The 57671-nt window shown below is 60.3% G+C and carries 56 protein-coding genes and 1 pseudogene (1 of these 57 running past the window's edge); 20 read left to right on the top strand and 37 right to left on the bottom strand.

What is annotated here, in order from left to right; translation table 11 throughout:
* The 8 genes in view from K6N12_RS25865 to trbI are tightly spaced (at most 20 nt apart) and all read left to right on the top strand, a layout consistent with a single transcriptional unit that may run on beyond the window.
* Nucleotides 1–2009, top strand: partial view of a conjugal transfer protein TrbE gene (locus K6N12_RS25865; protein WP_222149004.1) — the 3' portion only. The gene continues 439 nt to the left of window position 1, outside the view; the window shows 2009 of its 2448 coding nt (coding positions 440–2448); its start codon lies beyond the left edge, outside the window; its stop codon occupies nt 2007–2009.
* Nucleotides 1981–2781 (top strand): P-type conjugative transfer protein TrbJ, encoded by an 801-nt coding sequence (gene trbJ / locus K6N12_RS25860; RefSeq protein WP_222149003.1) that lies wholly within the window; start codon nt 1981–1983, stop codon nt 2779–2781. Before K6N12_RS25865 ends, trbJ begins: the two co-directional genes overlap by 29 nt.
* Nucleotides 2778–2975 (top strand): entry exclusion protein TrbK, encoded by a 198-nt coding sequence (gene trbK / locus K6N12_RS25855; protein WP_003554501.1) that lies wholly within the window; start codon nt 2778–2780, stop codon nt 2973–2975. Before trbJ ends, trbK begins: the two co-directional genes overlap by 4 nt.
* 20 nt (nt 2976–2995) lie before the next feature.
* Nucleotides 2996–4150, top strand: a complete 1155-nt coding sequence (gene trbL / locus K6N12_RS25850; RefSeq protein WP_131711413.1) for a P-type conjugative transfer protein TrbL — start codon at nt 2996–2998, stop codon at nt 4148–4150.
* A 19-nt stretch (nt 4151–4169) separates the two neighbouring features.
* Entirely contained in the window at nt 4170–4832 is a 663-nt protein-coding gene (locus tag K6N12_RS25845) for a conjugal transfer protein TrbF (protein ID WP_012760245.1), read from the top strand.
* A 15-nt stretch (nt 4833–4847) separates the two neighbouring features.
* Complete coding sequence (gene trbG, locus K6N12_RS25840) at nt 4848–5669, top strand: P-type conjugative transfer protein TrbG (protein WP_003554506.1); 822 nt, start codon at nt 4848–4850, stop codon at nt 5667–5669.
* A 2-nt stretch (nt 5670–5671) separates the two neighbouring features.
* On the top strand, nt 5672–6100 hold the full coding sequence (gene trbH / locus K6N12_RS25835) for a conjugal transfer protein TrbH (protein WP_222149002.1): 429 nt from the start codon (nt 5672–5674) through the stop codon (nt 6098–6100).
* Nucleotides 6101–6113: 13 nt separating this feature from the next.
* Nucleotides 6114–7394, top strand: coding sequence for an IncP-type conjugal transfer protein TrbI (trbI, locus tag K6N12_RS25830; RefSeq protein WP_222149001.1), 1281 nt, complete (start codon nt 6114–6116; stop codon nt 7392–7394).
* Between the two features lie 24 nt (nt 7395–7418).
* Here the strand turns inward: trbI and K6N12_RS25825 are convergent, their stop codons facing one another.
* Nucleotides 7419–8129, bottom strand: a complete 711-nt coding sequence (locus tag K6N12_RS25825) for an autoinducer binding domain-containing protein (RefSeq protein WP_097629533.1) — start codon at nt 8127–8129, stop codon at nt 7419–7421.
* A gap of 406 nt (nt 8130–8535) precedes the next feature.
* Entirely contained in the window at nt 8536–9231 is a 696-nt protein-coding gene (locus tag K6N12_RS25820) for a response regulator transcription factor (RefSeq protein WP_239620646.1), read from the bottom strand.
* 660 nt (nt 9232–9891) lie between these two features.
* On the opposite strand from K6N12_RS25820, the gene K6N12_RS25815 reads away from it, so the two are divergent.
* Together K6N12_RS25815 and K6N12_RS25810 are read left to right on the top strand one after the other, a co-directional pair.
* Complete coding sequence (locus tag K6N12_RS25815) at nt 9892–10602, top strand: response regulator transcription factor (protein ID WP_097629530.1); 711 nt, start codon at nt 9892–9894, stop codon at nt 10600–10602.
* Entirely contained in the window at nt 10592–11986 is a 1395-nt protein-coding gene (locus tag K6N12_RS25810) for an amidohydrolase family protein (protein WP_222149000.1), read from the top strand. The genes K6N12_RS25815 and K6N12_RS25810 overlap by 11 nt, the downstream gene beginning before the upstream one ends.
* A 136-nt stretch (nt 11987–12122) precedes the next feature.
* Here K6N12_RS25810 and K6N12_RS25805 read toward each other — a convergent pair whose 3' ends face one another.
* Together K6N12_RS25805 and K6N12_RS25800 are read right to left on the bottom strand one after the other, a co-directional pair.
* Nucleotides 12123–13484, bottom strand: a complete 1362-nt coding sequence (locus K6N12_RS25805) for an MmgE/PrpD family protein (RefSeq protein ID WP_222135036.1) — start codon at nt 13482–13484, stop codon at nt 12123–12125.
* 15 nt (nt 13485–13499) lie between these two features.
* Nucleotides 13500–14564 carry an ornithine cyclodeaminase gene (locus tag K6N12_RS25800; RefSeq protein WP_222135035.1) on the bottom strand — a complete coding sequence of 355 codons (1065 nt, stop codon included), beginning with the start codon at nt 14562–14564 and terminating at the stop codon, nt 13500–13502.
* Nucleotides 14565–14735: 171 nt separating this feature from the next.
* Here K6N12_RS25800 and K6N12_RS25795 point away from each other — a divergent pair, with 171 nt between their 5' ends.
* Nucleotides 14736–14855, top strand: coding sequence for a hypothetical protein (locus tag K6N12_RS25795; RefSeq protein ID WP_245304505.1), 120 nt, complete (start codon nt 14736–14738; stop codon nt 14853–14855).
* Between the two features lie 4 nt (nt 14856–14859).
* Here K6N12_RS25795 and K6N12_RS25790 read toward each other — a convergent pair whose 3' ends face one another.
* From K6N12_RS25790 to K6N12_RS25760, 7 genes are all read right to left on the bottom strand, one after another.
* The gene (locus tag K6N12_RS25790) at nt 14860–15723 is read right to left on the bottom strand and encodes a carbon-nitrogen hydrolase family protein (protein WP_222135034.1); all 864 of its coding nucleotides are present in this window, start codon (nt 15721–15723) and stop codon (nt 14860–14862) included.
* A complete protein-coding gene (locus tag K6N12_RS25785; RefSeq protein ID WP_097629528.1) occupies nt 15720–16373 on the bottom strand; it encodes an RraA family protein in 654 nt (217 codons plus the stop codon). Before K6N12_RS25785 ends, K6N12_RS25790 begins: the two co-directional genes overlap by 4 nt.
* Nucleotides 16374–16414: 41 nt before the next feature.
* Nucleotides 16415–17281, bottom strand: coding sequence for a TauD/TfdA dioxygenase family protein (locus K6N12_RS25780; RefSeq protein WP_003554536.1), 867 nt, complete (start codon nt 17279–17281; stop codon nt 16415–16417).
* Between the two features lie 120 nt (nt 17282–17401).
* Entirely contained in the window at nt 17402–18490 is a 1089-nt protein-coding gene (locus tag K6N12_RS25775) for an ABC transporter ATP-binding protein (protein WP_097629527.1), read from the bottom strand.
* On the bottom strand, nt 18487–19290 hold the full coding sequence (locus tag K6N12_RS25770; RefSeq protein WP_003554540.1) for an ABC transporter permease: 804 nt from the start codon (nt 19288–19290) through the stop codon (nt 18487–18489). Before K6N12_RS25770 ends, K6N12_RS25775 begins: the two co-directional genes overlap by 4 nt.
* Entirely contained in the window at nt 19287–20186 is a 900-nt protein-coding gene (locus K6N12_RS25765) for an ABC transporter permease (protein ID WP_222135033.1), read from the bottom strand. The genes K6N12_RS25770 and K6N12_RS25765 overlap by 4 nt, the downstream gene beginning before the upstream one ends.
* Nucleotides 20187–20195: 9 nt before the next feature.
* Nucleotides 20196–21239 carry an ABC transporter substrate-binding protein gene (locus tag K6N12_RS25760; RefSeq protein WP_222135064.1) on the bottom strand — a complete coding sequence of 348 codons (1044 nt, stop codon included), beginning with the start codon at nt 21237–21239 and terminating at the stop codon, nt 20196–20198.
* Between the two features lie 485 nt (nt 21240–21724).
* On the opposite strand from K6N12_RS25760, the gene K6N12_RS25755 reads away from it, so the two are divergent.
* Nucleotides 21725–22348, top strand: coding sequence for a DUF433 domain-containing protein (locus tag K6N12_RS25755; protein ID WP_003554546.1), 624 nt, complete (start codon nt 21725–21727; stop codon nt 22346–22348).
* Nucleotides 22349–22353: 5 nt separating this feature from the next.
* Nucleotides 22354–22731, top strand: coding sequence for a DUF5615 family PIN-like protein (locus K6N12_RS25750; RefSeq protein ID WP_222135032.1), 378 nt, complete (start codon nt 22354–22356; stop codon nt 22729–22731).
* A gap of 14 nt (nt 22732–22745) precedes the next feature.
* On the opposite strand, the gene K6N12_RS25745 is transcribed toward K6N12_RS25750, so the two are convergent.
* From K6N12_RS25745 to traA, 4 genes are read right to left on the bottom strand one after another with little or no spacing between them, the layout of a single operon-like run.
* Nucleotides 22746–23357, bottom strand: coding sequence for a TraH family protein (locus K6N12_RS25745; protein ID WP_003554549.1), 612 nt, complete (start codon nt 23355–23357; stop codon nt 22746–22748).
* A 15-nt stretch (nt 23358–23372) separates the two neighbouring features.
* The gene (locus K6N12_RS25740; protein ID WP_097629525.1) at nt 23373–24527 is read right to left on the bottom strand and encodes a conjugal transfer protein TraB; all 1155 of its coding nucleotides are present in this window, start codon (nt 24525–24527) and stop codon (nt 23373–23375) included.
* Nucleotides 24517–25083 carry a conjugative transfer signal peptidase TraF gene (gene traF / locus K6N12_RS25735; protein ID WP_003554553.1) on the bottom strand — a complete coding sequence of 189 codons (567 nt, stop codon included), beginning with the start codon at nt 25081–25083 and terminating at the stop codon, nt 24517–24519. Before traF ends, K6N12_RS25740 begins: the two co-directional genes overlap by 11 nt.
* Entirely contained in the window at nt 25080–28403 is a 3324-nt protein-coding gene (gene traA, locus K6N12_RS25730; RefSeq protein WP_222148999.1) for a Ti-type conjugative transfer relaxase TraA, read from the bottom strand. The genes traF and traA overlap by 4 nt, the downstream gene beginning before the upstream one ends.
* Nucleotides 28404–28658: 255 nt before the next feature.
* On the opposite strand from traA, the gene traC reads away from it, so the two are divergent.
* Genes traC through traG form a run of 3 tightly spaced genes read left to right on the top strand, consistent with a single transcriptional unit; the run spans nt 28659 to nt 31129 of the window.
* Nucleotides 28659–28955: a conjugal transfer protein TraC gene (gene traC / locus K6N12_RS25725; protein ID WP_097629523.1), complete on the top strand. Its 297-nt coding sequence runs from the start codon at nt 28659–28661 to the stop codon at nt 28953–28955.
* A 4-nt stretch (nt 28956–28959) separates the two neighbouring features.
* The gene (traD, locus tag K6N12_RS25720; RefSeq protein WP_097629522.1) at nt 28960–29175 is read left to right on the top strand and encodes a type IV conjugative transfer system coupling protein TraD; all 216 of its coding nucleotides are present in this window, start codon (nt 28960–28962) and stop codon (nt 29173–29175) included.
* Entirely contained in the window at nt 29162–31129 is a 1968-nt protein-coding gene (gene traG, locus K6N12_RS25715) for a Ti-type conjugative transfer system protein TraG (RefSeq protein ID WP_222148998.1), read from the top strand. Before traD ends, traG begins: the two co-directional genes overlap by 14 nt.
* A 373-nt stretch (nt 31130–31502) precedes the next feature.
* Here the strand turns inward: traG and K6N12_RS25710 are convergent, their stop codons facing one another.
* Entirely contained in the window at nt 31503–31820 is a 318-nt protein-coding gene (locus tag K6N12_RS25710; protein WP_064649809.1) for a hypothetical protein, read from the bottom strand.
* 480 nt (nt 31821–32300) lie between these two features.
* On the opposite strand from K6N12_RS25710, the gene K6N12_RS25705 reads away from it, so the two are divergent.
* Nucleotides 32301–32567: a WGR domain-containing protein gene (locus K6N12_RS25705; RefSeq protein WP_179867192.1), complete on the top strand. Its 267-nt coding sequence runs from the start codon at nt 32301–32303 to the stop codon at nt 32565–32567.
* A gap of 288 nt (nt 32568–32855) precedes the next feature.
* On the opposite strand, the gene K6N12_RS25700 is transcribed toward K6N12_RS25705, so the two are convergent.
* The 10 genes from K6N12_RS25700 to K6N12_RS25655 form a co-directional block, all read right to left on the bottom strand.
* Nucleotides 32856–33167 (bottom strand): DUF736 domain-containing protein, encoded by a 312-nt coding sequence (locus K6N12_RS25700; RefSeq protein ID WP_003554568.1) that lies wholly within the window; start codon nt 33165–33167, stop codon nt 32856–32858.
* A 955-nt stretch (nt 33168–34122) separates the two neighbouring features.
* Nucleotides 34123–35007, bottom strand: coding sequence for an intradiol ring-cleavage dioxygenase (locus K6N12_RS25695; protein WP_179867191.1), 885 nt, complete (start codon nt 35005–35007; stop codon nt 34123–34125).
* Nucleotides 35003–36769: an FAD-dependent oxidoreductase gene (locus K6N12_RS25690; protein WP_222148997.1), complete on the bottom strand. Its 1767-nt coding sequence runs from the start codon at nt 36767–36769 to the stop codon at nt 35003–35005. Before K6N12_RS25690 ends, K6N12_RS25695 begins: the two co-directional genes overlap by 5 nt.
* A complete protein-coding gene (locus tag K6N12_RS25685) occupies nt 36762–37847 on the bottom strand; it encodes a branched-chain amino acid ABC transporter permease (protein ID WP_222148996.1) in 1086 nt (361 codons plus the stop codon). The genes K6N12_RS25690 and K6N12_RS25685 overlap by 8 nt, the downstream gene beginning before the upstream one ends.
* 9 nt (nt 37848–37856) lie before the next feature.
* Nucleotides 37857–38720: a branched-chain amino acid ABC transporter permease gene (locus K6N12_RS25680; protein ID WP_064649813.1), complete on the bottom strand. Its 864-nt coding sequence runs from the start codon at nt 38718–38720 to the stop codon at nt 37857–37859.
* On the bottom strand, nt 38707–39426 hold the full coding sequence (locus K6N12_RS25675; protein WP_064649814.1) for an ABC transporter ATP-binding protein: 720 nt from the start codon (nt 39424–39426) through the stop codon (nt 38707–38709). Before K6N12_RS25675 ends, K6N12_RS25680 begins: the two co-directional genes overlap by 14 nt.
* Nucleotides 39426–40145 (bottom strand): ABC transporter ATP-binding protein, encoded by a 720-nt coding sequence (locus K6N12_RS25670; protein WP_222148995.1) that lies wholly within the window; start codon nt 40143–40145, stop codon nt 39426–39428. Before K6N12_RS25670 ends, K6N12_RS25675 begins: the two co-directional genes overlap by 1 nt.
* Nucleotides 40146–40197: 52 nt before the next feature.
* Nucleotides 40198–41478 (bottom strand): ABC transporter substrate-binding protein, encoded by a 1281-nt coding sequence (locus tag K6N12_RS25665; protein WP_222148994.1) that lies wholly within the window; start codon nt 41476–41478, stop codon nt 40198–40200.
* Between the two features lie 54 nt (nt 41479–41532).
* Nucleotides 41533–42591 carry a maleylacetate reductase gene (locus K6N12_RS25660; protein ID WP_097629517.1) on the bottom strand — a complete coding sequence of 353 codons (1059 nt, stop codon included), beginning with the start codon at nt 42589–42591 and terminating at the stop codon, nt 41533–41535.
* Complete coding sequence (locus K6N12_RS25655) at nt 42588–43451, bottom strand: dioxygenase family protein (protein WP_064649816.1); 864 nt, start codon at nt 43449–43451, stop codon at nt 42588–42590. Before K6N12_RS25655 ends, K6N12_RS25660 begins: the two co-directional genes overlap by 4 nt.
* Nucleotides 43452–43545: 94 nt before the next feature.
* On the opposite strand from K6N12_RS25655, the gene K6N12_RS25650 reads away from it, so the two are divergent.
* Nucleotides 43546–44496: a LysR family transcriptional regulator gene (locus K6N12_RS25650; protein WP_064649817.1), complete on the top strand. Its 951-nt coding sequence runs from the start codon at nt 43546–43548 to the stop codon at nt 44494–44496.
* Nucleotides 44497–44676: 180 nt separating this feature from the next.
* Here K6N12_RS25650 and K6N12_RS25645 read toward each other — a convergent pair whose 3' ends face one another.
* The 4 genes from K6N12_RS25645 to K6N12_RS25630 form a co-directional block, all read right to left on the bottom strand.
* Nucleotides 44677–45597, bottom strand: a complete 921-nt coding sequence (locus tag K6N12_RS25645) for an ArdC family protein (RefSeq protein WP_222148993.1) — start codon at nt 45595–45597, stop codon at nt 44677–44679.
* Between the two features lie 588 nt (nt 45598–46185).
* Nucleotides 46186–46728, bottom strand: coding sequence for a hypothetical protein (locus K6N12_RS25640; RefSeq protein WP_097629553.1), 543 nt, complete (start codon nt 46726–46728; stop codon nt 46186–46188).
* Nucleotides 46729–46857: 129 nt separating this feature from the next.
* Nucleotides 46858–47517 carry an MreC domain-containing protein gene (locus K6N12_RS25635; RefSeq protein WP_131711687.1) on the bottom strand — a complete coding sequence of 220 codons (660 nt, stop codon included), beginning with the start codon at nt 47515–47517 and terminating at the stop codon, nt 46858–46860.
* A gap of 149 nt (nt 47518–47666) precedes the next feature.
* Nucleotides 47667–48431, bottom strand: a complete 765-nt coding sequence (locus tag K6N12_RS25630; protein WP_131711701.1) for a response regulator — start codon at nt 48429–48431, stop codon at nt 47667–47669.
* 233 nt (nt 48432–48664) lie between these two features.
* Here K6N12_RS25630 and K6N12_RS25625 point away from each other — a divergent pair, with 233 nt between their 5' ends.
* Entirely contained in the window at nt 48665–49273 is a 609-nt protein-coding gene (locus tag K6N12_RS25625) for an invasion associated locus B family protein (RefSeq protein ID WP_131711686.1), read from the top strand.
* 1015 nt (nt 49274–50288) lie between these two features.
* Here K6N12_RS25625 and K6N12_RS25620 read toward each other — a convergent pair.
* The 5 genes from K6N12_RS25620 to lov all read right to left on the bottom strand — a co-directional run bounded on the left by K6N12_RS25620 (nt 50289) and on the right by lov (nt 53916).
* A complete protein-coding gene (locus K6N12_RS25620) occupies nt 50289–50516 on the bottom strand; it encodes a hypothetical protein (RefSeq protein WP_097629557.1) in 228 nt (75 codons plus the stop codon).
* Nucleotides 50517–50975: 459 nt separating this feature from the next.
* Nucleotides 50976–51761 (bottom strand): DUF72 domain-containing protein, encoded by a 786-nt coding sequence (locus K6N12_RS25615; RefSeq protein WP_425517727.1) that lies wholly within the window; start codon nt 51759–51761, stop codon nt 50976–50978.
* Between the two features lie 414 nt (nt 51762–52175).
* Nucleotides 52176–52382, bottom strand: coding sequence for a hypothetical protein (locus tag K6N12_RS25610; RefSeq protein ID WP_097629559.1), 207 nt, complete (start codon nt 52380–52382; stop codon nt 52176–52178).
* A gap of 36 nt (nt 52383–52418) precedes the next feature.
* Complete coding sequence (locus tag K6N12_RS34220) at nt 52419–52844, bottom strand: hypothetical protein (RefSeq protein ID WP_239620706.1); 426 nt, start codon at nt 52842–52844, stop codon at nt 52419–52421.
* 34 nt (nt 52845–52878) lie between these two features.
* Nucleotides 52879–53916 (bottom strand): blue-light-activated histidine kinase, encoded by a 1038-nt coding sequence (gene lov, locus K6N12_RS25600; protein ID WP_222135028.1) that lies wholly within the window; start codon nt 53914–53916, stop codon nt 52879–52881.
* Between the two features lie 179 nt (nt 53917–54095).
* Here lov and K6N12_RS25595 point away from each other — a divergent pair, with 179 nt between their 5' ends.
* Nucleotides 54096–55121, top strand: coding sequence for a sensor histidine kinase (locus K6N12_RS25595; protein WP_222148992.1), 1026 nt, complete (start codon nt 54096–54098; stop codon nt 55119–55121).
* 240 nt (nt 55122–55361) lie between these two features.
* Here K6N12_RS25595 and K6N12_RS34215 read toward each other — a convergent pair.
* Nucleotides 55362–55481, bottom strand: a pseudogene (locus K6N12_RS34215) (SOS response-associated peptidase); the annotation flags it as partial.
* A 546-nt stretch (nt 55482–56027) separates the two neighbouring features.
* A partial coding sequence (locus K6N12_RS25585; RefSeq protein WP_246645617.1) for a helix-hairpin-helix domain-containing protein occupies nt 56028–57671 on the bottom strand: 1644 nt, incomplete at its 5' end.

Here is a 57671-nt window from a genome sequence, read left to right as displayed (position 1 = left end):
ACAGTCGAAAGCAATCCTATGCCGACACCGTGCTCTTCATCTTCCGCAATGCGATCCGGGAAGTCGAACAGTATCTCGCCAACATCATTTCCATCAGGCGAATGCTGACGCGGGAGACCGCCGAGCGCGACGGCACGCGCGTTGCTCGCTATGACGAACTGCTGCAGTTCATCCGCTTTTGCGTCACAGGCGACAACCACCCTGTCAGGGTCCCCGACATTCCGATGTACCTCGACTGGATCGTGACCGCCGAGCTTCAGCACGGACTTGCTCCCAAGGTGGAGAACCGTTTTCTCGGCGTGGTGGCAATCGACGGCCTTCCGTCCGAGAGCTGGCCGGGCATCCTGAACAGCCTGGATTCTTTGCCGCTTGGCTATCGATGGTCGTCGCGTTTCATTTTCCTCGACGCCGAGGAGGCGAGGGTGCGTCTCGAGCGCACCCGCAAAAAGTGGCAGCAGAAAGTTCGACCTTTCTTCGACCAACTTTTCCAGACGCAAAGTCGCTCGGTCGACCAAGACGCAATATCGATGGTCGCCGAGACCGAGGATGCAATCGCACAAGCGTCGTCACAGCTCGTCGCTTATGGATATTACACACCAGTCGTCGTGCTGTTCGACAACGATGCCGAACGACTTAACGACAAGACCGAGGCGATCCGGCGTCTCATCCAAGCCGAGGGCTTTGGCGCACGGATCGAGACACTGAATGCGACCGACGCCTATCTGGGCAGTCTGCCTGGAAGCTGGTACTGCAACATTCGCGAGCCGCTGATCAACACGCGCAATCTCTCCGATCTCATCCCGCTCAACTCCGTCTGGTCCGGGAATCCGCAGGCACCTTGCCCGTTTTACCCACCCGATTCACCACCGCTCATGCAGGTCGCGACTGGATCCACGCCCTTTCGGCTCAACCTTCACGTCGATGACGTCGGCCATACCCTGGTGTTCGGTCCGACAGGCTCAGGAAAGTCGACGCTCCTTGCGTTGATCGCAGCACAGTTCCGCCGCTACGAGAACGCCCAGATCTTCGCCTTCGACAAAGGCCGTTCAATGCTGCCGCTGACACTTGCTTGCGGCGGCGATCACTACGAGATCGGCGCCGACGAAGACACCGGGCTTTCCTTTTGCCCGCTCTCCGAACTGTCATCGGACGGCGATCGTGCCTGGGCGTCGGAGTGGATCGAAAGCCTGGTTGCGATGCAGGGAATCACGATCACGCCGGATCACCGCAACGCCATCTCCCGCCAGATCGGTCTGATGGACGGGGCTCCCGGTCGTTCGATCTCGGATTTCGTCAGTGGCGTTCAGATGCGCGAGATCAAGGATGCTCTCCATCACTACACCGTCGACGGCCCGATGGGCCAGTTGCTGGACGCCGAGAGCGACGGCCTCGAACTGGGCCTTTTTCAGACGTTTGAAATCGAGCAAGTCATGAACATGGGCGAGCGAAACCTCGTGCCGGTGCTCACCTATCTCTTCCGGCGCATTGAAAAGCGCCTCACCGGCGCACCAAGCCTCATCGTCATCGACGAAGCCTGGCTGATGCTCGGTCATCCGGTATTCCGCGACAAAATCCGGGAATGGCTCAAGGTGCTGCGCAAAGCCAATTGCGCGGTGTTGCTTGCAACCCAGTCGATCTCGGATGCCGAACGCTCTGGCATCATCGATGTCCTGAAAGAGAGCTGCCCAACGAAAATCTGCCTGCCGAACGGTGCAGCCCGCGAGGCCGGCACCCGGGATTTCTACGAACGGATCGGCTTCAACGAACGGCAGATCGAGATCGTAGCGACCGCCATACCGAAGCGGGAATACTACGTCGCGTCCCCCGAAGGGCGCCGCCTGTTCGACATGGCCCTTGGCCCGCTGACGCTCTCTTTCGTCGGCGCGTCGAGCAAGGACGACTTGAAGCATATCCGTGCGCTTCATCACGAACATGGCCCTGAATGGCCGCTTCACTGGCTCCAAAAGAGAGGGATCAAGGATGCTGCATCGCTTCTCGAAGACGCATAGGCTTCTGCTGGTCGCAGCCGTGTCAAGCGCACTCGTTCAGCCAGATCCTGCAAACGCCGGCAGCGCGACGGGCGCGGCAACGGAATGGACACAGCTTGCCAACAATGCCGAGCTGATCAAGCTGCTCGAAAGCTCCGGCGTCCAGGTCGAAAACCAGCTTACCCAGATCAGCCAGCTCGCCGAGCAGATCCAGAACCAGCTGAAAATCTACCAAAACATGCTGCAGAATACAGCGCAGCTTCCCAACCACATCTGGGGCGAAGTCGAGAGTGACCTCAAGCGCCTGCAGAGTGTCGTCTCGCAGGGGCAGGGGATCGCCTTTTCCATGGGCAACGCCGACGATATCCTCAACCAGCGTTTCCCGAGCTATGCGGATCTCAAGACCAACCTGTCGGACGGGACGAGCTACTCCTCGACCTATCAGTCCTGGTCCGACACCAACCGTGACACGATCGCGGGCAGTTTGGAGGCCGCAAGCCTGACGGCGGATCAGTTCGAGACCGAAGAATCCACCATGGCCTCGCTCCGCTCGATGTCGCAAAGCGCGGACGGGCAGATGAAGGCCCTGCAGGTCGGCCACCAGATCGCGGCGCAGCAGGTCGCCCAGCTGCAGAAGCTGCGCGGTCTACTTTCCCAGCAAATGACGATGATGGGCACCTGGTTTCAGGCAAACCAGACCGACAGGGACCTGGCGCAGAAGAGAAGAGAGAAGTTTTTCGCTCCCGCGGGAAGAGGAATCCCCGATGGACAAATGATGGAGCCGCGCTGGTGAGCCCTTTCGCGATCATTGCTTTCCGCGTGGGTACGGTTGGAGTAGCCACCGCAACGATCCTCATCGTGGTCGACACGCATTTCTATCCTCCCTCGACGACCGCGACAGCCGCCGAACAACGCCTGAGGGAATTCTTTAAGCCGTTGACGAAGCGGTATCTGAGGCACGGACAGGAGATGCGGACAAGGTGGTAAGCTCACGACGGACGCTCGGATTGATCATGCTTGCGATCGGCCTTGCGATCGTGGCGGTAGGGCCAGCCTTCGCCCAGCAAGGATCGGCGCTCTCGACCCTGGAAAACCAGGTGGTTAATGCTGCGAAGGATTGGGAGTCGACGGTGTCACGGGCAGCTCAGTCGCTCTTTTGGATCCTGGCCGGGATAGAAATTGGAATAGCAGCAGTATGGCTAGCGCTCCAAGCTGCGTCACTGGATAGTTGGTTCGCAGAACTCGTTCGCCGGATCATGTTCGTCGGTCTCTTTGCCTTTATCCTGGATCGGGGACCAGCCCTCGCCAAAGCGGTGGTGGACAGCCTATACCAGTTAGGCGCGGAAGGTGGCTCCGCTTCTCCGGCCGCGATCTTCGACGCAGGCATAGAGGTCGCGGACAAAATGTCCGAACAGGTTCAGTTCGGCCTCTTTGAGGACAACTCTCTGGCTATTGCCGCCGTCTTCGCCATGGTTGTTGTCGTCATCGCGTTCTCGCTCGTCGCTGCGGTGTTCATCGCTGTCATCGTCGAGATGTATGTGGGCTTGTTGGCCGGCATGATCATGCTTGGCTTAGGTGGTTCATCCTTCACCAAGGACTTCGCAGTCAAATATCTCGTCTATGCGTTTTCAGTCGGTATGAAGTTGATGGCACTGGTAATGATCGCGCGCATCGGCTCGGAGGTTCTCATCGGCTTGGCCGAGGCATCAGTCGCGGCGGAGCAGCAACTCATCACCAGCCTGGCGATCGCCGGCCTATCAGTTGTCGTCTTCATCATATCAATCTACGTCCCAAGCATTCTGCAGGGTGTCGTCCAAGGCGTCTCCGTCAGCGGCGGCATGGAGGTGATTCGCCACGGCGGGCAGGCGGCATCATTCGCACTGGGCGCGGGGCTTCTAGCCGGCGGTGGCGCCAGCGCGGGCTTTGCCGCCGCGCGTGCTGCGCGTGCCGAGGGTGCGTCCATGACGGGCGCTACCTTGCGCGGCATCGGTGCGGGATTGAGCGCGACGGGCGAAGCGGTCGGATCCGCGGTCAAGGAAAAGGCGATCGGCTCACCCGGCGCCCATGCCGGCTCTCTACTTGGACTTGCCAATGCGAAACTCGATCAGGCCCAGGCACGCGGCGGTTTGCGCCCGTCGCCGCCTCGCGACGACAAAAAATAATCACTGCAAGGATCGGTCGATGGCAATGCAACGCGCCCCTGAGAACCCATATCTCGCCGCCAGGCAGGAATGGAACGAACGATATGGTTCCTATGTCAGGGCGGCGGCAGCGTGGCGCGTTGTCGGCATGATCGCACTGGCAATGGCCGTAATCGGCTTCGTCTATGCGCTATATTTGAGCACGCAGGTCAAACTCGTCCCCTATATCGTCGAAGTCGACAAGCTTGGGACCTCGGTCAGCGCGGGCTTTCCCCAGCAGATCGAATATGCCGACCCACGGGTGGTTCGCGCCACGCTCGGTGGGTTCGTCACAAGCTTCCGGTCGGTGACGCCAGACGCCGTCGTTCAGAAGCAATACATCGATCGGACCTATGCGCTGCTGCGGACATCCGACCCGTCCACCGAGAAAATCAATGCCTGGTTCCGCGGCAATTCGCCATTCGAGAAAGCCAAGAACGCGACAGTTGCGATCGAAGTCAGCAACATCGTCGCCCTTTCCAACCAGTCCTACCAAATCGACTGGACGGAATTCGAGCGCGATCGGAAGGGCAAGGAAACCGGAACACGCCGATACCGCGGAATTGCGACCGTTACGTTGACGGCGCCACAGGACGAGGGCGTGATCAGGCTTAATCCGATCGGCCTTTATCTGAAAGACTTCGAGTGGACCGCGCAGCTTTAAGGGCAGGGAACTTCAATGAGAAGAGCAACATATCTCGCGGCCCTTGGCTGCGCTTGGATCGTCGTCCTTACGACGAACGGAGCCACGGCGCAGAGCATGACCGCAAACGAAGCAAAGGGCGCGAACCTTTCGGGAAAGTGGCGCGGGGCCACCGGGCTCGTCACCAAGGGGGAGGATGGAAAGGTCATCTTCCTGTTTGGAGAAACTCAGCCGTCGGTGGTGTGTTCGCCGCTGCAGGTCTGCGACATCGAGCTTCAGGGCGGCGAGGTCGTTCGCGATGTGCTTGTCGGTGACACTGTCCGATGGAAGGTCGAACCGGCAACGTCCGGTGCTGCGGCTGGCCAGGCGATCCATCTCATCGTCAAACCGTCGGAACCGGGCCTCGTCACCTCCATGGTGGTGACGACCTCGCGCCGGACCTATCATATCCAGCTCAAATCACACACAAGCCAGTACATGGCGCGCGTCGGCTTCGACTATCCGGAAGATGTGTCGAGCAAGCTTGCCGATGTCAACGCCCGCCTCGAAGCTGGAAGGACGCCGGGAGCAGGCGTCCCGTCGGAGCAATTGACCTTCGCCTATTCGGTGAGCGGCAAAGCCTCGTGGAAGCCCATGCGCGTCTATTCGGACGGCATGAAGACCTACATCCAGTTTCCCCGCTCGATCGCCGGTCAGGACGCGCCGGTGCTTTTTGTCGTCTCAGGCGGCCAAAATCGGGTCGTCAACTACCGAATGAAGAACGACATGATGGTGGTGGACTATAATATCGACCGCGCGGTTCTCATCTCCGGTGTTGGAAAGCACAAGCAGAAGATCACCATTCGCAGGGGAGGGTGACCATGCGAAGCCTCCTACTTTCTTTCATCGGGTGCCTGCTGTCAGGCTGCACGACCGCCGCGGACGGCCCTACCGCCACCTCAGCCTCGCCAGACCTCTCCGACCCTGCCGCCAGCGCGATCGCAGGCGATATGGTCGGTCGGCTTGCAGAACAGGTCGACCCGGGGATCAACAGGGTCAAATGGAATGGGGACGCCACGCCCTTCGGGCAAGCCATTGAAGCTGCCCTGAAGGCGTGGGGCTATGAGGTCGTGACGGCGCAGGGGATCGACGAGAAGAAGCGCATGGTTGCCCTAACCTATGGCGTAGACGACCTTGAAGGCCAGGCGCTTGTTTCGATATCGGCAGGTTCGGTTGAACTCGCGCGGGCTTATGCCACAAGCGCGACCGGCGCATCGCCGGCCAGCCCCGTCTCCGTCAGGCGCAATTAGGGGAGGGGAGGGGGTGGTCCAATCGCTTCAGCTTGGCGGCGCTTCAAACAAGGACAGCAGCAACAGGCGGCTGAACCGAATCCCGATCATCGTCGCCATCGCCCTGATCGTGCTCTTTCTCGGCGTGATCAGCTATGGTCTTTCGTCGCGCGGGTTTTATTTTCAAGGGGCGGATGGCATTGGTCAGGCCTCGAACGCGCCGGCCTCCACTTATGCCGATCAGCTGAAGCGAGGCGTCAAGGATGCCATCATCGGCGATCCCGAGCAGACACAGATCTATCAGCCGGCACCTGTCAGCAACAGGCAAGAAGAGAAGCCGCAACAGACGGTCGAAACCGAAAAAACCGAAAGGGCGCGCAACAAACCCGGTCTCGAGTCGGAAGAAGAATGGCTTGCCCGCCTCGGGCGCGAGCAGCGAGAGCAATTCCTGCGGGAGCGCCATCGCCAGCAAATGGCACGTCTTCAAGCCAAAGCCGCGGCGCTCGATTCACCACTTGCCATCGATGTCAGTCTAAAGGATCTTTCCGGCCCCGATACGTCCCAGGCGAATACCCAAAGCGCAAAAACACCTGCGGGGGCCTCCAACCTGTACGCCGCGGCGATGCAGGCGGGACTTTCAGGGCAAAACGGCGATCCCAACATGCAGTCAGCAAAAGAATCATTCTTCAACCAGGACATCAAGGATATCGGCTATCTGCCGAACAAGGTGGTGCCTCAGCTTTCCCGCTACGAGCTGAAACGCGGTTCGGTCATCCCAGCCACGCTGATGACCGGTATAAGCTCGGATCTTCCGGGGCGGATTACCGCCCAGACAAGCCAGAATGTCTATGACAGCGCCACGGGCCACCAGTTGCTCGTCCCGCAAGGTGCCAAGCTCTTCGGCCGCTACGATCACAAGATCTCTTTCGGTCAGTCGCGCGTGCTGGTCGTCTGGACCGATATCATCTTTCCCAACGGCTCGACCCTAAAGCTCGGCGGCATGGCAGGGACGGACGCTGAAGGCTATGGTGGCTTTCGGGACCAAATCGATCGGCATTACCTTCAAACGTTCGGTTCGGCGGTTCTCATCGCTCTTATCGGCACAGGGGTCGACATGGCCATGCCGGAGAGTTCGACGGAGGATACCGCCTCGGACGCTGCCCGGCGGAATTTCGCGGATGTGTTCGGACGGTTAGCCGAACGGAGCGTGGGCAAAAACCTCGACGTCCAGCCGACACTTCAAATCAGGCCCGGCTACAAGTTCAACGTGCTGGTCGACCAGGACGTCGTTTTCCCGGGGGCTTATCGCAACTGATCTATATGCGCGCCAGCTAGGCCGTCAGATCAGCCCGAACCGGCTTGCGACCGCCACGGCCTGTTTCTGGGTGTAGACGCCAAGCTTGGCCTTTACTCGATCGAGGTCCCAGCGGACGGTGTGATAGGTCAGGCCCGTCACATCGGCGATGGAGTGCATCGGAAGGCCTTCGGCCGCCCATCGCAGGCATAGCGCCTCGCGATCGGAAAAAATGAAGTCGGGTCTTTGGGTGGGCGTAGTCGTGCCTTGGAGCCGGGCATGTATCAGTGCCGCCGCGCCAGCCGCGCCGACCGTGTCGAGATCGTCCGGTCCCGTGGTCTCCAGATGCCTGGCTGAGGCCAGCGTCAAGATGGCAAACTGGCCAAACCCCGTCCAGATGGGAATCGACAGACCTGACCGGATTCCGAATTCAGCCGCGGCATCGTAGAATTCCTTGACGCTGTCGTCCGCGCGCCGGCGTTCAACATCGACCGACCATCTGAAAGCCCGCCGCAGTCGCTTGGCTGCCGTCACCACAGGATCGATGGCCATATACGAACGGGAGAAATAAAGCGATTGCCATTCCTTCTGGTAGGTGGAGACGGCAAAGCTCTTTGCGGTATGGAGATTGAGGTATGCAAAACGCTCAAATCCATGCGCGCGAGCAACGTCGCTCAATGCCGTCTTGAGGGAATGTTCGTTGGCGGCGGCGACCGTCGCGTCGATCAATCGATCGAAAAGAGAACTTCCATGCATGGGACCACTTGCTCCCTGGAAATCTGGCTGGCGACCCGGGCGACGCATCGGCGATGGCCGTTCAGCGATAAGGATCTCCCTTGGTGATTTTTAAACTCAAACTGCACGCGTTTGCGTGGCGTCCGCGCTGATCGGTTTAGATGTGTCACAAATGTCCTTCAACCTGTTGGCGCCCCGAGCAACAAAACTTAATATTGTCGCTCTCTCGCGCCCCAAGGAGGCCGCGACGAGCTTGCGGCCCCCGTGGGATATCTTCCGGGCACTCATTTCGTGCGGCGCACTTGACGATCAGGCGCGGGCGCTGCGCTCGGCGACGCAGGGTATTGGCTCCAGGCGTCGCAGACTCAAACGTTCGCGCAAATTCAGCTCGTTCACAGAGCCGCGCTCACACCCCCGCTACGGCTTGCTATCCATCGGTTTCAACAACCGCGGCAAAGAAATAGCCGCCCATCCGCACGGTCTTGACGAGGCTTGGGTTGTGGGGATTGTCCTCGATCTTGTGTCGCAATCGGCTGATGTGAACGTCGATGCTCCGTTCAATGGGACCCGCCAGACCTGCGTGAGTAGAGCTAAGCAATTCTTCCCGGCTGAGTATCCTGCCGGGGTTTTGACAAAAGACAACGAGCAGGTCGAACTCGGCCGCCGTCACGTTAACCACGGCCCCATCCGGTCGCTGCAACGTGCGTTGCCATGTGTCGAGGCGCCACCCATTGAATCGGAAAGGCTTTGGCAGGCTGTGCATCGCGCGATCATGCGATGCCCGTCGCAACACGCTGCGGATCCTGGCAATCATTTCCCTCGTCCCGAAGGGACTGGAGACGCAATCATCAGCTCCGCTTTCGAAAGCGGCAAGGATGATGTCCTCACGCCCTTGCGCAACGACCGCGATGATCGGGATCGTGCTGAGGGTACGGATTTGCCGGCACAGATGAAGCGCATCTTCGGGCCGGACGACGGCATCGAGGATCATCAGATCAAACCGGTGCCTGCCGGTGAGGGCACGCGCCCGCGCACCGAAAGTGACAGTCGTAGCCATCATGCCCTCGTGGATGACCGCGTCCGCTAGCGTCTGCCCGACGTCCCCGCCTGCAGCCGCGATCATGATCTCCGTTTTCTTCTCTCGATGCGGCTTCCCGGTGCCCGATCCCACTCCCGCCGTCCACGGTTTGCTGGCGCGCTATCGGCAACGTGCGTTGACGTCGCCGATGCTGAACAAATCGCAGGTTGGCTTCCCGATGCCAACCTGCAATTCTGCGGGCATTGACATGCCTCGTCTCATAGGCCGAGGATGGCAACAGGCGTGTTTCAGACGTCAATGACGCGATCTGACCTCGTCAATCGCCAGCCGAGCCCGCCCGTGACAGTTCCTGCTCTGGGAGTGCGCGCACCGGACAATTCCCCGAAAGACGCCGCCGGCAGGCAACGCAGTCAAGACAGGCAGAGCCGCTGACGCCTGCTCGCGGGGAGGGCGGGCCATTCGACGGTGAAGGAGAAGCATCATCCAAGCTCCTCATGCTGACCGATCGCGCCACACTCATGTTCATCTCCGATTGTCGCTGATGGAAAGAGGATGCGCGCGTTCGCCTGGGCTTTCCAATTCTGCTCGAACGGCATCCATGCGAAATCACGATCAATCGGCCTGAAACAGCGCGGAACGCGGGACATAAATCTTAATACGTAAGGCGCAGACAGCATTTGAATTTCCTCAGACACCGTGGGATCGTACGGCCTCACGCTCCGCACAACCCTCGGTGAAAGCCCAGTGAAGCCGACCATTGTCATCGGTTCAACGGACGCGGATTTCTGCCTGTTTGCCCGCCATATACTTCGGCAGACCGGCTTTGAGACGCTCCTGACGACCAGCGCGAACGAGGCGATCGCCGCGGCAAGGACCGCCGGAGTGCGGGGCGTCGTGATCGATGGCAGGGTGGCGAATTCGGTTTCCGCCTGCGGAAGCTTGAAAGGCGATGCGACGACGGCAGGACTGAAGGTCATCGCGCTGGTCGAGGCCAACTCCGCCCGGCAATATGCCGATTTCCTCAATGCCGGCGCCGACGAAAGCTTCGTGCGGCCCATTTCCCCGGACCACCTCCTGCGCGCATTGAACTCGCTTTCATCACAGTCAGGCGCTTCGCAGGAGCGATTATCGTGCGGCGACATCGAAATGCATGTGCTGGCGCGGCGGGTCTGGAGGCGGGGCGTCGAGTTGCACCTCCCGCGTCTGGAGTTCGCCATTCTGCTGCATCTGCTCAAAGATCCTGGGCGCATCTATCTGAGGCATGAGCTCGCGTCGGCGGCCTGGCCGGCAGGTGTCTTCGTCGATCCAAAAACCATCACCGTTCACATTGGTCGGCTGCGTGAGACCTTGGCGGCGGTCGCGCCCACCGATCCGATCAGGACGGTTCGCGGTGTCGGCTATGGACTGGTGGCAACCGGCTGGTCGGAAACAGAGGTCCCGTCGAATGCCCCCTGACACTCAAATCGTCATCGTCGGCGGACGAATTGTCACCGGCGATGGAACGACGCTCCACGACCGTGGGGTCGTGCGCATCCGTGGGACAACAATCATCGACGTCGCTCGGGGTGAGGCTGATGCCGGAAGCGAGGCTATCGTCCTCAACGCCACCGGATGCACGGTCATTCCCGGTATCGTCAATGCGCATGCTCATGGGTGCATCCACGGTCCGTCCATGCCGAGCGGGTCGGTGCCCCTCCGGGCCACGGATGTCGACTACTTCAGAAACAGACATCTCCTCTCCGGGACAACAACCCTGCTCAACGTCTGCGGCCTGGCGCTGCCGGACGAGATCAATGGCCCCTCGAACCGACGCCATGCGATGGATATCCATCTGACGACGGCGCATACCGCGAGCAATCTGGCTGCGGCGATCGCGATTGATGGCGGCGGATTATCGAAGCGGCACAAGATCGCGCGCATCGATGACATGGTCGACAAAGGTGCAAAGGCACTCGGAGAAGCAGGCGGCGGGCAGACGCTCGGTGGCGGGGCACAGGACTATCGCTTCATACCCGCAGCTATCGAGGCCGCTACCGGAATATCAATCCATCCGAAAGAGGCGCGCGCACTCAAGGAAGCCGTTCTCGGCCGCTATCTCGATCGTGGCTTTCCCGATCTTCCGCGGCTCAATGCTCTTCTGATCGAATGCGGTCTCGCCGCTAAGATTGGCGCGTCCGACCTCATAAAGCTGATCCGCGACACGGTGATGCCACCCGTGGCGCTGTCACTGAAGGGTTTTGACGAGATCGCGGCAGCGTCTGAACGCCTCGATTTTCCGGCAATCTTTCACAATGCGGCACCCACCGCGGCGACACTGCTCAAGCTTGCGGAGACATATCCAAAGGCCCGCATCATCGCCGGGCATTCGAACCACCCGATGTTCCTTCCCCAAGAGGCAGTGCGTTTCGGCCAGCAACTGAGGGGGCGCGGCGTCACAATCGACGTCTCGACGCTCGATTGCATCGAAACACGCTGGCGCAACGACACCGCAAATATCGATGCTCTGGTCGAAGCGGGGCTCGTCGATACCCTATCGACGGATTTTGCCGGTGGCGACTGGGACAGTATACTATCGGCCATACAGCGAATGGTGCGAAAGAGCCAGCTTTTGCTGCCGGCCGCGATCGCGCTTGCGACCGGCAACGTCTCGAAAACATTCCCGGAGCTTGCGGCCGATCGTGGCTTGCTGGAAAAGGGCAAACGCGCCGACGTGGTCATCGTTGAGACCCACAATCTCGGTCGTGTCCGCCATGTCGTGGCAAACGGGCAGCTTGTGATGTTCAACGGGGCGATGGGGGTTGGGGATTTGCACGCTTACGCCATGGGAGAGCGCCGTTAGCGGGGCGTAGGACGCCGACCTCGGCGGCCCTGACAGCGTGCGCAATAAGGTGTCGACCGCCCGAGGCGATGCCCGTCATTGCGTCAGTTTCATCTGCCGGCAAGGATAGTGGCCGGCATTGGTTCGGTACCGTGTCCTACCCTGGAAAGCGCAGAAGCCGTAGAAATGGGTCTAGCTCTCCACCCGCGAGGCCGAGAACGCCATCGATGATCGCCTCTTGCTTGGAAGGCGACAGGACATGCCGCGTGACGCGCAAAAACTTCTCTTCGATCGCGTGCCAGTCCATCGGACGCTGGGGATCGCCGGTGGGGCCATCCAGTACCGAGACGTACTTGTGCCGTCGTGTCTCGACAGTCACCTTCGCCAGCGTCTCGGCGGGAAAGAGCGCGTCGATCTCGGGATTGACGGTGATCTTCACCTGTCGCGCGAGTTCAGTGAGGTCCCGCCGATGAAGAAGGCTGTCGCTGACGGGAGCAAGGGCGCCGCGGCCATCGATCGCTGCAATGGCGACGCAATAGGGAAGACTATATTGAATGTCGACAAGGTTCGCGGGCGAAAGCACGTTGCCGAGCTTGAGCGCCCAGCCAAAGGTCTCTACCTCCACCGAGACAATGTCCGCGGCCCTCAGTTCGTGAACCTTCACAAGATCGAAGAGGCGATCGAGCGCCGGGTGTATATAGCGGCAACAGGCATAAGGCTTGAAATAGGTGCCGCAAATTTCAAAACGCTGCCCCAGTCCTTCCAGTATCCTCTGCCTGTCGTAGTAGCCGGGATGATCGAGCAGATCTTCCGGCCCAGTATAGCCTTTGCGGGCGAGGTCGAGAGCCATGAGACCGGTGGCGGCACTCCAGGGAATCCCTTCCTTGACGTCATTGCCTGTGAGCCGGGAGTAGCCCGAACTTCCATTGGCCTGTTGGTTGGGGGCAAGCACGCCTGCGATCGAAAGCGCCTGCGCGATCAATGGCGGCTCGACCTTGAAGAGTGACGCCGCTGCCGCAACCGCGGCCAAAGCGGCCCACCGTCCCGACTGCCGGGTCTGAATTCCTTGGGCATTTTGGGCCGCCGCCACTCTGACGCCGACATCATAGCCCGAAACGATTGCCGACAGGACGTCATCGGCCGAGACGCTGGCAAACGGCGCTAACGTCAAGACGGTTGGAACAACGCAGGCGCCCGGATGTCCTCGCGCTGCGCGGTGTCCGTCGTCCAGGTCGAGCGCCGACGCCGCGGTCGCGTTGGCGATCACGGCCGCGATGGGCATCACTGTCCGATCCGTCATCCAAATGGCCGCCTCGCCTTTGCCGAAGAGCGCGGCAGCGCTATCACGGGCCGCACGACTGCACTGAAGGGCGGAACCAGCAACCGCCGCCCCGACAAGATCGAGAATACAGCGCAAGGCAGTGTCACGAGTGCCGACCGCAGGCGGAGCTGAGGAGAGCGAATGGACGTGCTCGGCGAGGAGGTGCGTGGTGTACATGGAATTTGTGGGCGTATTCATCGCTCGGACAGCCCTTCAGGCATTTTCCTGCGTGCGAGCGAGGTATTTCTCATAGGTCGCTTGCACGGCATAAAGGTCGAGCATCGGCAGGCCGACGCAGGTTACGCAAACCGGCGTGTCCGCCTCTCGGACCCAGTCGATCGGCGCAGAGAGCTCCCGCACGCCAAGCAACGGACCGATCTCCTCCAGAGAAAGCCCTTTTCGGGAGAAGTGGAGGGCAATGCTTTGCGAGTTTCTGCGCGAGACCGTCTGGATGTCGTCACAGACGACGGTCCCGCTTTTCAAGGCTCGCTGCAGATAGGTTTCGGGCACTTCGTCTCCGCCAAGATGAAGCGTCACCGCATCCCTGTTCAACTCCTCGTCCTCAAACAGCGGCTGGCGGGCATTCGTGGCGGTAATCAGCAGGGCGCATTCCTTCAGCCTTTGGTTGTCGGTTACGGCGTGAAGCCGAAAAGATGTCCGATCGGCGAAGTCCGACAGAAGTCTTTCCACGCCTTCAATCGATCGGCTGCGGATGAAGATGTCTCCAATCAAGTCGGAACAGGCGAGGTTCAGGCATTCGACCACACTTCGGGCGACGGGTCCCGATCCGAAAATGAAGCCCGATACAGGTGCCTGGCTGCGAACAAACAGCTGAGCCACCTTCGACGCATAGGTGCCCGTTCTCAGCGCGGAAATCGCCGTCCCGTCGAGTATCGCCAAGGGCCGAAGCGTCCGTTTTTCCAAAAGGACGACAGTCGACGTCGAGCGAGGCAGGCCAAGATGCCGATTGAAGGCGTTTGCGCCGATGATCTTGACGCCGCCATGGGTCGGATTGACGCAATAGAGAGCCGACAGCTTCCAGCCGAGGCGCTCGTCGACGAAGTCGCGCCTGAATGGGGCGACGCTCTCCCGCTGCCAGAACTCCTCCTCTGGAAGCGAGAGGACGGCCTTTCCCCCGAAAGCCAGCCCGCTGTTGATATCCGCCCATGCAGCATCTATGGCTGCATGGATTTCCGCGATCGTGAGCTCCGCGCCAGCCGACTGCAAATCCTGGCGGGTGAGAAAGCGGACATCGCCGTCCGTGCTAGTGTCGAACATTGTTTCCTCCAACGACAAGACGTCGTTCCTCGAGGCAGAACCTAGCACCTGCCTGCGGGCCGCTAGATCAAGCTTCCGCATTGTCGATAAAGAGAAGGCAAAGTTTCGGCGACGGAGGAGGCACGTCCGCCGGAGCTGGTCGGCCCGCGGCCAGGCTTCAGCCAGCAGTCTTTGAGCGATCTGGAAAGAGGAAAGCGCTATCCAACGATCGTGATGTTCCACGAACTGGCCCGGGCGCTCGAGGTCGGTCACGTCGAATTTGGCCGCATCGACGAGCCGCGGCAGGGATGATATCTCAACGCCTTGGCTTGGTCCCAGGGGACAGGCGAACCTGCCTATCCGCGAGCAAAACGCGGTGCTCGGCCATCGGGATCAGGCGCCGAACCTCAGGCAGTCGAGCGGGGTCGATTTCCGCCACAAGCACGCAGACGTCGTTTTCGGCGCGCGCGACAATCTGCCCCCACGGATCGCACACCATGGAATGACCGAAGGTCCGGCGGAGCTCTCCGTCCGGCATCGCATAGCTTCCGCACTGTCCGCAGGCCGCGAAATAGGCTTGGAATTCGATCGCGCGTGCCCGACACAGCACCTCCCAATGAGCCTGCCCGGTCTGCTGGGTGAAAGCGGCGGGCAGGACGAAGATATCGACCTCTTCCTCCGCGAGGCGATCGAACAGGCGCGAAAAACGAAGGTCGTAGCAGATTACACAGCCGATCCGATGGCCGTCGAGTTCATAGATGAACAGGTCGCGCCCCGGCGCCACCGCGGCAGACTCGGAATAGGTCTTTCCATCGGGTGCGGTAATGTCGAAGAGGTGGATCTTTCGGTAGAGGCCGACCTGCTCGCCCGTGGCGTTGAACACCACGGTGGTGTTGTAAACACGGTGATCCTGGCCGCGGCGCTCCATCAGGCTACCGGCATGGACCCAGACAGCGTTATCCTTTGCGAACTGCTGAACGAGGTCATATGCTTCGCCACCTGGTACGCGGTCCGCCGCGCGCCTCTTGTCCGCGACCGTCCCGCCAAGCCAGTCGAAATGTTCCGGCAGCACGATCAGGTCGGGTCTGCCGATCATAGCCTCGCGCATCAGTCGCGCGGCTTCGGCAAGATTATGGGCACGATCGGGCTGCGAACTCATTTGAACGAGGGCGATTTTCAAGACCTCGGCTCCTTGTCAAAATCGAAGATCGACCGGCCGGAGGCCAAATGACACCGGACAGCCACCGAGCGCTTCTGGCGCTCCAATGCCGCGTCAGCGAGGATCCGCATGCGGTCGCGATCGGCCACGAACACACCTTCATTGTCGGCAAGCACCCCATAGCCAGGCAGAACCGCGGCCACGCCGCAGGCAATTGGAACATTGAGCGAGCCGCCAATCTGAAACTGGCGGTTCGTGGTTTTGGCGGAGACGCCGCGACACCACACGGGAACGCCGGTGGCGATGATCTCATCGACATCCGTGCACGGACCATCGATGACGATGCCCGCAGCCCCCTTGGCCTTTGCGGCGGCAACAACACCGCCACCGACGCAGGCGATGTCGTCGCGATCGACGCGCGAGATCACCAGGATGTCACCGGGCAACAGGAGATCGATCGCCTTGTAGATGATGACGCCGTCACGGCCGGGAGCGGCGACGGTGAAGGCGGCACCGGCCACGCGGGCAGGAAATAGGGGTCGGATATCACCGCCGACAAATCCCAGGTGCTCGACATGGCCGATGGTCGCCGTATCAACCAATGACAGTCGCTCGATCAGGTCAGCGGGCAGGGGAGGGCTTCTGTCGATCATCTGATAGAACGCTGTCATCGATTGGGCTTTCTCTGTTCGGTCAGTGGTGCCTGATCGGCTCAGACCGGCCGCTCGCCGGAAGTGGTGGTGCGATGCATGATCCGGATCGACGCGGGATCGAAGGAGTCGCGGCGGTGCATGGTGCAACGATTGTCCCACATCATGATGTCGCCCTCATCCCATTGCTGCACGAAGATATGCTTCGTGTTCGTCGTGTGATCCCACAGTTCGGCGAGCAGCGCGTCGCTCTCATCGCGGCTCATGCCAACGATCCAAGCGCCTTCCGTCGTTCCACCGAGGTAAAGTGCCTTGCGGCCGGTCTCACCATGTGTGCGCACCAACGGATGCACGATGCCGCTCCATTCGCGGAAGTCCTGGCTTTTCGGCGTGGACTTGCCAAGTCTGAGTTTGCCCGTCTTGTCGTAGACGTTCTGGAAGAAGATCTGGCGCCCATCGACGGCGTTCTTGAGAGGCGCCGGTAGCGTGTCGTAAGCGATATAGGTCGAGAGGAAATAGGTGTCGCCGCCTGAAGGCGGAACAGCGACGGCACGCAGGATCGCGCCCGCCGGCGGGCGTTCGTAGAACCACGTATCGGTGTGCCACGTCGCCTCGCTATTGCCCATCGCGCCGCTTGGCTTGCCGTCCTTCATCGCATTGCTGATGACCAGGATTTCCGGGTGGGTCGGATGCCCGCCTTCCTGCAGCTGCTTGGGATGGATGACGAACTCGCCGAAGTGATGCGAGAACTGCACCTGCTGGGCGTCGGTGATGCCCGCCTTCTTGAAACGGACGACGCCATATTGCAGCCAGAACTTTCGCACCGCGGCGATGTCGTCGGCGTCATAGTCATTGAAGTCGAAACCCTCGATATCGCCGCAGACATTGCTGGCATGCTGAACGGCGCGAAGCCTGATTTTGGTGAGCATTCCTAAAACTCCTGTTGCTGACCTTCCTCTAAGGTCGCGATGATCGTAGGGCGGGCGAGGGAAGCATCGCCAATATCGATTGGATCGGATTGATAGGCGTGGCGTATCGATCGCCATCGGCTATTCCGGCAGGACCTGGATGTCGTCCGGGTCGATGGAAAGCGCGACGACGTCGCCCATAACCGGAAGTGAGGCCGACAGCGATGAGCGTGTTAGCACCGTCAAGACGACATGCGGATCGATCTCGACCGCGAGCTCCAGCGACGGACCGAGGTTGATGACTCGGCGCACGGTTCCGGACAGACGATTGACGCTGCACCCGCCGGCGTCACCAGTGTTGTTCAGCACCGCGATGTCTTCGGGCCGGATGCAGCAGAAGCGGGCTTGCTGACGGTTCGGCGGGCGCTTTGCCCGCAAGCTGATCGCGCTCCCGGACAGGTGAAGGTCGAGGGTGGTTTCCTGCTCGCTCGTCCCTTCGATGGTGAGGATGTTCGATTTCCCGATGAAATCCGCCACGAATGAGCTCGCCGGATGACGGTAGATCGAAGCGGGCCCGCCCGTTTGGGCAATGACCCCCTGCCACATCACCACGATCCGGTCGGACATCGCCATCGCTTCTTCCTGGTCGTGCGTCACGTAGACGAACGTCATGCCGAGCTGCTGCTGGAGCTCCTTGAGTTCGAGCCGCATGGCCTCTCGAAGCTTCAGATCGAGATTCGAGAGCGGCTCGTCGAGGAGCAGGACGGATGGGCGTGGCGCGATGGCACGCGCCAGTGCCACGCGTTGCTGTTGTCCGCCCGACAATTCCCTCGGATAGCGCGCGCCGTAGTCGTCAAGATGAACACTTCGCAGTGCCGATGCCACGCTCGTCTCGATCTCCGATCTCGCCGTGCCTTTCATCTTGAGGCCGAAGCCGACGTTGTCGGCGACCGTCATGTGCGGAAAGAGCGCGTAGTTCTGAAACACCAAGCCGATATTTCGCCGTTCTGGTGGAATGCGGCCCTGGCTCCTCCCGCGGATCCTGATATCGCCGACCGACGGCTGGTTGAAGCCGGCGATCATGTTGAGCGTTGTCGTCTTCCCGCAGCCGGAAGGTCCGAGAATACTGACGAACTCACCCTGCGGGATCTGCAGGCTAATGTCCTTCACGACGGAGACCGCCCCGAAGGACTTGCTGACGGAGACGAGTTCAATATCGACGCTGCTCATTTGCTGCCACCATGGAGTTTGACGGAAAATCCGCCGATCTTTTCAAAAAGGAAGATCACCGCGAGGATGAAAATCATCGACGCGACATTGACTGCCGCCATCACCGGATCGAGGCTGTATTCGAGGTAGTTGATGACGGTGATCGGCAGCGTCGTATCGCCTGGTCGAACCAGGAACACCGACAGCGGAATGTTATTGAAGGAGATGATGAAGGCGAAGGTCATGCCTGACAGCACACCAGGCCTGATCGCTGGCAAAAGAATGTACTGCACCCGCTGACGCTTGTTCGCCCCCAGGATCTGACCCGCCCGATCCAGATTGCGGTCGAAGTTCGCAATAGACGTCGCCACCATTCTCACGACGAAGGGTAGGGCGAGGACGATGTGGGCGGCGATGAGCGCAGGCGTGCCAAGGAAGGACTGCAGCCCGACAAGTGACAGGAATAGGACGATCGCGACGCCTTTGACGATCTGCGGCACCGACAGCGGCGAGAGAAGCGCCGACATCGCCGCCTCACTGCCACGTATCTTTTCATAGAAGACGGCATAGGCTGCCATGACGCCGATGATGCCGCTGACGATAGAGACGATCACCGCAATCTTGACGCTGAGCAGAAAGGGCAGAAGCCAGCGCTCCGAGACAAGGTCGCCGTACCACCGCGCCGTCCACTCCCACGGCCGGAACGTGACTGCGGAGGTCGGGCTGAATGAGGCCGCTATTACGACGGCAAGTGGCAGCGTGATGAAGGTGAGGACGCCGGCTAGCATGAGCCGGAAGAGGACCGAGAGTAGCCAGTTCATGACGTGGCCCCCCCGGCGCCGCTTCGTTTGGTACGGTGCCGCGCTTCAAACCGCACGCCAACGAACGAGATCACCAGCATCAGAAGGAGAAGCGCGTTGGCCATGACGGCGGCAAAGGGCCAGTCGACGTAGAAGAGGACCTGCTCGGAGATCATCGTCGCCAGGACTTTGAAACCGGCGCCGCCAAGGAGTGCGGGTGTCGCGTAGGCGCTCGCGGCCATGGTGAACGAAAGCAGCAGCGAGCTGACAAGTCCCGGAACGGAAAGCGGGACGATGACGTGGCGGACGACGGAGACGCGCGAGGCTCCGAGCATCTGAGCCGCGCGCTCCAGACTTTCGTCGATGCCCTGAATGCTCGTCATCAGCGAGAGAATGCCGAACGGCAACACGACGTGCGTCAGGCCGACCACGACCGCAAAGAGATTCTTCGAAAGCGGAAGCGGCGACGAAATGAGACCGAGGTCAAGGAGAACATCGTTGATGAAGCCGCGGTCTTCCAGAATGATCAGCCATCCGTAGGTCCGCAGCACCACGCCCGCAAGTTCCGGTGCAAGCGCAAGGGCAAAGACGAGAGCGCGCCACCGGCTTCTGGAACGAGCCAGAAAATAGGCGACCGGATACCCCAGCACGGTAACCGCGATCGCGACCAGTCCGGACATGACGGCCGTGCGACAGAATCCTGCAACCGAAAGCCCATCGGTGAAAAACCGTCGGTAGCTCTCGACGGAAAATCCACCGACCTCCTCTTGTGAAAAGCTGATGCCGATCATCATTCCCATCGGAAGCGCGAAGAAGACGCTCAGGAATAGGGCAGCTGGCGTCAAAGCCATAAAACTGTAGGATCTTCGGATTGGAGAAAGAGACGCCGCCGGAACCGCAACTGTGATGGTGTTCATCGCGATCTCTCAGTCTGCCTGGGGAACGACATCGCGGTCCCACTGCTCGGCCCAGCGCGGCAGGCGCTCGGCGACGAGCGACAGGTCCGGAAGGAGCAGGGTCTCAAGGTCAGCTTCCGAGGTGATCTGCCGCGCGCGAATCGCCTCCGGGACCTCTACGTCGGTTCGCGCGCTCCCGACCTTATAGCCGCCGATCCAGGCTTCCTGACTTGTCTTTTCCAAGAAGAAATCGATGAACTTCATGGCCGATTGCTTGTTTTGCGCACCCACGGGCACGTTGAGCGTGGCGATGAGGGGAATGGTGCCTTCCTTGGGACGGATGTAGTCAACCGGTAAGCCGGCATCGACGAGGAGTTGAGCGCGGCCGTTCCAGAAAGGCATGGCCCAGACCGTGCCGTCCTTGATGTAGCTTTCGAGAATGGCAGATGACTGTTCGAATCCGATGGATTGCCTGGCGACGGCTTCCATCGCCTTGAATCCCGGATCGAGATTGTCGACAAGGTCGCCACCATTGATCACGGACATCATCTCCACGAGGTAGATGGCCATGATGTTTTGAAACGTCGGCAGCACGATCCTCCCCTTCAGCTCGGGGGCGAGGAGCGCCGACCAGGACGACGGCGTGGCAAGCTTGTCCTTCCGGTAGAGGAGCGACATGTACTGCACTTCGTGCACCGCACCGCAGGGACCGGCCGCGGCTGACAATCTCGGCATGAGTTTGGCAAGGTTCGGGATCGCAGCCGCGTCAAGTTTCTCCAGCACGCCGTCACGGCAGCCCTGCAGCGACTGCGAAGCGGTCATGACGACGACATCGAACTCCGGTCGGCCCCCGGTCGCCTTGATTTTCGCATAGTCCTGCGACGCCGAGCCGACTGGATCATAAATGACATCGATACCGAACTTGGCCTCGAACGGTTCGATAATCGCTTGTTCTATGATCTCCTCGTAGGGGCCGCCGTAGCTGTTGACCACGAGCGTTTCTGCTCGCAAAGGGGTGGACAGGATCGCTGTCATGATCGCCGAAAGGAGAATCCGGCTTTGCTTTGTTCCCATGGCTCGTCTCGCTTTTTTGTTGTTGCGGTGGGGATGGTGGACAGCCGGCGGCCGAGGGTCCAATAATGATCGTCGAAGATTATTGCTCCGCAGCTATCAATCGGGGCTATCGCGGTTTTCTCCCGACAGTGGCAGCGATGACGATTTCGCATTCACAGGGTAGTGTCTCGAAGCTTGGCGCCGCATCCTGTTCGGCGTTGTCTTCCCGCGGATCGCTTTCGGTCGAATGAACATGGTCGGCTGCCCGCCCCAGGGCCCGTGCTCTCGCCGCGCGCGGTGCTATGCCTGGCGTGGGCAAGACGAGGAAGGCCGGGCTTCGGAACGGCGATAGTCGCCGATACCAGAGGCGGAACCGTGCGGCACCATCTCGATGAAGCCCGCAAAACGCTCACGCGCGATGTCGATGCCGCAATTCGTGGCCAGCAACATCATCGCTTTACTGCGACCATCAGCTGCCTTATATATTCTTCTCAAGGAGAATGATTATGGTCACTGTCTCACACGCCTACACGCCTGCCGAGGCCGCCGCTGTCAGCGAGATTGCGATAAAGTCGGTGCACAACGCGATCGACAAGCGGATCGTCGCCAATCGTCCGTCCAGCACCGAGGGCCGAGCCCTCACCGAAGAGGATCTGCTTCGCTTGAAGCTCTGGTACGGCGTTGGATCGATCCTATCTGCCGAGCGCCGTAAACGACTGTTCGATACCATCGATGAGAACCCCGGAGCCGATACCGTAAGGGCCGACGATTACCTTATCATCGACGTCGCGCGGGCAAGAGAGCAATTGGCCGCGCGCGCCGAGGCGCTTCGAGAGGCTGAAAAATTGATCCAGAGCGTCAAAGGGGTTGTCGGCGGCGAACCGGTTTTTAAGGGAACCCGCGTTCCCGTGCGAACAATCGCCGCGATGAAGGCCCAAGGCGCGAGCACCGAGGAAATCGTCGAAGGCTATCCTTCGCTGACGGGCCGAATGGTGGAGCTTGCTGACATCTGGACAGCAGCACATCCCGTTCGGGGACGGCCACGCAAACTTTCGGAGCTGGGCTTGAAGGTGAAGTCGGAAAAGCGTCTTCGGCTCGGAAATGAGCGCCTTCCACAATCGTCGGATTAGTCCTCTTGAAATTTCTGATCGACGAATGCCTCCACACATCACTCGTGGCCGTGGCTCAAGACCACGGCCACGATTGTTTTCATGTCAACTGGTTGGGGTTAAGCGGCGAGACCGACTGGGACCTGATGCCTCGGATCGACGCGGAAGATTTCACCTTCGTGACGAACAACGCTCGCGACTTTCGCAAGCTCCACGCCAACGAACAGCTACACGCGGGTCTCGTGATTATCGTGCCGCAAGTCCTACCTGCGCTTCAACGGGAACTGTTTATTCTTATTCTGCGGGAACTGGCAGGGGTGCAATATCTCGTCAACGAGGTGCTGGAAGTGACCATCGAAGAGGATACCGCCGTTCTGACGCGCTATCTGCTGCCGGAAACCTAGACGCTTTCCAAAGCTTATTTAGCGCCAATCCGGGACAGATCGATCCGCATTTCCGCTGCTCCGACACCACCGCTATTCTCGCTCTCCTTGAGCTTCGAAAAGGGTGGCGCGCTATCGGTGTGGGGGTCTTGTTCGGCCACGGGTGGGACGGTCAATTTCACAGATAAGCCGGGATCATCGGCCCGAAACACGCTCACGCCCTCGAACTCGCCGGTCTTCCAGGCATAGACGGCATCCTCGAATATTTGCGGAAAGACTTGCCTGTCGGTGGGATTGCCGTACCACTTGGCGACGATCCTCACCACTTTGGCGAACATCCCCGTTCCGAGGCGCAGATTTTCACAAGCCTGTAGAAGATCAGACTTGAGCTCAGAGACATCCTTGACGCCGATGCCAGCCGGGACCTGGGTGATCCCGACGCGGACCACGGCCTGGCCGACATATCTACGGATAAGCTCCATCGCCTCGTCCGGCGTTTTCACCTTCGGGACGAGGATCAGCCGCTCACCGGCTTTGACGGTAACCGCCAACGGGTCCGAGGAGCCAGCCCTCTGGACGAACTGCTCGACAATGGCAGGCGTCAGTGAGGGATCGGCGCATTTTTGTATCATCGCGGTATCGAGCATGACTGCCTCCCGAGTTCAGGTGTTGAATGAAATGACGAGCGGTTTGTCGAAGAGGCGCGCGAAGGCCCCGGCACTGGCCCGCTGGATCGCGACGATCGAGGTATTCGCGGTCCACCAACCATTACCGACGGCGACGATGACATCGGGATCGTGCAACATGGATTGCAGGGCGGGCCAGGCAACGAGCTGTTCGTAGCAGATCAGCGGCGCGACCTTGTAGCCGTTAAGGACGACCACCGGGTTTGCAAAAAAGTCTGCCGGCGCGCCTTTGCTATCGCCCCACCACGGCTGCCACATCGAGCCGGGGACAGGCATGCGCTGACGATAAAGGACGCGGCCGCCTCCGGCCGACACTGCCACCAAAACATTGTCATAGCCATCCGCGCCAATAACGGACGCGCCGGCGATCACCGTCACGGGACTGCCGGCCAGGGCCCTGGTCCATAACCGTTCGACGGTGGGCGTCCAGAAGCCGAGCGCACTTTCCGGCAGGACGATATAGCCAACACCATCGCTCGCCTCCTTTTGCACCGTTGCGATCAGGTCACGCTGTCGCTGAAGTCCGGCCTCGCGTCCGAGCGAAGCGCCCATTTGCCAATCGACGCCGCGCCATGAGTGAGGCACCTCTGGATCGGTCCAGGTTGCGGCGGACCAAGCCCACGCGCCTGCCAAGGCGATCGCGACAGCCGGCCAGATCCGGGTTACGAGGCCGATCAGGCCGGCTGTCGTGGCTGCCAGTCCCCACCACCCCCATCCCGGAAAAAGAACGCCCGCCGCCATGATCGGATGCGCCCACCCGGTTATGCCGAAAGGGGGTAGCCCCATCATGATGCCAGCGGCCACGTACCGATGGGGTCTCTTGGTGCGAACCGATGTCCAAAGCACCGTGTGGACCCCGAAAAAACTGACCGATGCCGCGAGCCAGAGCAGCAGTCCTGGCCAAAGGTCGGACGAATAGAAGGTGGCTACCCCTTGCGGCAGCCCATGTGAGGCCGCGAGGAAATATGCCGCAGAGACCAGCCCCGCCGCCATCCGATTGGGTGCATGTGTCCATAATACAGGAAAGGCGAGGGCGGTTGGCAGGAGAAGCACCTGGCCGCTCCATCCGATCGAGGCGGCCGCGATGGCAAGGCCGATCAGCGCCGCGGTACCCACGTGGTCACGGCGCATAGGTGAGCACCTTTTGCGCCAGGCCGAGGATGCCGGACACGGGCAGTGGACCGAAATAGCGGGAATCGTAGGAGCCCGCGAAACCGGAATGCAGAAAGACGTGTCCCGCTGGCACGGCGCCACTCGCAAAAGCCGAAAGCGGTCGACCTTTTCCATCTGCTTTGGCAACTGCCGAATTTGTCACGGTGATGCCATCGACGAACATGGCTGACCTGATGTCCACCCTTTGACCCTCGGTGGCGATCACCGTTTTGATCAGTGGGGCAAAATCGCCCGGGCACGAACCGGAGCGCAGATAGCCGCGCTGTCGGGCCTCGCGCATCCTGTCGTTTTCCGGCGGGCAGATGAAGACGACATCGCCGACGGCGGGGGGCCGATCGAGTCCCGCGACGCGCCAGAGGCCGAGCGGTTCGCTCGGCGTCAAATTGATGCGGAACCCGCCGACCGTGGCGGCGACGAACAAGCCAAGGGCGAGCAAGGCCGTGGCCAATAATAGCGCCGCGGCGGGGCGTATTTTCTCGTATGTCGGGCGCTGGCGCGTGATTGTCGGAATCATTTCAGCGAAAGTCCCTGGCTCCTGGTCTGCCGCAAGGTCTCGGCCTGCTTCAGCGCTTCGGTCGTTTTCTCATGAGCGGAGAGCTGCTGGATGGTACGCATCGAATTCCAGGCGGTTTGTACCTCCGCCTTTTGCGCGGGGTTCATCCCTGCCGTGACGGACTTGAAAGTTTCTCCGCTCGGATCCTTCGACGCGATGCCGAGGAAGGTGCGTTCGCCGAACCGTTCCGAGACGGCCTTGGCGAACCGATCGAGTTCGGCCTTCACCATTGTGTCGGCAAGTGCATATTCGAGACCGGCGGGAAGATCATTGCGGTCGATCGCATCACGCACGCGCTCGAGCGTTTGCTTTGCGGGCGCAGAGAGCGCGGGGATGTCGACCGAGACTTGCCGGCGAACCGCGCGTTCCTCCGTCTCATGCTTGCGTTCGATCTCGGCACGCTGGCGAAGATAGCGTTCGAGATTACGGGCCAGGGCCGGCACGTTGGCGATCGCCCGTTCGCGGTCCTTCTTGTCGCCCCGGTTGGCAAACACGCCCGTCTTACCCCTCAATGCACCGAAGCGCTCGGGTTCGCCGGCGATCTTCGCCAGCGTGGTTTTGGCGATCGTCGGATCCTTGAGCATCGCGTTGACATTGACCGCCTTGAAGGCGCTTTCCGGCTGGGCGTAGACGAGATGGAACCTGGTGGAGACATCCTCCCATTGTTTTTTGAGACCTGGATCCGCTGCGAGCTTGTCCTCGACGGACTGATCGATGGATTTCGGGAAAGTAGAAATGCCAGATACCATGGGCTTCGACTCCTTGGCGGTCGGTTTGGGTGATGTCTTGGCGCTGGCGGCGCGTCCGAGTTTCACGCCAATCGCCGCCAGGCGGGCGCCGAGATCGGCGAGTTTCTGCTTCTGCCGGACGACCCAGTGGAGGCGATCATGGGCGATCGTGCGGGCGACGTTCATGAGGTGCAGGCCTCGCGCCTCGGCAAAGCGCAAGGCTTGGCCGTACAAAGAGCTCTTCTGGTAGTCGAGCGCCGTCTCCTTGGCGTTGCGGCGCGACAGGATCGGGATAAGGCCACCGGACTTGCCGAAAGAGCGTCGGCCGTAATAGACGGCGAGATCCTCGCGATGGCGCGTCATGGCCACATAGGTGAGGTGACGGTCCAACGAGAGGGATGCAAGCACCTTGACGCAGTCGACGGTCGCGCCTTGGCTCTTGTGGATCGTCGTCGCATAGCCGTGATCGAGCTTGTTGTAGAAGCGCTGCTCGATCGTGACCAGACGGCGATGGTCCCCTTCGCCAAGCGCCACCACGAGCCGTCCAGGTGCAGCCTCGATGACCTTGGCCAACATGCCGTTCTTGACGCCAAGGCTACCCTCGTTCTTCAGGAACACCATCTGGTCGCCGGCCGCGAACATGCGGGTTCCGTCATCGGTCTTGAAGGCAAAGCCGACTGCGACGATGCCGCGCTCGACCAGCTTGGCGCGAGCCATATCGTTCAACATCCGAACATCGCGCCGAAGGTGTGCGAGGATCAGGCTGCTCTTCGAAGGATCGTAGTCGCGATCCCAATCGGCGATCAGGCTTTCGATTGCCTGCGCCTTGAGGTCCAATCCCCTGACATGCCCATGGTCACGATAGGCATCGACCGCTTGGCTGACATTGCCGCGCGCCAGATCGCGCGATGCGTCGCGCATCCATTGCTGGCGCTGACGATAGATCGTCTCGAGTTCGGCATAGCCGATCCGGTCGGCGATCGCCCGGAAGGCAGCTCCCGCCTCGATCGGCTGCAGCTGTTCGGGGTCGCCGACCAGAACCAGTTTCGCACCGGCCTCGACGACGGCCTCGACGAAGAGCGCCATCTGTCGGGACGACACCATGCCGGCCTCGTCCAGCACGAAAACGGTTCTCGCGTCGATCCGGTCGCGGCCCCGGTTCCAGCGCAGCTCCCACGACGACAGTGTGCGGGACTGAATGCCGGCTTCCTTCTCCAGGCCCTCGGCTGCTTTGCCGGCAAGCGCACCGCCGACGACACGATAGCCAGCCGCTTCCCAGGCTTCGCGGGCCGCCTTCATCATCGTCGTCTTACCGGCGCCGGCGCGGCCGATGACGGCGGCGATCCGTTCGCGGCCAACCACACGTTCGATCGCCGTCCGCTGTTCATCCGACAGACGGGCATGGCGCGCAAACGTCACCTCCAGCAGCGCCTCGCCTACGCCATGAGAGGCGCGCTCGGACAGCAAGATCGCCCGGTTGACCATCTCGGCTTCAAGCCGGATCATCTCCCGCATCGTGTACTTGGCTGTTGTCCGGATACCCGTCGCAAAGTCGATCCGGTCACGTTCGAGACGCAGCGCCTCCGGGCTCTGCAGAACCCTCATCATCAGGTGCTGAAACAAAGCGGCATCGTCGATATAGCGGTGCAGGATCTTCGCCACGTCGCGTTCGTCGAAGACGCTCTTCTCCCGCGTGATGAGGTCGAGAACGATTTCCGGACGGCGCTGTATGCGTCGGGCATTTTCCGCGCGGCGGTCTTCCTGCAGTTCAACGCGTTCGAGCTTTGGCGACCATGCCGACGACCTTGCGTCGGCTTGGTCCGCCTTGCGGTCGATCGCCTTGGTGGCGACACCAAGATGGATGGTCGGGGTCAGTTCGATGCACTGCTTCTCGAAGGACCGCCCGTCGACGCGGATGTCGAGACCCGCAAGGGCAAGATGCCTATTCTGACAGGCGAACCAACCATCGCGAACCGCATTAAAATCGTCCGCGCTTCCGGCCCAGAGTTCATAGACGATCTTGCCGGCATCGTTGCGCATCGGGTTACCGTCCGGACTGGTCACCGCGACCTTCTTTGCGCCGAACCCATACTCTGTCAGCGGCCTGAGCGTCGTCATCAGATGGACATGCGGATTGCCCGGTGCGTCATGATAGACCCAGTCGGCGACCATGCCCTTCGACGTGATGTGCCGCTCCACAAAATCCCGGACGAGAGCAACGTTCTGCTCGGCAGAGAGCTCGATCGGAAGGGCAATGGTGACGTCTTTGGCAAGCTGCGCGTCCGATCGCTTTTCGAACGCCTCGACCTTGTTCCAGAAGGCTTCGGACGCTCCTGACACCGACCTGTCGGCGATCATGGCATGCAGCCATGTGGGAGCCCCCGCCGGAATGACGAACTCCTCATGCAGGAGACCACGCTTGCGCGTGTAGTCGATCGTCCGGGCTTCCCGCTCGAAGTCCATCTTCGCGCAGTGACGGTAGGCCGCCGACAGCACGGCGCTGCGGCCGGAGCCACGGGCGACGATGCTGACGGAGAAATGCGGGACGGCCACGGCGCGATACTTTCCCGGTTGCGAACGAGTTCATCGAAGTTCGTCGAAAGCGGCGGGCCAGATCGGCCTCGAGCAAGGGCGTCGCGTCAGCGACGTATAATTGCGCCCTTGGAAGCCGCTCCTCCGGAACGGCCGGGATCATGACCGGAAGCGCAGGTTGCGCCTACTCGCATTAGTGTCGGTAGATCGGCAAGCCGGTCTGGAGGAACCTCACAAAGGTTCGAAGACGAAACGACAGACACGGGACCATCCGGAATGAAGAAACACTCCTCGAAAATCCGCGACGAAATCGCCAAACTGCAAGAGCAACTTAAAACCGCCGAGACTCTCGAAGCGAAGCGAATCGGGCGGATCGCGCTCAAGGCTGGCCTTGGCGAGATCGAGGTTGACGAAAACGAGCTGCAGGCAGCGTTTGAGCACCTGGCCGAACGGTTTCGCAGGGGCGAAGTCCTTCCGACCGAAGAAAAGGGGGCAAACGAGCATAGTCGCAAAGGGGCACATGCCATACCGGTCGCGTCTGGCACGGCTGCGGGCGGCGATAGCGAGGCTTGAACGGATGGCGAGGACGAGGACATTCGAGGCCCGCAAGAAGGATACACGCGAAAAGATCGAACTTGGCGGGCTGATCGTCAAGGCGGGCCTACGATACGAAAAGCGCGCGCTGCTGCTCGGGGCACTGGTCGAAACAGCACGACGCATCAGGAGCGATGAGGGCGAGCGATCCCGGCTCACGGCGATCGGAGCGGAGGCCTTCGGCAATGACGACGAATAAGATCGCGCTGGTCAGCGTACCCATAGCACTGATGATGCTGGTCACCATCGGCATGACGGGTTTCGAACAATGGCTTTCCGAATTCGGGAAAACCGAGACAGCTCGACTGATCCTCGGTCGGACTGGAATCGCCTTGCCCTATATCGCGTCAGGCGCCGCCGGCATCATCTTTCTGTTCGCGAGCACCGGCTCAACGAACATCAAGCTTGCCGGATGGGGCGTTGTCGGCGGCAGCAGTGCGACGATCGTGATCGCTGCGCTGCGCGAGACCGTGCGACTTTCCGCAATTTTCGACCACTTTCCGGCAGTTCGATCGGCGCTCTCCTATGCAGACCCGGCAACGATGATCGGGGCTGGGGCGGCGCTGACGTCTGCCGGCTTTGCACTTCGCGTAGCACTTGTCGGCAATGCGGCGTTCGCGCGCTCTGAGCCACGCCGCATTCGAGGAAGGCGCGCACTGCATGGCGAAGCCGAGTTGATGAAATCGGCGGAGGCCGAAAAGCTTTTTCCAGATACCGGCGGCATCGTCATCGGCGAGCGCTACCGCGTCGACAAGGACATTACGGCGAAGCAGTCGTTCCGGGCGGACAGCGTGGAGACGTGGGGTGCTGGCGGCAAGTCGCCGCTTCTCTGCTTCGACGGCTCGTTCGGGTCCTCGCACGGTATCGTCTTTGCCGGTTCAGGCGGTTTCAAGACGACGTCGGTGACGATCCCGACCGCCCTTAAATGGGGCGGTACATTGGTCTTGCTGGATCCGTCAAACGAAGTCGCGCCCATGGTGATCGAGCATCGGACAAATGCAGGACGCGACGTCCGTATCCTCGATCCAAAAACGCCCGACACAGGCTTCAATGCGCTGGACTGGATCGGGCTTCATGGCCGCACGAAGGAAGAGGATATTGCCGCCGTTGCCTCATGGATCATGAGCGACAGCGGCGGCGCTCGCGGCGTGCGCGACGATTTCTTTCGCGCATCGGCGCTGCAGCTGTTGACCGCATTGATCGCCGACGTCTGTCTATCCGGCCGCACCGAAGAGGACGACCAGACACTCCGTCAGGTCCGCAAAAATCTGTCCGAGCCCGAACCCAAGCTGCGCGCGCGATTGCAGTCGATCTACGACAATTCGATATCCGACTTCGTAAAGGAGAACGTCGCCGCCTTCGTCAATATGACCCCAGAAACGTTTAGCGGGGTTTACGCGAATGCGGTGAAGGAGACGCACTGGCTATCCTATCCGAATTATGCGGCGCTTGTCTCGGAGTCGACTTTTTCGACCAAGGACATTTCCGCGGGAAACACGGATGTCTTCATCAACATCGACCTGAAGACGCTGGAGACGCATTCGGGTCTTGCTCGCGTCATCATCGGGTCCTTCCTGAACGCGATCTACAATCGTGATGGAGCGTTGAACGGGAGGGCGCTGTTCCTTTTGGACGAGGTGGCACGCCTGGGCTACATGCGGATTCTGGAGACGGCTCGTGACGCCGGCCGAAAATACGGCATCACGCTGACAATGATCTACCAGTCGATCGGCCAGATGCGAGAAACCTATGGCGGCCGCGACGCGGCGAGCAAATGGTTTGAGAGTGCGAGCTGGATCTCGTTTGCTGCCATCAACGATCCTGAAACGGCCGACTACATCTCGCGGCGTTGCGGCATGACGACGGTCGAGATCGATCAGGTCAGTCGCAGTGTCCAGTCGAAGGGTTCATCGCACACGCGTTCGAAACAACTTGCCGCCAGACCGCTCATCCAGCCGCACGAAGTTCTGCGCATGCGGGCCGACGAGCAGATCGTGTTCACGGCAGGTAATGCGCCGCTTCGATGCGGTCGTGCGATCTGGTTCCGTCGTGACGATATGAGGGCTTGCGTCGGCGAGAACCGGTTTCATTCACCGGTCAGCGGCGACAAGAATGCGATAGATCCTAAAACTCCGATGAAACTACGCCGGTAGCGTCTGCCAGGATTTAGGGGAGTTGTTTGGCGACGAATCGTAACGCCGTTCGGAAAACGGTGGGGTCGTCGTCGGGCCGCTTGCGGCGCAGCATTCCAACACTCGTCGTCTGGGCGGCGGTGATCGGCGTCGCCAATTTGCTGTGCCTCCATCCGACGGGAGAGGAATAGGGGTTTGGGGAAAGGGAGGAGTGAACCGTCCTCTATCCCCATGGGAGAAAGTTTGAAGGAGGGGCTTGCCCTTCCGTCATGGGGTGAGCTTGAGAGGGGCGGCGCAGCCCCCCTTTCGCAGCCGAGCCGGTCGGTCGATCCGGCCGAACCGGGTCATAAGGCAAGGCAAAGACCAGAGGCGGCGGCCGCCTCTGGTCTGGGTCTCAACCCGCGGGATCGAAGAACGGCTCTCTATCCTCGACACCGATATGCCAGCGCTTATCGGACCACCGGGACGGAAGGTAAATTTCGTCGCCGCCGAAATATGCGATGATGATCCGGTCGGCCTGATGGAACAAGCCGAAATCCACCTTTTTGTCGATCGCAAAGAGTAACGCTGCCGACAGAAATTCGCGTGGGATATCGGCTGGAAGATGGACTTCCGCATCGAAATTATGACGCAAATTTTCAAGCAAGTCCGACTGTTGAGGCCGCAGCTTGGGGACTTCTCCATCCATTTGATTGATTTCATGCCTTGTCATCAGAGTCTCCTTTTCGTTTTCTGACGAAAGGGGGCCGCATCGTAGCTCGCGAGGGGTCAGGGACTGCGGAACGCGGCCGCCACGCGGCGAGCGGAGGAACCGATTTTCTGTGCCGCCTGCGGTGCGGAAAATTGGAGGGGCCGCGATGTCCTTGACGCCGGAGCGGCGGGTGCACAATGGGCAGTCAGAGAGATAAAACCGCGTCCTGAAAGGACGCGACCGCCTGCCAGCATTGCTGGCCACATTAGACGGTTCGGCAAGCTCGACACGACGATTTCGTGCACAGTCTGCTTTGCGTTGCAAGAGGATCTTGACCGGATCCGGCGAAGACCGCCAGCTGGCCTCGGTCGCGATGCGATGAGAGCCGTGCGCCAATGGCGCCTCGCCCCGGTGCCATCCATCACAAACTTGAATCGGTCGCATGTGATTGATTCAAATGTGTCGTTGGACGTCGCAATACTGTTTGGCGATCATGGCAGCATGCTTGCACAGCCCTACCACCTCTATATCGAACGCGCTGATCCGGCAAAGAACATGGCGCGCTACTACGCCATGGAAATCGGGCAGACAATGTTTGGAGAAGCCTGCCTGATCCGGCGATGGGGACGCATCGGCCAGCATGGCCAGGAGAAACAGCACGTCTTCGAACGGGAGGAGGAAGCGGTTCGCCTGTTCCTCGCCCTGGTGAAGCAAAAACGTGCCCGCGGCTATCAGCCAAGATCAACTCTCCGATATTTGCAGGGATGATCCGATCGCCTCGGTCTTGAAGCATTACCACGACCGCCGAAACGGCCCCTGCTGGCACATCACTGCCGCCGGTTCCAGTAGGTCTCAAGAGTGCCGCGCCGACCTCGCTGAGGAACGATATCGGCCAGTCGCGGTATGGAGTTGGCGAATTGTTGCGTGATGTCTTCCATTTAAGTGCGCTCATCACTGGTATCCGCTCTAAAGGGTCGTGGGCGGCCTCGAGGCCGATTGTCGGCTTTCTCTAAGCGGGCCGCTGGCCCCGCCTCAAGCGGCGGGGCCAGCGGGATCTCAGTCTCGGTTTTGGCGGGACCAGATCAACTGGTAGTCGTCCTCGCCTTCGACCACCGAAAGCGTCGCGTAGATCGGGGCCGGGAAGCTCGGGTCGTCCAGCTTGACCGAGAGGTAGTCGCGGTCGCTCTCGTTGGAACGCTTCTGCCAGGCCGCACCGAGCTCGACGTTGCCAGCGTAGATACGGAAGTGCGGACCCTTGTCGGATGGATTTTCGACGCGGGCGATGCGGGCCTTGACGTTGAGCGCGAGAGTGCGGATCGAGCCGGTGAAGCCGTTTTCGTTTGCGGTGAAGATGCCGATGGTAGCCATGTTCAAGTTCCTTTCGTGTGTATCGGGCCGCGCCCATCGCGGCCTCGATGGCTGTCGCAAAGACCGGTGACGATCGGACCGCACCTGATAAGGCCAAAATGAAATGGAGGGCGGCAAGACGCAGATTTGTTAGCGGGAGAGGAGGACGTGACGTCCGGGGTAAGAAATCTGCGAATGGCCGTTGCGGTAAGACGATCGAGGCGCAGCCGGTCTCCGGTCAGACATGCCTCATCGAGCCCGCGGAGGAGCGGCCCACGACAGCAATGGGAGGTACTGGACATGGGGCCAGCGTCTCGATATTGCCGTACCGATACACTGCAACGGCAAGCCCGTGCTCTGTCCTCAAGTCATAGAGTCGAACCCGGATGCGACGAGTTCACCCGGCCGGGCAGTTGCCCTTTGTCATCAATGTGGTTTGCCGAGCTGCGGTTCGCCGCCCGGAGATCCATGCGTCGCGCCAAGCCGTCTATCGTCGAAATCAGGCCGCCCCAGAAAGTTGTGGCCACCGATCGGCGAAACCCGGAAGCTTTCGACCGCTGGGGCGATTACCCAAACCAGTCGGGCGCACGCAAAATGGCCGAGGCACGGATGACGGCTCTCGATGCCAGGGGGCTGCCCGTCGCTGCACATATGCCATCGTCGCGTGCAGTTAGTCGAAGGTTGCTCTTCGCCCCGCAGATGCGTGGCGTCATCGTTGTCAAACGACGGGGTACCTGTAGATTGAGGTAGCCGGCTACATATTTTGCGGCGTAATCAACGTTATGGAACTTGTGTATGGGCATACCATTTGGACGCATGCAACCGCAAAGACCAGCTCAAATGACGCGTTGGCTGGCGCTGATGCTGCTGCGGCTATGATTGACGGAACTCGAGCCGCGTTCCCTTGCGGCGCGATCATCTCCATTGCATTGGCCATTACGGCCTTCTTCGTCAGAACGCCGGCTGGCGAGCAATGCTACTCCTCGGTCCGGGCCAGCACGAAATCGTGCTCTATCTGCCAGAACTTGCCAGAGAAACCGAAGTCTTTAGCGCGCACCGAATTTTCGACGTGCTGGAACTTGGCAAGCAAGCTCTCCTTCACACCAAAGACGGCGTCAGAGTGTATGTACGGGTCGTCCGGATCAAAAATATGCGTCGTCAGTGTCTCGAAGCCGTCGGCCTTGATAATGTAGTGCAGGTGAGCGGGCCTGTAGGGATGACGACCGAGCGCGCCGAGCAGCTTACCAACCGGTCCATCGTCCGGGATCGGGTAATATTTGGGCTTGACGGCTCGAAACCAATAGCGGCCATCCGCGCCGGTGCGGAAGATGCCGCGAAGGTTGAAGTCTGGTTGGATCCCCTTCTGCTGCACGTCGTAGAAGCCTTCGTCGTTAGCCTGCCAGACGTCGATAACAGCGCCGGCAACCGGCTTGCCGTCCGTGCCGAGGATGCGGCCGCCAATCACCATGTCCTCGCCCTTCTGATCGAGGCAGATATTGGTACCCATCGGCAGTTCCGGCGCGTCGGCAACGTGAAACGGGCCAAGAACAGTGCTTTCGGAGGCGCCTGAGGGCTTGCGGTTATTGATGGCGTCGACCAGCATCGATACGCCGAGCACGTCCGACAGCAGGATAAATTCCTGTCGCCATTCGTTGCATGTGTGCCCTGTGCGGGTGAGAAAGAGGATTGCCTCCATCCATTCGTCCTGCGTCGGCTCAAGCTCCTTCACCGCCTCGTGCAGCTTGCGTGTCACGACCTCCATCACGCGCTTCAGGCGCTGGTCTTTGGCGGTGGCGTTACGGCTCGTGACCACCTCGACAGAGTTCTCTTCTGTGAAGAAACCCTTTTCATGTGCGTCAATCATTGCCGTGTCTCCCCAAAACCGTGGTCATCACGCGTCGCAGCTCGGCTGACGGATCTTCAACGATCGCTTCACTTCGCCAGGCGACATGATGGTCGGGACGCACGAGGAGGACGCCGCTGTCTCGAATTTCGCGCATATTCGCCCAGTCGCCGGCGAAGTCCTGCCAGGGTTGACGTGGACCGATCAGGTGTGCGGCAATATCGATGCCCAGTTCCTTCCCAAGGGTTCGGGCGGCCTCGATCCAGCCCTGCCCGCCAATGCCGGTGAGCACGGTAAACTTGCCATGTCCGGCAAGGTCCAGCGTCGACAGCGTTTCACCTGTCGCCGAATATACCCAGGCATGCGGCAGCCTTGCCCCTGGCCAGCTCGTCTGCTGGCAGTGCAGTTCCGGATCCCTGGCGAAGGCCGGTTCCGCCTGGCCATCCGTTACGATCGCGCCGGATCGATAGCGCTGGTTCATCTCGACGCCATGGCAATCGAACTCGTAGACCTTGTCGGCAATCGCCTTGCGGATCGCGGCCCGTTGCTCCTCGGCCGCGACAGTGTTGTTGCAGCGGGCATCCATGTTCTGTTGCATCTTCACCGGATCAATCGAATCAAGCAGACCAAGCGCCTTGAAAATCGGCCCGAACTCTTCGATCGACTTGTTGGCGCGGGTGACGATCTGCTTGGCGACAGGCGCTCGCTCATCCTGATAGCTATCGAGAAGCCTCGGGTCAGCGGTGCCCTTGAGGACGAAAGCCAGCTTCCATGCGAGGTTGAATGCATCCTGGATCGAGGTGTTCGAGCCGAGCCCGTTTGACGGCGGATGGCGGTGGGTGGCGTCGCCCATGCAGAAGACGCGGCCATTCGACATTGACGTGGCGTACATATTGTTGACGGTCCAGGTCGAGACCGACTTGATGGTCATCTCGAGATCGGGATCGCCGACCAGGTCGCGCACGACCTTCTTCGCATGCGCTTCATCCACCGAAGGGGGTGGCTGATTGATATCGTAACCCCAGACGATCAGCCATTCGTCCCAGGGCCTGACCATACGCACCAGCCCCATGCCGATGCCGCCGACATCAGCACCCGGCTGCAGCACCCAATAAAGCACCGAGGGACGATGGGCGACCAGTCGCGACAGATCGGCCTTGAACAGAATGTTCATCGAACCGGCAACACCCATCTTGCCTTCGAATGTGAGGCCCGCATGTTCCGCAACCTTGGAATTGCCGCCATCGGCACCGACCAGATACTTTGATCGGACGGTAAATTCCTTGCCGGTCAGCCGGTCGAGACAGGTTGTCATGACCCCGTCTTCGTCCTGCGCATGGCTCAGATATTCCGTCGACATGCGCGATTGGCTGCCACGCGAACAGGCCGTCTTGAACAGCAGCGGCTCCATGAAGGTCTGCGGCAGATCGTTCATATGAGCCGGCGATGACAGCTGGTGCTCGGCGCGCGATAGCGGATGTTTGCCCCAGCTCTTCATCCGGCCAATCTCCTCCCCGGTGAGCGAGGTGCAGAACACGTTCTCGCCCATCAGGTCTTGCTCAGCCGCGAACATATAAGCCTCGTCCTCCACATCGCGACCGAGATCACGCAGCACTTCCATGGTGCGCTGGTTGGTGATGTGGGCGCGCGGCGTGCTGGCGAGCCAGCGGTAGCGGTTGATCACCAGGTTCTCGACCCCGTAGGACGAGAGCAGTGCGGCGGTGGCGGAGACTGCCGGGCCGGTGCCGATGATGAGTACGTCAGTGGTAATGTCAGCCATGAGGCCCTCCCCTATGCGTGAGATTGAGCGGCCCGCCCTTCAGGACGCGGCGAACCGGAAAAAGCTGGATATCGGTGCGCTCGGAGAACAAACCCCAGAGGCCGCGCGGCGCGAGAAGCATAGTGGCGATGCCGAGAAGGCCGAGCACCAGCAGGTACCAGGAGCCGTAGTCGGCCAACAGGTTCTGTAAGAGAAAGAAGATGATGACGCCGAGGATCGGTCCCTCGATCGTCCCGATACCGCCGATCACGACGATGAAGATGACATAGGCCGTCCAGTCGGTGACCGAGAAGGCTGCGTCCGGCGAGATGCGGGCCTTCTGCACGTAGATCAACGCCCCGGCAATGCCCGTCATGAAGGCGGTGGCGAGATAAACCAACATCTTCGTCCGCCGCGCATCGACGCCGACGGCGCGGGCGGCCTGTTCGTTGTCACGGACGGCCGCGAGACCGAGGCCCTGCTTGCTGCGCAGAAGTCCATAGATGAAGCCGATTGTGGCGACAACGAGGATCAGCGCCATCCAGTAAGTCAGCGCATCGCCCGCCTCAGAAGCTTTCATGCCGAAGAGGTCGCGCATCGCGCCGACACCCATCATCTCACGCGTCGCATCGCGCGGCAGCGAGGTGCCGGTGCCGCCGCCGAGCGCCTTCCACTGGGCCAGCAGCAGCCGCACGACCTCGGCCACCACCCAGGTGCCGATGGCAAAATAGGGACCGTAGAGACGGAAGGTGAAGAAGGCCGTGGGAATGGCAAGGGCAACCGAAAACACGCCGGCAATCAGGATGGCCGCGATCGGATCGAAGCCGAACAGGATGACGCAGCCGAACATAGTGTAGGCGCCGAAGCCGACGAAGGCCTGCTGGCCGACCGAGATCAGCCCGGCATAACCGGCAAGCAGGTTCCAGTTCTGCGCCAGCACCAGCATGGTGAGGATGAAGAACAGGTCCTGAATGACGCCGCGCGAGACAATGAAGGGTGCGGCGAAGGCAAGCAGCAAGAGAGCAATCACTGCCACGGCGGACAATGCTGATGCCCTGGTGCGTGTCTCGACGGTGAAGGATGGAATGGCCATGGTCATCGATGCACCTCAATCCACTGCGCGCGGGAAAAGGCCGCGCGGTCTGAACAGGAGAACGGCGAGGAATGCCAGATGACCGGCAAGGATCTGCCACTCCGGATTGATTGCGGCACCCACCGTCTGGGCAACGCCCAGGATGATGCCGCCGGCAAGCGTGCCCCAGAGCGACCCAAGCCCGCCGATGATTACCACTTCGAAGGCATAGATCAGCCGCGCCGGCCCGGAGGTCGGATCGAAATTGGCGCGCGTCCCGAGATAGAGGGCGGCGATCGTCACCACGACCATGGCAAGCCCCGTCGCCATGGCGAAGATGCGTTGCGGCCGAATTCCCATCAGCCCTGCCGTCACCGGATCGTCCGAGGTCGCCCGGAAGGCGCGGCCAACGGATGTGCGATAGATCAGCTGATTGAGGCAGATGATGACGGCGACGGCCGAAATGAAGGTCATCAGCGGCATGATGCCGGCGGTGACCGGGCCGAGATTGACGGAGGCGCTTTCTAGGCTGCCGGCAAAGACGCGGCGGCTATCGGCGGAAAATCCCTCGAGCAGGGCGTTCTGGATCACGACCGACAGCCCGAAGGTGACGAGCAGCGGAGGCAGGATATCCTTGCCGAGCGTGCGGTTGAGCAGGAAATATTGCAGGCCCCAGCCGATGGCAAACATCAATGGCGCCGCGATTGCGGCAGCCACGAAGGGATTGAGCCCGAGCGTCGTCACCAGGATCAAGATCAAGAAGGCAGCAAGCACGATCAGGTCGCCATGGGCGAGGTTGACCAGCCGCATGATGCCGAAGACGAGGCTCAAGCCGGCCGCAAACAGCGCGTAAAGCCCGCCGAGCAGCACGCCCTGGAGAATGGTATCAAGCCAGTTCATGGTGATCCGTCCCGAAATAGGCCCTGTGGATGTCGTCGCGGCTGAGGTCTGAGGCGCGGCCGGAAAGCGTCACGCGCCCCTCCATCATGCAGTAGACGCGGTCGGCCACCTTCAGCGCCTGAGCAATATCCTGTTCGACGATGACGATCGAAGCGCCGGTCTCGCGGATCCTGGGAAAGGCGGCGTATATATCGCGGACCACGACCGGGGCGAGGCCGAGGCTGATCTCGTCGCAGAGCAGTAGCGCCGGATTGGACATCAGCCCGCGACCGATCGCCACCATTTGCTGTTGCCCGCCGGAAAGTGCCGTTGCCGGATTATTGCGCCGCTCCTTCAGGATCGGGAAAAGCACGAAGATGCTTTCGAGAGTCCACGGGCCGTCGACCTTGCGGCCATAATTGCCGATCAGCAGGTTTTCCTCGACGCTTAACGACGGGAAGAGTTTCCGACCTTCCGGCACCATGGCGACGCCGCGCGCCAGAATGTCCGGTGCCGGCAGTGCGCCGATCGGTTCGTCGCGATAAAGGATCGACGCCGGCGCATTGGTGAGCTCGCCTGAGACAGAGCGCATCAGTGTCGTCTTGCCGGCCCCGTTGGCGCCAATGATGGCGATGGTCTCGCCGGCGCCGACGATGATATCGATGCCAAATAGCGCCTGGAAATCGCCGTAGGAGGCGGTCAAGCCTCTGGTTTCGAGAAGCGCCATCAGATCTCGATCCCCAGATAAATTTCACGCACATCGCGCGACGCCATGATGTCCTCGGGCTTGCCGATGCCGATGACCTTGCCGAAATGCAGCACCAGCAGCCGCTCGACGACGGAATTCAGCGCGTGCAGCACGTGCTCGATCCAGATGACGGCAACGCCGCGCGCGTGAATGGCGCGGATGGTGGCCACCAGCGACCGGCACTCGCCCTCGGTCAGTCCACCGGCGATTTCATCGAGCAACAGCAGCTTCGGTTCCGTCGCCAGTGCCCGGGCCAGTTCCAGCCGCTTGCGTTGCAGCAGCGACAGGCTTCCGGCCAGCACATTCGCCTGATCGATCAGCCCGGTATCCACCAGGATTTCGGCGCAGCGGTCCGACACCTCGGCCTCGCGTCGCCGCGAGCCGAAGGCGCCGGCGACCAGGAGGTTTTCGAAAACCGTCAGCTTTTCGAACGGCTGCGGGATCTGGAAGGTGCGGCCCATTCCCGCAAGGCAGCGCGCCATCGGCGGCGTGCGCGTCACATCTTCGCCGAGAAAGCGGATGCTTCCGCTGTCGGCGGGGATATTGCCGGTGGTCAGATTGAACAGCGTCGACTTGCCGGCGCCGTTCGGCCCGATAATCCCCAGCGCCTCGCCTTCGCCGACGGCAAAGGAAATCTGCTTGGCGACTGTCAATGCGCCGAACTTCTTCGAGACCCCATCGAGTTCGAGAATTGCCAAACCCATTCCTCCCAGAAACAGGCGGGGCCTCTAGAGGCCCCCGCGCCCAAAATCAGGCGATTGCTTCCATCTTACCACCGACCGGAATGTTCGGCGCCGTCTTGTTGTCGGTGATGACGAGATCGTAGCCGCCGCCGTCTTTGAGCCGCCACTGTCCGCCGACGAGCGGCGTCTTGGCGATGTTCTTGGCGGCAAAGGGAGGCAGACCCCTGCCGTCCCAGGCGATCGGCCCGACCAGTGTATCGAGCTTGGTCGCGGCAATCGCCTGCGCGACGGCATCCCCGTCTGTCGGATCTCCGGCCCGCTTCATCGCATCCACCGCCAGTTCGAACAGCGCACGGGCAAAGCCGATCGGCTGCGTCCAGGGCCTGTTGGTCGCCTTGGTGAAGGCGTCTGCCACCTGTGCTGTACTTTCCCCCGTCAAGGACGACTTGAACGGATGGCTCGGCGTCCACCAGACTTCAGACGACAGATTATGCCCCGCACTGCCGAGCGCCTCGACGGTCTGCGGGAAAAGCAGCGCCTTGCCGATCGAGGCGATCTTCGGTGCGAAACCCTGCTGCTTGGCCTGGTTCCAGAAGGTGGTGAAATCAGGCGGAATCACCACGCCGGTGATGATTTCGCACTGGCCCGACTTGAAGGCGTTGATCTGTGCGGAGAAATCATCCGTCATATTCTGGTAGCGGCCGGGGTCGATCAGGCCATAGCCCATCTTTTCCAGCACCGGCGGGAAGCCAACGACCTTGTCTCCCCAGGCATTGCCGTCGCCGTCATTTGGGAAGAGACCGCCAACCTTCTTGTTGGTTTCGATCTGCGCCCACATGTTGGTGAAGACCGAGATGACGTCCTCGAGACCCCAGAAGAAGTGATAGGCGTAGTTGAACGGTTTCCAGGACGTGGGGTCACCGGGATTGCCCTGCTGGCCGATGAACCACGGTTGCCAGGGCGCGACCGTCGAAATGCAGGGCATTTCCTCGGCCTCGCAGGTGGTCGCCACCGGATTGGTGGTCTCCGGCGTCGACGCAACGAGGATCAGGTTCACCTCATCGGTGACGATCAGTTCCTTGGCGACTTCGGCCGCCCGGTTCGGATTGGATTGGCTGTCCTTGACCACAACCTCATAATTGAGCCCCTTCGATTTGGTGACTGCCAGAAAACTGTCGATGATGAATTTGTCGGCCTCACCGAAGGCGGCAAGCGGCCCCGTCTGCGGGCTGACATAACCAAGCTTGATCGCAGCATTCTGTGCGATCGCGGGGGCGGCAAGCCCGGATGTCGCCACCAGTGCCCCGGTGGCGGCCGTCGTCTTCAGAAAATCGCGTCTCGTAAACATGTTTCCTCCTCCCATTTTTCTCTCCTCCCAGAGAGCGTGATGTCTGCCGTCGACTCATGCCGGCCGTTTGCCCTCCCAGGCATCCTGCAGAAGGGCACGAATGGACTTCCGGTCGATCGGCCTTGGATTCCAGTAGGGATTTTCGGTAGCCATCTCGGCTGCGCGATCGAGATCGGCTTCGCTGAGGCCCAGACCCTTCAGCGCCAGCGGTGAACCGATCTGCCTGGCGAAATCCCAAAGCCCGCCGCCGACCGAGCCGCCGAAGATATCGGCGACCTGCGCCAGAAGCTCCGGCACGGCTGCGGCATTGTAGGCGGCGGTGTGCGGCAGCATGATCGCATGCGTCTCGGCATGCGGCGTATCGAAAGCGCCGCCCAGCGTGTGGCAGATCTTGTGGTGCAGTGCCATGCCGACCGTGCCGAGCACGGTGCCGCAGAGCCAGGCGCCGTAGAGCGCATCGGCGCGGACATCGGCAGCCCGCGGCACAGCAACGATGTCAGGCAGGCTGCTCTTGAACGCCCGCAGCCCCTCGGCCGCCATCAGTGTTGAAATTGGATTGCGATCCTGCGCGTAGAGCGCTTCGACCGCATGGGCCATGGCATTCAGCCCAGAGGTGATGCTCATGCTAACAGGCAGGCCAAGCGTCAGCGCCGGGTCGTAGATCACCACCTCAGGCAGGATGCTCGCATGGCGCACGGTGGTCTTTCGCCCGCCCTCCGTTTGGCCGAGGATTGGCGTCACCTCAGATCCGGCATAGGTCGTCGGGATGACGATTTGCGGAAGATCCGTGCGATAGGCGATTGCCTTGCCAAGCCCGGTGGTCGAGCCGCCGCCGAGCGAAACGACGCAATCGGCCTGCGTACGGAGAACCACATCCATCGCCTCTTCGGTGACATCGACTGGAGTGTGCATGACGGCCCCGCCAAAGACGCCGACGGCGAGAGAGCCCAGCCGCGCGGCCAGCGCTTCGGCATCGGCCTTTTGTTGGGGCGTCGAGAGGACGAGCGCCTTGGCGCATCCGAGCTTTTCCACCCACTCGCCGGCGGCAGCGCACTGGCCTTCGCCGAAGACGATATGGGCAGGGCTGCCACTGTAGATGAAAGTCCGGCTCATGTCCCGGCTCCCCTCCTGGCGCGGACCATGATGAAAGTCAGTTTCAACAACCATCCCTTGCCCTGCTGCTCGAAGGTTCGCACCAACTCGGGTTTGACGGCGAAGATCGCGTCTTCGGCCAGATGCGGATCGCTGCCGTCATAGATATGCGTGGTGACCGTCTCGAACTCCGGCGCCTTGATCATGAAATGAAGATGCGCGGGGCGGCACAACGGATAGCCCGCCTGCCGTAGGAGCTTTCCCACGGGACCATCATCGGGCACGCCATAGCCGCATGGCTTGATGGTCCGATAGTGGAACCGTCCGTCCGTATCCGTGCGAAAACAGCCGCGCAGGTTGAATTCTGGCTGCAGGTCCGGTTGCTGGTTTTCGTAGAACCCTTGCGCATTGGCCTGCCAAGTGATGATCTCGGCATTTGCGATGGGATCACCATCGAGATCCTGCACGCGGCCGAAAACGTCCAGCGTCTCGCCGATGCCATCGAGCGATATATTGCCGCCAAGCGGCAGTTGCGGAACGTCGGCGCGGAAGAAAGGTCCGCGCACGGTGTTGGGTGTGGCCGTCTTCGGACGGCGCGAATTGATCTCCTCGACCAGCGCCGACGCGCCGAGCAAATCCGACAGCAGCACCCACTCCTGGCGCCGCTCGTCGCTGGCATGGCCGACGTCGGTGAGGAATTCGATCACCTTACGCCAGTCCGCCTGGGTCGGCCGCAATTCCCGGATAAGGGCATGAAGATGCGTCACCGCAGCCGCCAGAACTTGCGGCAGGCTGTCGTCCTTCGATTGCGGAAGTCGTTGCGCGAACATGTCGTGCGAGGTGGCCTCGCTGAAATTCAGCGCCGTCGGACCCGGCATCATGCGTCTCCTCCAGAGCATTGGCTGGTAGAGATAAATTAGCGCGATATCACGTTGCCTATGATGATTTTATTCCAATTCTATATATCATATCGTTATGAAGATAGATGAACGACACCTTGTCCAACTGGCCGCGGTTGTCAAAACCGGCGGCGTCACAGAAGGCGCTGCCCTGCTTGGTCTATCCCAACCAGCCGTATCGCGCACGCTTTCCATGCTGGAAGCGCGGATCGGCGAGCCGCTCTTCATCAAGGGCCGCCGTCCGCTGCAGCCGACGCCACTCGGCCGCGCCTTAGCTGACCACGGCCAGACCATGCTGTCGGCATCGCGCAAGGCGTCCGATGTCGTCGAGAGTTTCCGGGTCGGCAAGAGCGGCGTCGTGCGCGTCGGCGGCACGCCCTTTTTCATGGATGCGCTGATCGCAGGCATGATTGCCGAGTTCCAGAACCTGCATCCCGACGTACGCATCGAGCAGACCTATGGTTATTTCCCAGACCTCCGCGCCGCGCTCAATGCCGACCAGATCGACCTTGCCATCTGTCCGATCGATATTCTCGACGAGGGCTCCGGCCTCGAGTTTCAGCAGATCCTGCCCGGCCGCAATGTCATCGCCTGCCGGGTAACCCATCCATTGCTGCTGAAGCGGCGGCCTCAGCCGGCGCACCTGCTCGATTTCCCCTGGGTGGCGCCCCCGCCAGGCAGCCCGCTGCTCACCGACCTGCGCAGCATGCTCCTGTCTTTCGGCGCAACTGAAGTCAAGATCCGCTATTCCGGCGGCTCCCTTATGAGCGTCGTCCACTACATGAAGGCGGCCGATGCGTTGACCATCATGCCGCACAGCGTCGTCTTCGCATTGCGCAACGAAAAATCCATCACCGCCCTGCCCGTCCCCATCTCCCATCCGGAACGCGCGCTCGGTTTGCTAAAGCGTTCAGACGCACCCCGCACGCCCGCCGCCGATCACTTCGCGCGCCACATCCGCGCGGGCTTCGATAACCTCAAGCACCTGATCAAGCGGCATGAGCAGTCAGTGGTCTGGGGCTCATAAGCAATATCCGAGAAACCTGCCGCGGGCCGTTGGCGCCCGTTTCAGGTTCGGTCTGACCAAGGATCTCGTCGACGGTGCGACCGGCTGCGGAGCGTCGCGTTGGCTTCATCGAGGAGGCACTGGAAAACCTGCGGGGCAGCCTGATCATGCAGGCTCTTCATCAGTTAAAGAAGAGACGGCTCACGCCGCCTCCTCCTCGTCGAGTTCCGGCTGCAGGGAATGCAGGTAGTCGAGCGCGCGCTGGGCATGTGCTGCCGCCGAGAAGATGGCACGCTTGTCGTTGCCCAGAACCTTCAGCCAGCCATCGAGATAGCATGCGTGGTCGGGGCGTGGTTCGAGCTCTGGGACAATGCCGAGATCGGCGCAGAGAAACGCGCTGCCGAGTTCGGCAATCAGTTCCTCGCGGGCACGATCGCTCCTATCTTTGGCGTAGCGGCTGAGATCGCGATCAAGCCTTTGCGGTGCGCCGGTCCAATGCGTGATCTCGTGGCTGAGGACGGCGACATAGGAAGCATCGTCCCGGAAGGCATCTGGGCATGGCATCTGGATGTAATCACGCTGAGCGGCATAATAGGCAGCCGATCCTCCGTGGCGGATCAGCGCCCCGGTATTGGCAAGGAAGCGGCCGGCATCGCCGATGCGGCTCATCGGATCCTGGTGAGGTGCGCCGTCGTCAAAGCGGCCATCAAGACCGGCGATCTGATCGGTATTGAACACCATGTAGGCTTTGAGGAATGGAATGTCCTGTTCGATCTCGGTCCCCGTCTCGGTCGTCTCGGTGCGGATGAACGAACTGGCGAAGACCACGGTCGTGCCGGTTTCGCCCTTGCGAACGGCGCCGCCGAGCTCGATTGCCTGGCGAAACGTCATCCAGCGTGATGAGGCAAAGCCGCGGGCGATGGCTTCCGACCACAGCAGCAGGACGTTGATCCCGGTGTAGGGTTGGCCGTTGTGGCGCAGTGGCCGGCTGACCTCGGCCGTCGCATGTCCCGTCGTCCAGGGTCTGGTCCATGGCCGCACGCCCTGTTTGAGATCGGCGATGATCGTGTTGGTGATGCGGCTGTAGATATCGGATCGTTGATTGGATTGCTGGCTGCTCATGTTGGAACCTCCGTTTCGAGGTCGCGGCCATCGCGACCTGCTACGGCGGTCCGAAAGCCGGGCTGCAAGCGCTGCCTGCACCCGCAGGGCCGCAACGAAGTGGAGGACGGCAAAGCCGTTGCCGGCGGCGCGAGCCTGGCAGGACCAAAAGCCGGGGCAGGACGCGATGGCCGTAATCAAAGGGGGAGGTTCAGACGGAGGCGGACATGGCAGAATCGCGAGGCGGCATCATGTCGCTCACGTCACGGATCAACCACAGGCAATACAACATCACGCGCCGATCAAGATCATCATCCTGAGCGATGAACATCCAGGCATGGCGCGAGCATGAGCTCGACGGTCGGATGGCAGCGGTCGATCGCGCTCCTTACTGCCAACCGTAAGCCGGGCTGATGGTGGAGACGGAGGGACCGCCTACTTATTTCGGCAAAGGCAGGTGGAAGCGGAATTGCGCCATATGAAAGCCCGCCGCTAACTCCCTCTCACTCCGGCGGCAGGCCAGCTAACCTTATCCAGTTCGCGAGCAACGGAGCTCGTAATTTCAAAAGGCACATTGGTAGCGGTCGGGTACGATCGGAAATGACAATTTCAGCGCTCGAACCGATCCAGCATCCTCTTCAGTTGTGCGTTTTGCAGTCTAAGCTTCGTCGCCAGTTGATCGCGGAGCAGCCTGATTTCTCCATCGAGGCTCACTGCGTCGTCAGCAACGGCGGTAACGCCTGGAGAAGGTGAAACAACGACAGTAATCGTTTTCGCTTTCTTGCTCCCCCTGCCGCGCTTTCGCGTAGGACCTTCGCCTACCGGCAACGCCTTTGGTGCGGCGTGCGCGGCTACGTCGGCCTGATTGGATAAGGCCGGGTCAACGACTTTCGCGAGCGTGGCGCTTTCGCCATCTGTCGTGTCGTGAACACTGCTTGCCGCTCCTTCGGCATGATCCGGCTCTGCTGACACCGCCTCGCGTGCTTTGTGAATGACTGGTTTTTCGTTGGCCAACCGGTTGTTGGCCGCCGTTTCAGTCGGCTCTGTGATGGCTGATGCGTCCGGCTTCACGTCATCGGTCGAGCCGTGTTCTTGCTTTTGCTGGCGTCGCCGTGACACCAGCCCAGCAAGAAGTTTCCATGGAGACGCCATATTAATCGACCTCGAATTCTACTTAGTATGCAAACTGCGCGCGAAAACGTTGGCGGCAGAACGAACCGCCGCCAAAATCTTCACGTCAATAAGCATGAGAATGCGGCCAGCGATTGGCCGTTCTGCGGATCAACCGAGGTTGAGTCGCTTTCGCAGATCGGCATTTTCAGCGCGGAGCTTCTCCGCCAGCAGCTTACGCAGTCTCTGGTTTTCCTCTTCGAGCTGCAGAAGATCCGCGATCTCATCAACTGCCGCCACCGACGGTGCAGGCGCTACCGACACAGCCTTCGGAGCACGTTTGACAGGCGCACGCCTCGCACTCGTCGCCCCTTCGTCAGGTTTTGCTTTGCGTCCTCTCGTCTGCTTTGCGGCTTTGGCACCCAAAGCCGCCGCCGGTTGCACAGAAACGGCGGCTGAGGCGGTTTCAGGCACCGCCTTCTTGGCGCGAGGTCTGCGCATCTTCTTCGCTACATCGGGCACGGCAGCGGCCGGCGTGTCAGCACTGGTCATTGTATTGTTTTCGTCGGCCATCATGGTCTCCTGTAAAGCCGATGCATTTGTCTCCTGCCCGATCGGCGGTGTCAACAACGGCCCGGACTGTTCTCCCGCTAAAAGCTTCTCGCTGCCGCTCGTGCGAGGCGCTACTGAAAGAAATGGCATTCCCTCGTCTTGCAGTTCTTGCGCGACGGACTTGAGATCCATGTCTCCCCAGATCGAGTTCGGCTTGGAATTGACTCTTCGCCGATCAGATCTGTATTCGACGGCAAAGCTGCGTTGTACTTTTTTCACTTAAGAAGCCTTCGATGTCAGCAGTGATTTTTTCAGCGACGCTTTCAGCATCGCAACATGTGCTGCAAATAACGACTGTTGCGCCGGCGGTCCATACCCCCGGCGACACCTGGGCTATGGGAACTCGGACGATGAAAGTCTCCAGCCGCTCACATGGAGGCAACATTGTGGTTCCCGGTGAGAGCCGCAATGGTCGCTGCCCCGTCAGACATGCCTGCCTTGACCGGAACCGTGAACTGATAACCGCCATTTCGGATCGTCCGAAAAAGGGGGCCGCTTTGAGTTTGACCAAGCTTGCGTCGCAGCCTGCTCATCAAGACGTCTATTGATCGGTCCATAGGCTCGCTCTTGCGCCCCTGCGTCAGATCAAGCAGTCGGTCTCGTGACAACAGTCGGCCCGGTCTCTCAAGAAAGACCACCAAAAGGTCGAACTCGGCCGCGGTCAACTCGATCTCCGGGCCAAGCAACTTACAAACCCGCCGGGTGCTTGTGTCAGCGACGAATTCTGCGAAATTGAAGACCTTGACGTCGCTGTCAGCGTCCTCAGCGTCAGCGGCTCGTCGCAAGACTGCCCTGATCCTTGCCACGAGTTCTCGCGGATTGAATGGCTTGCCAAGATAATCGTCCGCTCCGAATTCCAGGCCGATGATACGATCCACCTCCTCCTTCAATGCGGTCAGCAGAATAACAGGAATTCGAGACCCCCTAGCGCGCAGGTTCCTGCAGATATCAAGGCCTGAACCATCCGGAAGCTGGACGTCGAGCACGATCAGGTCAGGCCTGCTGGAATCGATCCACCTCTCACATTCCTGCCGACTCGCAACAACCGTTACACGAAAACCTTGCTCGACAAGGTAACGCGCCAGCTGCCGGCGAATCTCCGGATCGCCATCAACTATTAGTATGTGGTCCATTGGCCAACCTCGGTGATTAATTTCTTCTTCCATTCCGGCTTCCGATTCTCGTTTTCGTCTGTGGGAAATCTCCAGAAACATCCCGACATCGCCGAGAAATTTAAGCTGCTAGAGCCATTGCATTGAAAACTCCTCCCCAGCACTGCGAGAGTGCGAGATCGCCAACGATCGACGCAGGGTTTGGGGATGGGGTTGTTGCAGATGGCGAGCGAACACCGTCGGGAGGTTTGAGTTTGCGGCTGAGACTGGCGAGCGTGTTCGCGTTGTTCTTGTCGGGTTTGACTGCGACAGAAGCGGCCGAACCAAAAACACCCGATGAGCCCTCATGGAAATCGGAGCCTGGATACAACCACGCCGGATGGTTGGCCCCGAGCACTGCTGCGCCGATCGAACATCTCCTCGTCGGTGCCGATGGGATAAAGGAGAAATATGATGACTGGGGCGTTGAATGCACGAACGGCGATGTCGGAAAGCAATGTGCCGCAGGTCAGTTTTATGCAGATCCAAAGAGCGGCTTGATTGTGTTCGCAATACAGGTCTACCCTTCTGAACAACTGGGTACGAGAGTCCTCATCAGGATGCCACTCGGACTGAGGTTGTCGGAAGGCGTGCGCCTGGAACTCGATACGCAACCCTCAGAACAACATGCAGATGTTGCGACGTGCCTGCCCGAAGGTTGCGTCGTTCTTCTCATCATGTCCGAGGGAACCATAGACATCATGAAAGCTGCGCAGGTGCTAACCGTCAGCGCCATTTCGTTTGCTTCAGGTGGAAAGTTGACCTTTCGGATCTCTCTGAAGGGGTTTCCTCGTTCCCTCGAACGGCTGGAAGAACTGCAATGATCGCGACGCTCCCATCGCGGTTGTCGTTCATTTCTCCAAACGATCGACGGACTTCCGGCCGACACCGTTGAGCCGCAGCGCTCGGAGCGCTCAGAATCGAGCGTGGCTGGGTTGCGGGGCGAGCGGATCATTGGTTGCAGGAGATCGAGGGCTTATCTGCGCAATAGCATTTGTATCTCAAGAAAGGACAAGATCCGATCGCCAATGCGCCGTTCGAACAAGAGCATTCAATCCAATAGTCTTTGGAGCTATGCTCGGGTCCGCGAAACAACGAGTATCCGGTTCCTGTGTCAGCTATGCTGGACCCGACAGTAAACAGCGACGTGTGGGAGGTCGAGCTGTCGTCGGCAAAGGTGGACGACGACGAACTGGAGGCGACCAGGCCGGCGATCAGACAAAGCAACGGCGTCCTGAGTGGATGCTCCACGCTGCGACACGGTGGGAGGGACTTACGCGATATACCGTCGTTCAGTTCGATGTTCATGACGGGTTCCCCACTACATCGCCAAAGGTAGCGGGTCTAATGTTAAGCAGCGTAAAGGCTGGGTAAAATTGTGTAAAAACAGACGAGTGGGGCCGCTCCGGACAACGGTCGACAGGTCGTTCCTGCTGGTGCCGCCTCTGACGTGCGGTGCGGGAGCGAGATCAACGGCTTGGAAAAGCGGCGAGCGTCCCGCTTGTCCAGCATACCAACGGGGCTCCTCCCACCGGCATGCTAACGGACGGGCCGAAGCAAGCGGGTTGATGAATAACAGGTCGGGAGTTCCGGAAGGCAAAAATCAGCAAGGGTCACTTGCCTATGAAGCCCGCGGTCCGGTGATATTGCGTCGGCGGTTCCAAGGTCTTGCCGTTGCCGTAGAGCTTGTTGATCCGGTTAGGAGTCTCTGAGGCGCATCCTGTGCTGCGACAGGGCGAACTATTCCGAGATAACCAATATATTCGGCCGGGAAGCAGGAGAACCGTATGCATAATCCGCACGGACCGAGGACCTCTCTAAAGCCGTCGTGCGCGGTATCTAATGTTCAATGCCGAATCCTTCGCGCTGCATGCTATGGCGCGGATCGAGCAGCAGCTCCCAACCGAGCGTGGCGACTGCGAGTGCAATGTGCTGTGGGTCCCAGCCGGCGGAGCGTGCCTTTTCGAAAAGCCTGGTAAGTGAAGGCTCGAGTGCGAATTTGCATTCGATTTGATAGGCGCTGTCATTTGTTCGGATCGGAGAAGACGGTATATTGATGTCAGCCACGAGTTAGCGCCTTTGCTTCGTTTAATCGGCGGTGAATCTTCGAAGGACGTCCTGATAGTAATTCACCGGTTCATGGCACGATCATGCTCAGAAAGTTTCCGCGTTTTACGAATTGTTTCCAAACCAAGTGCATCGGCTACGCCGCTCGATTGTGCGAGATGCGCAGCATTTCTGCGGGAGTGGCTGGTCAAGCGGCTGAAGCCGCTGATCTGAGAGATGTGGCTCGAAGGCAGTCGGTCTAGCCGGACACATGAGCAAATGTGTCCAGAGCTAGGGATCAGGCTAGAAGGACCATAAGGGATCGCCGGAAGGTCCGGCGGGAGAGAATTGTTGGAATGTCAAACGATCACGTCTCTTGATGTTACAATGCCGGAGGCCTGATCGTCGGGGCTTCGCGAGGCCGCAAGGATCGCCGAGCGATTTCTGTGCCCGATCGCCGCCTTGTCCCGCGCACTTGTCCTACGTGGCTGGCATGTTCATTAGCTCCGACAACCGATTGGCATTCTTGATCGAATGTCCGTCGCGATCGTTGTTGAAGTAGACCCATACCGTCTTCGCCCGGCTTTGCCTAATGCGCTCGACCCACTCGAGCAATTCCGCGTCGCTGTAATCGTGGCGATACCATTGCTTGGTTCCGTGGAACCGAACATAGATGTCATCGGCGGTCCGCACCAGCTCATCCGGTAACCGGGGCCCGCTGCAAGAGCAGAAAATCGCCCCGGCGGCTTTGAAAGCCTCGAAAACCTCCTCATTCCACCAGCTCTTGTGGCGAAACTCGACAACGTTCCTGCGGCGGCAATCGAGCTGCGATAAAATAGATTGCAGCATTTGCGGAGTGTAGCGAACGCTCGGCGGCAGCTGGAAGAGAAAGCAGCCCATCTGCGGGCCGAGAAGGTCGGCGATATAGCCGAAATCCTGGATCAGACTTTCCGCGTGCTCGAACCGCTTGATATGGGTAATCAGCTCGCAGACCTTGATGGTGTAGACGAAACCCGGCGCGGCCTGGCGGATCCAGGCCTTCACGGCTCCGATTGTCGGCCACGAATAGAACGGGGCGTTCAGCTCGACCGTCTTGAAGCTGCTCTGATAGATCGAGAAATATTGACTCGACGGAACATCCGCAGGATAGAACTTTCCCTTCCAATGCCAATAGTACCACCCCGAACATCCGATGTGGATACGACCAGCCGTTCGATCCTCGGTCGATTTGTTGGCCTGCGGATCGGCTAGCCGTACCTGACGCATTTTGGCGGCCCGATTGACATTGGCGTCGCGCTGCGTCTGCCGGCGCTCAGCGCGGCGTGCTCGGCGGGCCGCGTTATCTTCAGCAGTGCGGTCCACCAATCGATCCTCCCCGTCCCGGTCTCGACTTAACCCGCAACGTAAGCACACGGTGCCGGGTTTACTGGTTGACGATCAGCATCTTGACATCGCCAGGATGAGTCCCGATGCGCGGACGCGATCCTGCAAAGCCGACCAAAGACTGATCTTCGCCGAGCCCGCGTAGGTCTGCGATACCCTCGGGCTTGATGCGCCCGCTCTTGAGACAAAGGGTCAGTGAACAGTCCTGAGTCCGATGCCTCTCAGCAGCCGATACCTTCGGCGTTTCCTGCGTCGACCGCTTCGAAATCAGCCGGCCACAACGTCTTCCTCATCCGACTATACGAGCGCGCCGAGCGCCAGGAACGACTGCAACTGTTGTTCCGACTGCTCGCCCTTAGCAATCACCCGAAACGCTTTGCCATCAGCTTTGAATTGCCGCGCAGTCTTTAGCGCATCGGGGTAAAGGAGCATCGGCTCATTACAGGTGTCGCTACCCTCCGGGTCGAGCGAGCTGATGGCGATGACCTGGAATGTCGCGGCCATAAAATGTTTCCTTTTTCACGCCGGGATAACAGACCGCTAGCCTTCGTTCCCGTCTGATAGAAAACCCTTTGGAACCGCTTCGCGTGCGTCTTGAAGCGCCGTGATCCGATCAAGCCACTTGCTTTTGAGGACATCGTTGATCGCAAAAGCGACGTCCTCGGCGCTCCAATCCGCATCTTCCATTTCCCGAATGAGTGCGGTCAGTTTGTGATCGACAATGCCGCGAAGCTCATGATCATGGTTGGCACGCTCATTTGGCATTTCACACAGCCCTTCAAACTGATCTGTGCAACGGTCAGGCCGCGCATATGTTCCACGGCGAGTTCGACATCCCTGGAACCGGCCAAGACAAGCATGTGTGATTCCGGCCGTCCTCCTTTCGTGCCACCAATGGTCCTGATGAAAATGATATTGTAGGGGTCCCCAATTGTTCAAGGTCAGACAAATCGCCTTGGCGATCACCGGACCGTTTCCACCTTGCGCCGCCAAGGTGCCTTTAGACGGAGGTAGAAGCGCCAGATGGAACCTCAATGTCGATAAGCAGTCCTTCCTCCGACCAGGTTTTCTCGAGACGCCCTTTAAGCTGCTTTTCGACCATGGCGCCGACGATCACAGTGCCAAAACCTCGTTTGGCTGATTTAGGAGGAGCGTCGACGCCCACCTCTTGCCATCGGATGTTAAAGCCCGCCCCGGACGGTCCAGGTTTCCAACTGATTGACAGCTTGCCTTGCGCGGTGGCAAGCGCACCGTGATGAGCTGCATTGACAGCGAGCTCATGGAGCACGAGCGCAAGGGGCTGGACGACCGGTGCAGGCATTCTTATATCCGGCCCGCTAAAGAAGGTGCGAGTGGCCGCGAACGGCGCTACCTGTTGGCGAATGAGTTCCTCAAGAGAAATGCTTGTCCAGCTTCGTGCAGCCAGCAAGGTATGGGCACGGGCTAGCGCCTGCACGCGATGTTGAATAGCAGCGGCATAAAGGGCGGGATCATCGGCATTGCTCAGGCGGACGATGCTGTCGACGATCGCCATGACGTTCTTGGATCGGTGGTCGACTTCCATCAGCAGGCGGTGCTCGGACGCCTCCAGTGCCTCAATGCGCCGGTATTCCGTCATGTCGATTTGAGATCCAAAGAAATACAGGATCCTTCCGTCATCCCCATGGATAGGACTTAGATGCAAGCGGTTCCAGAACTGCTCACCGCTCTTCTTATAATTGAGAATCTCGACCCTACACTCGCGCTCGCCGGCGATAGCCGCACGAATTTCGGCGACGGCGATCGGAGACGTCGCGGGACCCTGCAGGAAACGACAGTTGCGGCCTAGCACTTCTTGGGGTTCGTAACCTGTCAGTTCAAGGAATGCCTTGTTTGCAAGAACGATCGGCACGTCGGGCTTACGGGCGTCAGTGACAACCATCGGCATCCGGGTGCGTTCAAATGCGATCGCTGCCAACTCCTTGCGATCGGCTAAAGCTGCTTTTGAAGATGCGGAAGGCAAATCCCCGTGGAGTTTTTCTCTTGGATGGCCTGTCATGCTTCCACGCTCACTGTAAGACGTCGGCTGATAACGTGGCTCGCGTATCTTTGTTTCCGAGAAGGTTATGATCGCTCCTCCAGGGCTCTCGGCTGCAGCCTTTGCCAACGCGACGGCGTCCGGTATATATCAGGATGGCCTTTCAGCCTTGTGGGCCGTGCAAGGATCAGACACACCCAATGATGATGAAATTCTTTTCCAGTTCCAGCCGCTCGCGAGAGCGCTTTCTCGAAGCGATCCTGCAGAGCGCGATCGAGTATGCGATCATCTCGACAGATCTGGATGGCTTGGTGACCACGTGGAATGAGGGCGCGCGACGGATCCTTGGATGGGACGAGGCTGAGATTATCGGCAAACCCGCCGCCGTAATTTTCACGCAGGAAGACCTGCAGGCGGGGATTGTCCAACGGGAGATGACCGCCGCTTTAGCGGAAGGCCATGGCAATGATGAGCGCTGGCACGTTCGCAAGGACGGATCGTTGTTCTGGGCCTCTGGCCAGATGATGGCGTTGACGTCGGACGACGGCGAAGTCGAGGGCTTTGTAAAGATTCTGAGAGATCGCACCGAGCAGCGAGAGAATGAGGAGCGACAGCGTGTTCTCATGCATGAACTCTCGCACCGCATGAAGAATACGCTCGCCGTCGTTCAGGCTATCACCAGCCAATCCTTCCGAAACGCTACTTCTATGGAAGATGCGGAGCAGTCGATCTCGGCCCGCATCAGTGCTTACTCGAAAGCGCACGACATTTTACTTCAGCAGAACTGGCTGGGCACGAGCATGGCGACCATCGTCGAGGCTACCGCGATCAATCTCGGACTTGAGACGTCAGGACGTTTCAAAGCGAGCGGTCCTGCAGTTGAATTGGGTCCACAGGCGGCCCTTTGCTTCTGCCTCGTGCTGCACGAGCTCGTCACCAACGCCAGCAAGTATGGTGCTCTTTCGGCAGATACAGGGACGGTCGAAATCGAATGGTCCGTGCGAAACGAGGTGGGCGCCCCGAGCCTGAACTTCACTTGGCAGGAGGGTGGAGGTCCGCCGGTGGAAGCTCCCAGCAAGAAGGGGTTCGGCACACGACTCGTCAGCTCCAGCCTGTCTGCTTTCGGAGAGGTTTCTCTTGATTACGCCCCGACCGGGCTCATCCTGAGGCTGGATGCCCCGCTTCAAAAGCTACAATATAAGAACTATTCCGACGCCGAGGAATAATTTGATGCAAAGCTAGGAAGGCTGGCGCTCGAGAAATCAAAGACATCGATGATGTCATCGCGAGACGGAAATCCGCAGCCGTTCCGGCGCGATGAACTTTCTCCTCGATTGGTGAGGCTTGCCGGACAGAATTGGCGACAGGGCACCTGGCGACCGGACGATCGGATGTCGCGGAACTCTGTGTATGGCACGCGCTAACTTCCTTTTGGATGGATAAATTGAACGCGCAGCCTTCTTCGCTTAGAGCAAGGCTGGCTGTGACCCCGGCTCCCCTGAGGTGGCCACGATGGTCGAACCGTAGGGCTCCCGTGACGTCACTACGATCTGGTGGTTCGGCAGCGGCCGGGCGAGCGTCTTCGCGGGTGTCCGTGTCGTCACCGCGGGTATTATCCTTGGGGAAGAATTGACCTTCATGCGCCCAATCGGCCTCGGCCTCTTCAAACTCTTCCGGTAAAAGGTGGTAGATGACGAGCTTGTCGAGCACATCGTCCACGTCCTGGGCCATTTTGAGCAGGTCCATCGACTTGCCCATATGGACGCGCTCGTCGAACCTATCAAAGCACATGCCAGAGACCATGGTGTGAAGACCGAGAACCTTCTTCGTCCTCTCCGGGTGGAAACAAGGTTCGTTGACTTGGCTCGACCGCAACCTTCATGACATCGTCGGGTGAAATATTATGATCGTTTTTGTACAAAATGGTGGGCATGCCAAATGCTCCAAGCCGGAATGATTGCTGCTGGCATGTTCCCATTTTTTTCTTCTTATCGAATGAGTCAATCTCAAATCGCGTCGGTCGTCGCGGACAGAACCTCAGCGCCGCTTACCGTTCTTAGGGGGCGGCTCCTCCCACTCAAGAGAGCTTGGAAAAGCAGTATCTCACTGACGGGCAGGCCTCGCGCAGCGTCTTAATGGAAGCTTCGGCTCTTCACCTTGAGCTGATCAATATGAAGATCCGGAACGAAGATGTCCCTCGGCTTTGCGGCCGCCACGCTGTCGCGCGAATCCGGAGCTCCCGGCGGGCCGTGCGCGAACTCGTCACCGCGTCCAGTTGGCAGCCGGAACTCTGCGTCGCGGTCGGCCAGCCCGGAGAGATCGCCAGACAGGTCGAAGGCTTGCTGGGCCACGAGATGAACGACGTCGCCTTCACGCTGAATTCTCCCATTGATCGCGATCATCGATGCGCCGAGGACGACGCGACGGCGTTGCTCGAAAAGCTTGGGCCAGACGACGACGTTGGCCGGCCCGGTCTCATCCTCGATCGTCATGAAGATGACGCCCTTGGCGCTACCGGGTCTCTGCCGGACGAGGATTAGGCCAGCGGTCATCAACCAGCGACCATCCCGCGCGTTCATGGCTTCCGCGCAGGTGACGATCCGGCGCTCCGTAAAGGCCGTCCGAAGGAAGGTGACAGGGTGTTCGCGCAGCGTCAGCCCGATATGACTGTAATCCTGGACAACGTTGTGCCCTTCCGTCATCTGACGGAGGGCGACCTCGGGTTCCTGCTGTTCGGCGACCGCCCTCGCCTCGCGTTCGGAAGCGGCTGCGAAGAGCGGAAGGGGTTCGTCACGCAGGGCCTTGATCGCCCACAAGGCGTCTCGGCGCTGAAGTCCCAGCGACGGCAGGAAGGCGTCGGCCTCGGCGAGCTCGACCAGAGAAGCCGCTGGGACTCCGGACCGTCGCCACATATCGTCAACGCTTTCGAACGGTTGGTCCATACGGGCAGCCACGATACGAGCGGTGTCGGCAGCGGCGAGGCCGCGCACCATACGCATCCCGAGGCGGACGGCGTGGTGATCGGTATCGCCGATACGCTCGAGCGTGCAGTCCCACCGGGAATTGTTGACGCAGACGGGCCGAATCTCGACGTCGTGGTTCCTGGCGCAGCCGACGATTTGGGCCGGCGCGTAAAATCCCATCGGCTGCGAATTCAGCAGCGCCGCGCAGAAGACGTCCGGGTGGTGGCATTTCACATAGTTGGAGGCATAGGCGATCAAGGCGAACGACGCCGCATGGGATTCCGGGAAGCCATAGCTGCCGAATCCTTCGAGCTGGCTGAAGGTCTTCTCGGCAAACTCGGCCGTGTACCCGTTCTTGATCATGCCGGACACGAGCTTGTCCTTGAAGCGCGAAACGCCGCCCGTGAACTTGAAGGTCGCCATCGATTTTCGAAGCTGGTCGGCCTCGCCGCCGGTGAAGCCCGCACAGACCATCGCGACCTTCATCGCTGACTCCTGGAAGAGTGGCACGCCGAGGGTCTTGCCGAGAACGGCCTCCAGTTCCGGCGTCGGATAGACGACCGCCTCCTTGCCCTCCCGGCGACGGAGATAGGGATGCACCATATCGCCCTGGATCGGACCAGGCCGCACGATCGCGACCTGTATGACCAAATCGTAAAATGTCCGTGGCTTGAGCCGGGGCAACATGTGATTAGGCATGGAATAAGGACCCCGCATTTGGGGTGATCGGCGTCCAAACGGGACCCCCATCTGCGATGGGGTTACAACAGCCTCCGGTTTCATCGGAGGCTTTTTGTTTGGATGCTTATTGTG

Source organism: Rhizobium redzepovicii, from assembly GCF_019793435.1.
Classification (GTDB): domain Bacteria; phylum Pseudomonadota; class Alphaproteobacteria; order Rhizobiales; family Rhizobiaceae; genus Rhizobium; species Rhizobium redzepovicii.
Note: the sequence above shows the minus strand (reverse complement) of the source record. Positions and strands in the feature narration are given on the sequence as shown.

Coding starts and splice junctions, on each gene's coding strand:
- traD (WP_097629522.1), top strand. CDS start 28,960: ATGGCGAGGACGAGGACATTCGAGGCCCGCAAGAAGGATACACGCGAA.
- K6N12_RS25740 (WP_097629525.1), bottom strand. CDS start 24,527: ATGCGCCGTGACCACGTGGGTACCGCGGCGCTGATCGGCCTTGCCATC.
- K6N12_RS25690 (WP_222148997.1), bottom strand. CDS start 36,769: ATGGCTGACATTACCACTGACGTACTCATCATCGGCACCGGCCCGGCA.
- K6N12_RS25775 (WP_097629527.1), bottom strand. CDS start 18,490: ATGAGCAGCGTCGATATTGAACTCGTCTCCGTCAGCAAGTCCTTCGGG.
- K6N12_RS25650 (WP_064649817.1), top strand. CDS start 43,546: ATGAAGATAGATGAACGACACCTTGTCCAACTGGCCGCGGTTGTCAAA.
- K6N12_RS25825 (WP_097629533.1), bottom strand. CDS start 8,129: ATGCATGGAAGTTCTCTTTTCGATCGATTGATCGACGCGACGGTCGCC.
- trbJ (WP_222149003.1), top strand. CDS start 1,981: ATGCTGCATCGCTTCTCGAAGACGCATAGGCTTCTGCTGGTCGCAGCC.
- K6N12_RS25675 (WP_064649814.1), bottom strand. CDS start 39,426: ATGGCGCTTCTCGAAACCAGAGGCTTGACCGCCTCCTACGGCGATTTC.
- K6N12_RS25660 (WP_097629517.1), bottom strand. CDS start 42,591: ATGAGCCGGACTTTCATCTACAGTGGCAGCCCTGCCCATATCGTCTTC.
- K6N12_RS25820 (WP_239620646.1), bottom strand. CDS start 9,231: ATGATCGCGGCTGCAGGCGGGGACGTCGGGCAGACGCTAGCGGACGCG.
- K6N12_RS25780 (WP_003554536.1), bottom strand. CDS start 17,281: ATGCTCACCAAAATCAGGCTTCGCGCCGTTCAGCATGCCAGCAATGTC.
- traF (WP_003554553.1), bottom strand. CDS start 25,083: ATGATTCCGACAATCACGCGCCAGCGCCCGACATACGAGAAAATACGC.
- K6N12_RS25745 (WP_003554549.1), bottom strand. CDS start 23,357: ATGCTCGATACCGCGATGATACAAAAATGCGCCGATCCCTCACTGACG.
- K6N12_RS25700 (WP_003554568.1), bottom strand. CDS start 33,167: ATGGCTACCATCGGCATCTTCACCGCAAACGAAAACGGCTTCACCGGC.
- traC (WP_097629523.1), top strand. CDS start 28,659: ATGAAGAAACACTCCTCGAAAATCCGCGACGAAATCGCCAAACTGCAA.
- K6N12_RS25800 (WP_222135035.1), bottom strand. CDS start 14,564: ATGTTCGACACTAGCACGGACGGCGATGTCCGCTTTCTCACCCGCCAG.
- trbG (WP_003554506.1), top strand. CDS start 4,848: ATGAGAAGAGCAACATATCTCGCGGCCCTTGGCTGCGCTTGGATCGTC.
- lov (WP_222135028.1), bottom strand. CDS start 53,916: ATGACAGGCCATCCAAGAGAAAAACTCCACGGGGATTTGCCTTCCGCA.
- K6N12_RS25810 (WP_222149000.1), top strand. CDS start 10,592: ATGCCCCCTGACACTCAAATCGTCATCGTCGGCGGACGAATTGTCACC.
- K6N12_RS25770 (WP_003554540.1), bottom strand. CDS start 19,290: ATGAACTGGCTACTCTCGGTCCTCTTCCGGCTCATGCTAGCCGGCGTC.
- K6N12_RS25655 (WP_064649816.1), bottom strand. CDS start 43,451: ATGATGCCGGGTCCGACGGCGCTGAATTTCAGCGAGGCCACCTCGCAC.
- K6N12_RS25805 (WP_222135036.1), bottom strand. CDS start 13,484: ATGAATACGCCCACAAATTCCATGTACACCACGCACCTCCTCGCCGAG.
- K6N12_RS25785 (WP_097629528.1), bottom strand. CDS start 16,373: ATGACAGCGTTCTATCAGATGATCGACAGAAGCCCTCCCCTGCCCGCT.
- K6N12_RS25595 (WP_222148992.1), top strand. CDS start 54,096: ATGATGATGAAATTCTTTTCCAGTTCCAGCCGCTCGCGAGAGCGCTTT.
- trbH (WP_222149002.1), top strand. CDS start 5,672: ATGCGAAGCCTCCTACTTTCTTTCATCGGGTGCCTGCTGTCAGGCTGC.
- traG (WP_222148998.1), top strand. CDS start 29,162: ATGACGACGAATAAGATCGCGCTGGTCAGCGTACCCATAGCACTGATG.
- K6N12_RS25705 (WP_179867192.1), top strand. CDS start 32,301: ATGCTTGCACAGCCCTACCACCTCTATATCGAACGCGCTGATCCGGCA.
- K6N12_RS25640 (WP_097629553.1), bottom strand. CDS start 46,728: ATGGCGTCTCCATGGAAACTTCTTGCTGGGCTGGTGTCACGGCGACGC.
- K6N12_RS25645 (WP_222148993.1), bottom strand. CDS start 45,597: ATGAGCAGCCAGCAATCCAATCAACGATCCGATATCTACAGCCGCATC.
- K6N12_RS25710 (WP_064649809.1), bottom strand. CDS start 31,820: ATGACAAGGCATGAAATCAATCAAATGGATGGAGAAGTCCCCAAGCTG.
- K6N12_RS25680 (WP_064649813.1), bottom strand. CDS start 38,720: ATGAACTGGCTTGATACCATTCTCCAGGGCGTGCTGCTCGGCGGGCTT.
- K6N12_RS25845 (WP_012760245.1), top strand. CDS start 4,170: ATGGCAATGCAACGCGCCCCTGAGAACCCATATCTCGCCGCCAGGCAG.
- K6N12_RS25765 (WP_222135033.1), bottom strand. CDS start 20,186: ATGAACACCATCACAGTTGCGGTTCCGGCGGCGTCTCTTTCTCCAATC.
- K6N12_RS25610 (WP_097629559.1), bottom strand. CDS start 52,382: ATGGCCGCGACATTCCAGGTCATCGCCATCAGCTCGCTCGACCCGGAG.
- K6N12_RS25615 (WP_425517727.1), bottom strand. CDS start 51,761: ATGCGTCAGGTACGGCTAGCCGATCCGCAGGCCAACAAATCGACCGAG.
- K6N12_RS25665 (WP_222148994.1), bottom strand. CDS start 41,478: ATGTTTACGAGACGCGATTTTCTGAAGACGACGGCCGCCACCGGGGCA.
- K6N12_RS25755 (WP_003554546.1), top strand. CDS start 21,725: ATGGTCACTGTCTCACACGCCTACACGCCTGCCGAGGCCGCCGCTGTC.
- K6N12_RS25685 (WP_222148996.1), bottom strand. CDS start 37,847: ATGACCATGGCCATTCCATCCTTCACCGTCGAGACACGCACCAGGGCA.
- K6N12_RS25760 (WP_222135064.1), bottom strand. CDS start 21,239: ATGGGAACAAAGCAAAGCCGGATTCTCCTTTCGGCGATCATGACAGCG.
- K6N12_RS25630 (WP_131711701.1), bottom strand. CDS start 48,431: ATGGACCACATACTAATAGTTGATGGCGATCCGGAGATTCGCCGGCAG.